Below are 53,239 nucleotides of genomic sequence, written 5' to 3'. Positions count from 1 at the left end.
AATTTCTTGATAGGAATATTTTTCTATAAAGAAAGGAACGGTAGGTGGAAGAAAAAACCGAAACTAGGAACCCCGGTTTGTACTATCGGGCCATACCGGCCGGGATTTCCATGCACGGCACCATCTCCACGGTAAAAATATCCCTGCTGCGGACTTTGATACCGGTGTTTCGGAAGCAGGTGCGGAGAAATCCCAGCTTCCGCCACATGAAAAATTGGGTTACCTGGAAATGCTCAGCCAACTCCCAGCAACTGCGTAGTTTTAGTTTGGATACGGCATACATCAATTCCGCATCCGGAACCAAATAATCGGTAGCCCATCGCATAGCTCCCGTTTCATCCTTGGAAACGGTGATGCGGTCCTGGCCGGGGCTGGTAATCATGAAATTACGCCGGATGCCGCTGAAGTGGTGCCCCAGTTCTTCTGCAAGGACGCACGTGTGCAGGCGTTCGTTATGATGCAGGCTTTCATCAAGGATAATGCATGGCGCCACCGGGTCCCAAACATACAGCCCTAACAATTTGTCACGGGAGCAGTTCCTCAGTTTTTGATACAGTAGCATTATTTTTTCATGGCGAGCAAGTTCCAGCAAATGTTCCAGATTCGTCATCTTATAAGACCCCCTACCCAGCCATATTAATAGTTTCGGCAGGGCAGGAGACATGCTTCATAGGAAAAAGTATGACCACTACCGTTTCGTCAGGTAGTGGTCTTTGTATCGCTACTGTTTTTTTCTCGTTCTTCCTTTTCCTGGGCATCCAATTCCCGCTTCATTCGCCGGGCTTCAAGGATGCTCTTTTTGATCACTTCTTCCAATTCCGGCGTCAACGGTATACTCTCCGCCCCCTCTAGGTGGGCGGCCATTGGGATTTGGCGAATGTCGATGTCCTCTTCGGGTTCCTGGGGCTCCTGTAGCTGTGTAGATACTTGTTCAGACGGTGTATGTTTGTCGTTGTCATGGACAATTGCCACGTTTTTCTTTTGGTTTTTCTTAACCAATATACCCATTAACTCCTCAACTACTTCCAATTGCTCGGGTTGAAGTTGCCGGGCCATATCCAGAGTACGTTGCAATTCAGGAGGAACCATAAGTTTATCCGATGGCGATTCTCCCGGTTCGTCAAGGAGATAGCCAACAGGTACATCAAGCGCACATGCAATTTTCATTAACATGTCCGGATCAGGACGTCGGGTATCTTTCTCATAGCGGCTGACAGCATTATCTTTAAGCCCCAGAGCTTCAGCGAGTTGGTTTTGCGTTAATCCTTTGGCCTTTCTGGCCGCCCTAATGCGGTCACCAAGAGTCATCATATTCACCAGCTTACCAAAATGGTAGTGTAATTATAATATAACCACATTTTGTGGGCAATTAAACCTGACAATATGGTAATCTTGGTATTGACATCTCCCGTTATGGGAGATTATAATTAAATTACTTGAAAGGTGAGAAGCAGAATGTGTCATGTTAACCTTGAAAAAATCCGGGAACTCAGGCGATCCTTAAAGATTTCCCAAAAGACAATGGCCAAAAACCTTGGCTACAAAACCGAAGTGGGTTATCTGTACTTGGAAAAAGGGCGATGCCGTATCAGGGCAGACCAGTTGGTCATAATCGCCGAAACGCTTGGCGTTAAGGTTGCGGAGCTTTTAACCGCAAAGCGAGATGATGCTTATGCAGAAGATCCAAATCTTCGCTGACAACGACCCATGAGGTGTTATGAAATGTCTCACACCGAATTCAGGTGCCCCAAGTGCAGAAAGCTTTTATTAAAATATTCACTCCGCGGCTCTTTGCGGATGATAATAAAATGTCCTCGATGTAAAAATACATGTTCTGTCGAGGTAAAAGGGGTGCTCCCGGATGATGATACAAATAAATCAAGCTGAAATGAAAACTTTTTGTCGCCTTATTGCGCTAGGCATCTATCGAAAGATGCAAAAAACGCGCATGAATAACAAAGAAAACTTACTGTTAGTACCGACATCTCCTTCCCCTAACTATACCAGAAACCGGAAAACATTACCATAATAATTACTGATGTGCTCTTAGAAAGGGGTGGAAAGCCATGATGATATGCCCTGAATGCGGCCACCGCTTTAGTAAAATTAGCGAGCGCCTGGACCGGTTGATTGTAAAGTATCAGCGAATGCTACAGGGTTAAGGAGGCGGGACGGACATGAAGATCGTTTTTCATAGCGATGCTGAACGTCGGGCCTGGGAACTGTTTTTGGAAGCTCACCGAAAATGGTATAAGAATCATGGTGATGAGCTGACGGATATGGTGGACTTTATGGGTGAGGTTGAAGATAAGGCGGTGGTTGATCTGGCGCGCAACATGGTGATTAATCCGGAGAAAATTCAAACCGACAACGGAATCATGCTTGATGAGCTTTTTTCAGATGAAGAGGCAGATGCACTTGTTGGAAAAAAGGTGATGGATGCGGTCAATGATGAGAAAGCAAGTGTTGTTGGTTTCGGCGGTGGTTACATAGAAGTCGAGTACGAAGACGGGTGCTTGGACAGGATCAACAAAAGTGAGTTTCAGGAGGCGTTCATCAATGACCTGCGCTGAATGCCGTTGGCGGCAATACTGCTATTCCGACCCGGTGACGTGGGAAATCGAACCGGGGGAATATGAGAAATTTGAGATCGACAAAGAGTGGTGTACTGCCGAATTGCTGGCCGCGTGCTTGGCGGAATAGGGTGGTCCCCAAAAAGATACGCCTGGGCGGGATAGCCCGCCGGGCAAAATTTATCATTCCTCCTCAACCTTAAGAGGGCCATACTTCTTTTCAAAGCCGGCAATATATTGCTCAAGGACGTACTCAATCTCCATAGCGATAGAGCGCTTGTTCTTCTTTGCAATGAGCTTGATTTTTTCGAAGCACTCGTCTTTCAGACGCAAGGTAAACTGTTTTTTATAAGTAGTCATTGTATGCCTCCAAAATGAAATCATATTGCAATCACATTTATTATAACCTTGCCAAAAAATATTTCTATATTCATATTGACATCAAAGTGAATTCACTATATTATTAAAAGTGGGTGGTGGAATCAAAATGAATTCACCTAAAAAGCGCATAACAACTTATAGGCTTACTTTAGAACTCGATCATATAATCGCGAAAGAAGCGGAGAGGTTGGGTGTATCCAAAAATGCGCTGGTACAAATGACGCTGACAAAGGCACTGCTTCCGGCCAATAACAATAAGCAGGCCGTCCCCGTTGTGGCGATAAGTAAGTGAAGGAAAAGGATTCAAGTTAATCATAATTTTACCCGGAAATAGTAATTTTGTCAGCTAATTCTTGTTCAAAAGGGGTGGATGTCATGAAAATAACCGAGATAATCGCGGATGAATCCATCTACCCCCGTGCTGAAATTGCCCCAGATACCGTGGCCCGCTACCGCGAAGCTTTGGAAGCCGGCGCGAAGCTGCCGCCGCTGGTTGTGATGCCCGATGGCCGCCTACTGGACGGCCGGCATCGGTTGGAAGCGTGCCGGCAACTCGGGGTTGAAACGGTAGAAGTGGTCGTGGAGGACCCTACGGATCCGGATGCCCGGGCGGTGGAACTGAACCTTCGGCATGGCCGGCCGCTTACCCGGCAGGAATTGCGAGAAGCCGCACGGCGGTGGTACGGAAAAAGGCTGGTTGTTGAGATTGCCGGCCTGCTCGGCGTCACCCGGCAGACCGTGCAGAACTGGGTGGCCGACCTGGCGACGGAGCGGGAAGATGCGCGGAGCGAGATCAGGGGAAAAGCCCTGGAAATGCGGGCGGAGGGGATGACACAGGAAGAGGTGGCGGAGAAGTTGGGTGTTCCGCAACAAACAATTTCACGCTGGGAGAATCAGGAATACTCAAGTGTAAAAAATTTGACACTTGGGTATTTGAACCAAGCCAATCCTGATCAGGAGATGGATGCGGAAAAGGATGAGCCCTGCGCGGATGAATGGGATGAAGCTGAACAAGCCCCTGAAGAAGTCGATCAGGAGAAAGAATCTGTGGGGCCGGAAGCGGATCATTCCCCGGTGGAACCACTGGTTCCCACCGAGGAAACACCAGCCCGGGATGAAGATGAAACCCCCGGTACCGACAACAGACCCCTGAAAGATTACGGTGGCCGTGCAGCGGCAGAAGAATTCAGAAAAAAGATCCTTCCTTACTCTGACATGGTAAAAGAATTTTTCAACAGCATAAGAAAAACATACGAACTTGCAAAGCAACTAATTGAGCGAGAGGATGAATTACTTGAATCCGTCGCAAGTATGCAACATGATGGAACAACTATATCACTTCTGGCAAATACGGTGATTCCTGCCTGTGAAACAGTGTATTTCCCTTATATCTCCAATGCTAAAGACATGCTGGCTGAAATAATCAAACCTGGGATTAAGGGTGTAGTAAACAACAAAAAGTTTAAGGCCATCAAGGGGGGCAAAACAAATGGCGGCTAAACAAAGGAAGCGTCGCGGCGGCGTCCTGGCCGACGCCCTGCATAAACTCATCGAAGAGCGCCACCCCAACGGTCTGCCCGTGGGACAGGCGGCCGCCGACCTGTACGGCAGCGATACCAAAAACCACCGGGAGCGGATCTACCGCCTGGCCGCCGCATTACGGAAAAACAATATTTTGGTTTACAGTTTTGGGAGCCGTTACCATTTATGTAATAAAGACGGCTTGCGGTTGACAGAAGTTGCCGTTCAGCGCCATATACTTGCAATTTCTATGTTGCAAAATGCGTTTTTGTTAACAGAAAAGGCATTTGAAATTGGTCCACCAGAACAAAAAAGCAGGCTGGAACAATCCCTTAATGACCTAAAGCAACAAATAAAGAGGATGCTTGGGTAATGGACATCGCGATCTGCAAATAAATGGGTCAGAGGGTTATATGGTAGTGAAAAACACGGTGACGGAAGCTGAATGGGAAGAAATTAAATTAGCACTTGAACAAGCTAAAGGTGATATTGGTCCGTTTAAATGCAAAGAATGTCAGTGTAATATCTGTCGTCGATATGTTGATTTAGAGTCTTGCAATGAATATAGTTTCGACCGAGAACTAGATGGGTGTGAAAAAGGAGGCTGTATAACTTGCAATGGACATATAAGGAATAATTGTGATGATTTTATAATAAACAGTGAAATGTATCACGGTAAAAAGAAAAAGTCAACTGGTCAGTTAGCTTTTTCTCCCTTTCCATAACGGGACCGGGCTTCGGCCCGGTCCATACAAAAAACACTGCGTTGCCGGGGCACCCGGGCGTGGACAACCCGCCCGGCTACGACGGCACGGTATGAAAAAAGAACCTCTTGCCTTGTTTCGTTCGTTTTACGCGGACGGAATAGGGGAGGAGATTCTTCCTGAATTGGAGGTCTTGGCCTCCGCCGTGACGTGTGGCGCGCTCTGAGCGGAAGGCGCATAATCTGCGAAAACGGCTGCACAGGGCCTTAGTCCCCTTGGGGATGACAGGGATATGCAGTACGAGCGTGGTGGATGCGCTGGAAGCGAAGGGCGAGTGCCCGACGGTCCGGCTTTGGGGGTTATATGCCGCGATAATATTCGAACCCCCTTGCAAATCCGGGTGCAACATGACTTCCTGCGCCTTTGGCCGGGAAGCCCGGGCCGGCAGGTTTGGTCAGCTTGCTCAAGCTGGTACGGGGTCGCGCCCGCTACCTTACCCACTACATAACGGGGACAGCAGATACAAGCTAACAAACTTAAAGCGTTTTTGCTTTAAGCAGCGCCTGCAGCGAAATGACGCTCAGCTTGCACCATTCCCTGGCCCTTTTATCCCTGGGGGGAGCGTGGATCAAGTAGGAGGCGGTATCCGGCGCTACCGCGCCCAATGTGGCGCGGGAATCCGGCCCGATGGTCAACGCCTTCCCGTGGCGGGCCGGGGACCCGGTTTTACCCGGGACGAAGATTGACCAAATTCAAAATAAAGGGGGAGCAGTATGCGCGTGCCAAGCAGTCCCGAAACCTGCGAGGAAATTAAGAAGTATGCCCGCCGTGCCGTTCGGCGGTGGGGGAAACGCGCCATAAAAGAATATCCTATTCCTCCGAGGTTCAGTCGTTGGAAAGAATACTGCTTCTTGTCCTTAAGAAAAGAGTTGATGCAGGGGTGAATGCCATCAGCGAATTGGCAAAAAGCTATCGCAAGGCATTTACCCCGTCTGCTCGCTTTACGGTTCTTCGCCGGGCGTGGAGCATGTATGGGCACGAAGGGGTAAAAGCCGTAGCCCTAGCCACAGGATTAAACCCTGAACACGTGCTTCGGTCGTTCCAGGAATGGCTCAAAGCCCGCCGGCGGGCCGAGCGGGGAAAGATGTCCGTGATCGTGATTCCACCACCCGCACCGCTTGACGACATTGGTGAGGTGGCAAAACTGGCTGCCGGCGGCGGCATAGAAACATATTGCGGCGGTAAGCGCACAAATTGGAAAGATGGCTCAGGTCATATAAAAAGTGCCGCCGGCGGGCAGGCATGGGATGCTCTAATGGGTGGATCTAAGTAATCTGGTCGGGCGCCGGGAGGCGCGGCTGAATGGGAGGTTGTTTAAATGGCTAACTGGATTACAGGTAAGGGGTGGGTAGGAAAATACGCAGGCAGGGATGATAAGTGCCTTGGTTGTGGTAGTGAGACAGATTGTGACTGCCGATGGGTAGAGTGCCCTATATGCGGAGAATTATGCTGGGTTGGCAAGGGTAATGAGCTAAATTACGATTATACCTGCTACAGGGGATGCGGCTATTCTGCGCGAGGATATGATAAATTAGACTAAAAATTTCGCAGGGGGGTGGCCTGACGGCGCGCTTTCCATAGTATAAGTGTCCATGGGTCCCACGCCGTTATCAGCTATGAAAAATCCAACTTTCGGGATCTACCAACAGGACGATGAAAAGTCAGATTACGGCAGCGACATTGCGGATCCCCGTATTAATGTGGAGCATCAAGCTCTGGCCAGGGTGAACAATCGAGAAGATAGGTATCCCGTTGCCAGTATAGATTTTGTTTTGAGGATGCTTCCGGACATGACCACCGAGGTTGTGGTGAATGAGGACGGTTGCGTCACAGTTTGGAGAAATCCTCCGGGGCCATGTCTTGACACGAGCAGGTGGCAGATGCTGTGCGACGGCCACGTGCCGAGTTGCGAACCGTATAGAGGCATAACCGCAAATGAGCAAGCTATGGGCTACGCGCCCAGAGGTTGCAAGGAATATTACAAATGCATTCGAAGCTGGAGGAAAAAGGCAATTCGCCGGGCTTAATACGCCCGGTATTATTTTTAGTATCTACAGAAAGGATGATCGTACATGGCAAATTTACGAGAACCGTTTTCCTCCTTACCCGACGAAGTAAGGGACGCACTGATCAATTATTACGGCTCCCCTGAAAAGGTAATGGAGTATTTCTCCGCCCGATTCGGAACATATGCCGCGGAAATCATGGATTCTGTTGGCAAGCGCAACAACAGATTGGGGCCTACCGACCCGATCATCGGGGTGAACATTACCACGGGCAAAATCCATTTTGATCATATCGAAGAATTTTACGCATTTCCCTGGGACGACGGCCACCCGCGGCCCGGGGGACACATGGAGGCACTGAAATCATTAAATGAAGCTGGACCGATAGAATTGGAAAAAGTTGTTTAATCCCGCTTGAAGCGGGATTTTTTTGTATAGCGAAAGAAGTACGCATAAGATAACTTATGCGAACAAAAACCCCCGGAAAGTTCGTATAAGTTAGCAGCAAACCCCTGCTAAGTGTCTAAAAAAAGTTCGCATAAGTAAATTGCAGATCGGGGCGACCATAATGCTGGAGAAATTTCAATCTTACCTGCGGGGAAAAGAAGTTTCTGACCGCACCGTGCGCGACTACCTGGCTGTACTGGGCAGGTTCGCCCGGTGGGTTGAACAGTCATACGGGGAATTTGATCCCGCCGCTGTGACCCCCCTGGACATCGCTGATTACCGGCGGCAGTTCGTAGAAAAAGGGAGGAAGCCCACAACCATTAATCACTACCTGGACATTTTAGGCGTGTTTTTCGAGTGGGCACAATCGGAGGGGTTGATTCAGACCAATCCGGCTACCGGGATCAAAAAGGTGTCCCAGCAAAGACAGGCTCCGCGCTGGCTGGATAGAAGGGAGTTGGGCGCGCTAACCCGCGCAGTGCAAAAATACGGCAGTGCAAGGGATAAGGCCCTCATTGCACTGTTATTGCACACTGGGTTGCGCATATCGGAAGCAGTGGTGCTCCGCCAGGAGGACATTGTTACCCGCGAGCGCTCGGGGATGGTCATAGTCCGCCAGGGGAAAGGCGGCAAATACCGTGAAGTTCCCCTGAATGTTACAGTAAGGCGCACCCTTGAGGAATACCTGGAAAGCGTTAATGGTGAATGGGTATTCCCCAACCGCCGGGGTGGACACATTACCACCCGGGCCGTGGAAAAAATCCTGTCTCGTTTCGGTGTGTTCTCCGGTGTGGAGATAACCCCGCATATGCTCCGGCATACATTTGCCAAGCAGTTGGTTGACCAGGGGGTAAGCCTGGACCAGGTAGCCGTGTTAGCTGGCCACTCGAATCTAAACACAACGGCAAGGTATACAAGGCCGTCGCTGCACGACCTGGAGTTGGCGGTAGATAAGCTGGCCTGGGAATGAGCATTGAAAAACGCCCCAGTTTAGTGTAAACTAAAGCCAGAACCGGCAGAAAGTTGAGATGTGTCGATGGCGCAAGAATTCGATCTGGTTATAAAGGCTCTGGCCGAAAGATACCCGGCCCACTTCGTTCAACTGGTGCGCGGAGTACCCGCCGATAAAGTGGAACGCCTGGAAAAAGAAGCTGTTGCCGTTAAGCGGGAATCGGACATACTTTTTAAAGTTACCGAAGACGGCTACGAATACCTGATGGTCCTTGAGGCCCAGACGCACATTGACCGGGATATGCCCCGGCGGTTGCTGGAGTACACGGCGCTACAGCACCGGAAATTCAGGAAACCGGTTTATCCGGTGGTGCTCAACCTGACCGGCCGGCCGCAAGCGGACACCTACGGTTTTGACTGTTTGGATCTTACCGTGGTGGCGTTCAGCTACCGGTTGATCAATCTGGCGGACCTGCCCGGGGAAGAAATTTTAAAGCACGGTCCGGTGGGTATTATTCCACTGGTTCCGTTGATGCGCAACCGGTTGACGGATGAGGAAGTGCTTGCAGAATGTACCCGACGCATAGAAGAAGCGCCTGTCGAGTGGCAACCGGACTTATACCTTGGCCTGGCAGTATTTTCATCGCTCCGCTTCACCAGGGAGATTATCTTGAAAGTAATCGAGGTGGCTAAGATGGAAACCTCCCCGTTGTTTGATGGTATTCGGGAAAAATGGGTTGATCAAGGCAAAGAGCAAGGAATACAGCAAGGAATACAGCAAGGAATACAGCAAGGAATACAGGATGCTATACTTGACGCGCTGGAAGAAAACCTGGGCAGTTACCCTGAAAAAATAGCTAAAGGTGTACGGGGAATCAAAGACGTAAATGAATTGAAAATTCTTCTTCGGCGGGCTGTGAAAGCCAAAACCATAGACGAGTTTATGACGGCTCTGCATCAAGAGACGGCAAAGCTGAAAAATTGACGATGAGCATAACCGGGGGCAACCCGGTTTTTTTATGAGATTTTCAGATTGGGGTGGTATAATGCTTCCCGGATATGTGAGCCGTCGAATCCTGATGTTGATGGAGCAGTACGGCCCGGAAACAGTGATGAAGGCGGCTGAGATTGCCGCCGGTGAGTGGCGCAAGGAACCAGGTGATCAGCTGACAGCGGCAATAGAGAAGGCTGAATGCGCACTGAAAAAGGTGCGCCTGGCCGGGAAAGACGAGAAGTTACTCATGTCCGCGGTGGATGAGCTGGACCGGGCGGCGTATGCACTCCGCTGTGTAGCCTGTGCAACCAGGCGGAAGGAAGTGGTGTAAATGCTCTGGCGCACGCACTTCCTGGCCGGGGCCGCCGCCGGGCTGCTCCTGGCCGGCCATGCCGACATCAAGACGGCGGCCATGACCGCCGGCGTGGCTGGCCTGGCCGCCCTGCTGCCGGATTTAGACAGCCCGCAGTCAAAGGTTGGCCGCATGGTGCCGGTGATTTCCTGGGCGATCAAGAAAGCGGTAGGACACCGGGGGCCGCTGCACAGCCTGGCGGGGGCGGTTGTCGCGGGCCTGCTGGCCTTTGCCGGCCTGAAAATGTCCGGCCTGCATTACGGCCTGGCCGTTCCCCTGGCGGCCGCCGCCGGGTATGTGTCACACCTGGTGATGGACAGCTTCAACCCGCAGGGCGTACCGTGGTTATGGCCTTTGGAAGCGCACTTCGGTTTGCCGCTGGTCCGCACGGGCGGGCTGCTGGAGCACCTGGCAGTGACGCCAGCCATGCTGGTCTTATGTGGGTGGTTGATCTGGAAAACAACGGTGTAAAAAGAAGGTGATCACACTTTGGACTTGAATGACTGCACTCAGTGCCGCTGGCAGCAGTATTGCTACAATAACCCTGAAACGTGGGACTTAACGCCGGAGGTATACGAAGAATTCATGCGGAAAAAGAACCAGTGCGATGCGGAATTGCTGTCCTCATGTTTCCTGCCGGTGGAAAATGAGCTGGAAGCCAGTGCAAACGAAGAGATAACGGAAATCATCAAAAAATACAGCGGTTAAAAATCTGCTGGCCCGTTCGCGGCTGCAAAGAGACGGCGGGCCAGCTTCTTCGCACCTCCTTCTCTTCCTCCTCCTTCGTAGGCCCGGCGTTATGCCGGGCCTTTTTATGTCGATGAGCGGTTTTACCACTATGAATGGAGGAGGGATATAAATATGACCAACGTCAAAAATGGCCTGAAAAATCAAGAGGGGGTGAATGGATGATGAACAGGTTGCTTATGCGCATAACGCTTTTACTATCTTCGTTTTTAATTGGCATCGCTCCGACATACGCCGCAGATAGTAGCATAGACTTCATGCACGGTGCAAACAACATAATCACTTTGATAAAAATGCTGCTTATCGCGGCGGCTTTCATAGCCTTTATCGTCGAGATATTCCACAAACGGAACCTGTTGTACCTTGTTGCCGTGATACTTCTGGCGGCACTGCTCATGCACGTTGCCGCGCCGGAGAAAATGGATGCCCTGGGCCGCGGTATACTCCAGTTCATCGGAGGCGGGGCGGGCACAACATCGGGTGCCCCTGGCGTAAGTGGCGGCGTGACGGCCAACCCCGGGGGAGGCGCATAAAAGGTGAGAAAAATCTTATCCCTGTTCTTTACAGTCATGCTCCTGTTGCTCTTTGTTCCATTTGAGGCCAGTGCCGATAATACCGATGATTACAGCATGTACTACGGACATGCCCATATGTTCGGTAAGATAATCTCAATCAATACCAGTGAGAACACCGCGATCGTTTATGGAAGTGTTGCGGTACAATTGCCGGATTATTCCTGGAAAACAATCCAGTCCAAAAAGTTTGAGCAGGTGATTCCAGAGAATGACCAGGCTGCCGAAACACTGACGGGCAACGTGGGCAAGGTGGTCGTTCTCAAAGGCCAGCTGGACACCTGGCAGGGGCAGCAGGAAGAATACTTTGCCGCAGACATAGTGGAACCACAAAACTACACAATAAATATGCCTCCCTGGTACGCCTTCGGGAAAGCCATCAGTTCAACAATGATATACAAATTCAACCTGGCCAAAGTAACCGATTTCGTGGATGTTCTGGCGGGATTGGCCAATGCCGAAGGAATAAGCGGTGGTCATCAAAAGCCAGTCATGGCAGCAGTGAGAAATGAATTCGAGAAACACTTTAACCTGAAATGGTGCGTAACTAAAAACCAGGACGCCGCAAACGATATGAACAATGGCGTGGGGGGCTGGCAGGTATATGAAGGTTACCTGGGCGATAACTGCTACATTGCAGGCGCCCCGGTGATCAGGAAAAACATTGACAGGTTCATGGACGCCGTAAAAGAGGGGGGAACAACTCCTGAAAAATCCGGTCCTGCGGTAATGTGCGCTTATGTCAATGTAATCCGTGACCAAAATGGGAAAATCGAGCAGGTAACAGCCTCCGGCGCTCTTTATGATACCGTGCCCAATCTCATTACTGCCTTTAAAAACCCCAAAAACCTTAACCTGGAGACCTGGAAGCTAAACGGCTGGGATGAGCAAACAGCCAATGAGATGGACGGCAAACTGTGCTGGCTGTCGGGCAATCGCGTGCTGGTGTATGACAAAACCGGTCACCTGGTAGATCAGTATTTCGCCCTGCATAACTTCCTTACCCGCGACCAGTTCAACAATACACTGAACCAGAGCCGGGATCTCATTGGAGAAGGGGGCCTGTAATGAACCGGAGACTTTTCTTTCGCTGGCTGGCGGCCAGCCTGCTGTGGCTCCTGATACTTATTGTTGTGGTCATATCCGTCCGGAGCGTGAACATAGTGACCAGGGCCTCACGGGTGGCCGCTGACGCCATGACCGTGACGCATCAGAAAACCCTAAACGGGGTCCGGGATATTGCCCGGGCCTTCGCCGTTGAATGGGCCACCTGGAGCGGCAATCCGGACGATTACAACCGGCGGTTGGGTGTGTTTTTAAAGGACACGACAGCAGTACACCTGCCGGATGCCGTGCAGGAAGTTACGTCGTCCGCAGTATCAACGGCAGATGCGGTAGATAAGACGAAATATCGTGTCAGGGTACTGCTCCATGTGCGGCGTCTGGTTCCGGTATCCTCTGATAGCAACATACCGGCCGCCCTTGTTCCGGTAACCATGGGCGACCTGCAGCGCCTGCACATTAACACCAACGGCACCGGGCAGCAGAAACTTCAGGCATGGCAGGATATGCTGCTGTGCGTGGAAATACCGGTCCAAGTAGTGGACGGTAATCCGGCTGTCATTGGTCTACCGGTGATTGTCGCCCCTGAGGAAACGAAGGGCGATATAACCGGAAACAATTTTAGCCTGTCCGCCCCGCCCGACTTCAAGACTTTCATCGACCAGTTCATGAGCATGTATTACTCCGGCCAGCCCCTGACCAACTTCATCGCACCGGGCGTAAAAGTTAACCCGGTCAGTGGTTGGAAGCTGGTATCGGTGAATGACGTCGTGGTAAACAGCGAGACAAAGCCAACCGCGGCTCGCGTACAGGTAACCGTATCCGCTCCGGGCGCCGGCAACGTATCCCAGACAGTGTACTTGAAAGTGCGGGCGGACCGGGGGAGTTACCTGGTGGAAAGCCTGGGGGCCGGATATTAGCGCCGGTGAAAGGAGGTGAGGCTAAAATGCGGATACCGGAAAAAATAAGGCAGGGAACGGCAAGGGTGCTGCCCGTAACCGTGCTGGCGGCCACCTGGCTGGCTCTGACACCCGGGGTGGCTGCGGCATATGACTTTAAAGCCGGGACACAAAGCATTTTGACGCTGGTTAAAACGGTGATCATTATCGCTGTGCTGGTCGCCGGGGTGATGGAATTTCTCAAACACCAGGTAACCAAAACCATCGCCATCGTCGTTGTCGGGGCCATACTCATTTTTCTGGCCAGCCCGGATGCCATGCAAAGCGTGGGTAACGCCATCATGAGTCTTTTCGGCGGCAGTTCAGGCCCATAACGAACACTTACCCGGACGGTTTTCCGTCCGGGCATTTTTTTTGGGAGGTGATGCCATGGCAGACGAAAGGCATTTTAACAGTTACAGGAGTCTATTTAAAATCCAGTTTAAGATTTATGAAATCGGTGGGAAAACACTACCCCGGCCGATACCCCTGGAAGGGCTAATCATCGGTCTAGTTGTATACTTCCCGTTTTTACCTATCGGTCGTTTAGTGTTCCCGTCACATCCCTGGCTGGCTACACTGGCAATGGCCACCGGTGTCGCCTGGGCCGCCCTGCAGTTGGACCCCCAGGGGAAATTCGCTCCAACGTTCATCAAGGACCTGCTGCTGTACCTGGTCAGGCCGAAAACCACCAACCTGGCCGGCCGGGCAATACAAAACTTTCACCGTTACAGGGTGGACTGGAGCATACCGGAGGTGATCGAAGATTAATTTCCCGCTTGTGGCCTTTAAGAACAACATTGTTTTTAATTACAAAAACGAAGCCTATGCAATTTACCGCCTGCCCGGCAGGCCATATAACCACCTGCCTTTAGCGGAGCGACGGATGGTGATCAGGCAGTTCGAGCAGCTTTTCTGGGGCTTGGAAGGCAAAGGGCAGATACTCTTGTTGTCCGAAGAAATGCGGACATTAGAAGAAGACTATCTTGCCGCCGCCGGTGCGGCACCGTCGGAAGAAGCCTACCGCCACGCCAGTGCCGTCCGCCGGGCACTGGCCGCCGGCGCGAGGAACCGCCGGCGCTACCTGGTCTTGCAACTAAAATTGAAGCCCGAAGATGACTGGGGCGCAATGATGCGTGATTACCTGTACGAAATGCGCGATACAATCATGAATGCCTTTCTTCGCACCGACCGGTGGGTATTGACAAAGCAACGCCTGGAAAACGCAATGGAAGCGGAGGACGAATTATTCAAGCGTATCAGACACGCTGTAGCCGGCCGGGCGGATTTTTCCGACCTGGACTTCATTATCCGGCGCAATACCAGGCGGGTGGGCGTTCTGCCCCCGCCCCTGCCTTCCCGGGACGGGGGTAAATTCACTCCGGCCATCATTGCGGCATTCTCCGACGGCTGTATGATCCATGAGCACCCGTCACACATAACGATTACGGCGGGAACAGACGAAGTACATCACCAGGCGTTCATAACCTTTCCTGATATGCCGAAGGAACTGCCCGAAGTGGGGGCGGAATGGCTGGCCTCATTGGACGCAGGTGAATTTGCCGTGGACGCCGCCGTACACTTTGAAATCATCAGGCCCTACAAAGCACGTAAAAAAGCGGCCGATATGCGCAAATACCTGCGCGGCCAGATCAAGGAGGCGGCAGAAGGCGGAGAAGAAGCCTCCACGGATGAGGAATACGCATATGTGGAGGGCCGGTACCTGGAAGGAAAACTGGCTGCCGGCCAACCGCTGGCCGCCATATCGGCAGTCCTGGCTGTAGGAGCGAAGGAATTGAAGGACGTCCGGGCGGCCTCCAGGCGTCTGGCGGAACGCTATGCTTCTTCCGGGTACAGGGCGGTAAAGCCGATAGGCGATCAACTCAAGTGTCTGTATTCTTTCATCCCCGGTTCCGACCCGGCCGCGGCCATGATCAACTGTGATCCCGGCTTTATCGCCGCGGCCGGGCCGACCATATCCCTGGACATGGGGGACGGCTGCGGGTTTTTCATCGCGTGGTCCGGAGCCGCGCCGGTATTCTGGCAGCCGGGATTTGCCGCCAAGAAACTCAATCGCTCCAACGCCATGTTCATAAGCGGCGCTTTGGGCGGCGGCAAAAGCCTGCTGGTAAAACTTTTACTCTACCTGGCCTATCTGGCCGGTGCGTACCTGTTTATCGTAGATCCCAAGAACGAGTACGATGTTTTAGACCGGCTTTTCCCGGTGAAGAAAATTGACCTCTGCCCTGGCGGCAACGCGCAAATGAACCCGTTTATGCTTTCCAAAGAACCCAGGCGCGCAATCAGTATCGCCCTGGACTATCTTTCTGTGGCACTTAACCTGCGGGATGATAACGACGCCCGCCGGGTGGCCGTAGCCCAGGCCGTGGAAGCAGTCGGCAACATGCCGCCGGAGAAACGAAACATGCAGTCCTGTCTCGATGAACTGCATCGCCTGGCCGCCAGCGGAACACATGAAATAATCAGCCAGGAAGCCAAACAGTGTGCTTTACTCCTGGAAAGTCTGAAAAACAGCGCAATGGGTCACCTGGTCTTCGGCACGGGCAGCGTGGATGACATTGCCCGGGCCACCGTAATAAATGTGCAGGGTCTACCCTTACCGCGGACAGCGGCAAATCTAAACGCCGGGCGTATTACGGAAAGCGAACGCCAGGGCCTGGCGCTGTTGTTCCTGGCGGCCACTATGGCCCGGGAAGTGGCATTTTCACTGCCAAAGGACGTTATCAAAGTAGAGGCGTTTGACGAGTCCTGGATGCTTTTAAACATCTCCGAAGGCCGCCGGGTAATTGACGAATTGATCCGTATGGCCGCCCGTACTTACGGCGCCGCGCCCATCCTGATTACCCAGAACACCACTGACGTGGCGGACCTGCACTCACTGCGGAACAATATCAACTATGTGTTCTGTTTCCGAGCCCAGGACAAAGGAGAAATCGCCGCCAACATTGATCTTCTGGGTGCCGATCCGGAAGAGGACGGTGGCGGGGGCAAGGGCGTGGGCTCGCTGTTTCCGGCATTGACCAGCGGCTGGTGTGTCATGCGAGATGCATATGGCCGCATCGGGCAGGTGTACATTGATCCCCGTCCGGAATACCTGCTTCAGCTATTCGATACATCACCCGGCAAAATGGAGGGGAAAAAGTGAAAAAAACAACTCTTGCATTAATGGTTTTAGTGATAGTTTTAATGTTTTGCCTGGCCGCCTGTGGAAATAGCAAACCTGCTGAACCGGTTCATACCCCTGGCAAGGACTTCGTCGCCTTCTGGAATGCCATGGTAAACAACAATTACTCAGAAGCCGCCCAGTACATTGAGATGTCCCAGCAGGGCCAGATCAAGATGATGTATGGCAGCGTCGCCGGTTATTTAGCTAAACAAAATGCCGGTAGTGTCAACGATAGCAATGAAGACAACCAGATCAGGATACTGTCGGAAGATATTAAGGGGACAAATGCAAATGTTATTTTTGAGATAAAAATAAAAGGTAAGTGGTATAAGGCTTCAATCCCTATGGTTAGGGAAGATGGGATATGGAGAATCACTCTTACTGACAACGGTGATTTACCGATAGAGCCGGCAAAGTGAAAGGGGGCACCTGATTGATTAAAAAAACAATCACGATAATACTCATTTCAGTCATATGTTTTTCTTTTGCCCTGCCCGCCTTTGCCATGATCGGTGGGGCGGACGCCGGAGAGTATAACCTGGCGGGTGATATTGATGCTGAAAAGGCGCAGGAAGGGCTTCTTTTTGAACTGATCAGCATCGGTACCGCCGGATCGGCCGGTCTGGTGGCGGGCGGGCCTTTCGGTGCTCTGGTGGCCTCTACCGGCGCGGCTGGTCTGGCCCAGATATACAAAAACGCCACCTGGGAAAACTGGCCGATGGACCGCTGGACATTTGATCACGCACCAGTTGAAGGCGGTTGGGATTTGTCCAAAATGGCCCAAAACGGGGTTTATCAGGTGGAGGATTTCGTGGCCAACCTGCTATTTAGCGCCACAAAAATGTTGACCAGGGTATCAATTAACATTTGCGTGCTTGCCTTCCATACCGACATTGTGTCCGGCATGGTCGGTTGGGTTTCGGATGGGATTAAGAATATTTTTACCCCCAATGGCGACCTTACCCAATTGTTGATGTCCTGGGGCATAATTTTCTTGCTAGTATACGCCGTTTTCTGGTTTATACGCCGCGAGATCACTTCCATAATCAGCGCTCTTTTAGTAGCTGCAGTTGCCGTTGGCGGCATGTTTTTTTTCGCCACTAACGCCCAGCCGCTCATCAGTAGTTTTGCCCGGGCCACCGACTCGGTTACCGGCGTATTCCTGGGTGCAGTGGGGGGCTATTTGGGTAACAGCATCTCAGGACAAAACGTCAACGCCGACCCTATGGACAAGGGACTAATTGTTGCTGGTCAGGCGGCATGGAACGCTATCGTGGCCGAACCATGGGCGGCGGCCATGTTTGGAACTACCCAGGAGGATAACTTAAAACTGACCGCAGATGAATATAACCTGCTGGCCGGACACAAAGACGAGTTTCCCGACCCGGCCAAGTTACAGAGCATGACCATAGACAATATCTACCTGGCCACCACCGGTCCGGCCAGGAATACCGTGGTTGATGTTCTGTCACGGCCGACACCGCCGCAGAATCACCTGCAAAAAGGTTTAGACTCGCTGACGGGTAATCAGCCCGCGCCGGTAGATCACGGCAATCATCCAGGCACGACGGTAGGCATGGCGGCCGGCTCTACACTAAACCACATCGTAGTAGCTGCTTTAACCTTGATTCCAGCCATTGCCTTCGCTTTTCTCGCCGTTTCCATCGGGTTATCCATACTGGTCTGCCAGATCATGCTGGCGGCCATGCTTCTGGTTCTGCCGGTATTTCTGTTTGCCCTAATATGGCCCGTTCACGGATGGAACCTCACCGCGAGATACTTCAAGCACCTGGCCAGTTTCTTTATGGTCAAGCTGGTTTATGGACTATACCTGTCACTTGTTTTGAGTATTGGTACAGCCTTTACGCTGGCAATCATGAAATGAGGGGATATATTGATTGGACTGGCGCTGATTGTCCTGGCCGCCATATTCGGCGGCGCGGCGCTTTTCAGGAAACATGTACTGGAGATGATAACGAATGCTTTAACCAGCGGTATAACAAAAAACACCAGCTTAAATGGGATTCAGGGAATAATGGACAAGCTGAAGATGGTGCGTAGTATTGGAATAGCGGATACCGTTATGGATTGGATGGATTTACGGCGCAAAGAGCCGCCAATAGACAAAACGCCGCGGCCCATCCGACCTGATGGCGGTGCTCGGGTGGATTCTGAGCGGTTTCCGGAGGTACTGGACCCGGAAGCAGAAGAAGCGTGGGAAGGCCAGCCGCCTAAAAACTGGCCGCACGGGGAGATACCTGGCCGGACGATCTATGATGTGGATGACTATAAAGCAAACGATGTCTGGGAGGGCCAGCCCCCGCAGTCCGGGATACCGCAGGAATTGACGGCAGGTAAAAATACGGGAATAACCCTGAATACCGCCCGGGCAACCCCGCCCGGTGTAACGGGCATGAAAACGGCCGGCACAGCGGCGGGTGCCGGTACAGCAGCGAAAGCCGCCGCAACAACCGGAGCGGGTATCGTGGCCGGCCCGGTTGGCGATGTAGCGGCCGCAGGAGCGGCAGGGGCAAAGAAAGCCGAGGAATTCGCAAAGGGCGAAGCAAAAGCGGTAACCGGATCGCATTCAGAGGATAAAACCGTTAAAAGTCTAATTGCAGGAACAAAGAATGATGCACCGGTTATCCCATCCGAAATGACAAACATGACAGCGAAAACAGCCTCCACGATTGGAAGTGGTGTTGTGTCTGGTTCAGCGGGCGTTGCGGCAAAGGCCGTAACCGGCTCAGCTGATGGTACTAAAGGCCTGGTTAACAGCGATAAGCATATGGATAAAAAAGCAGCGGCAGAAGTAAAAAATGCCATGCAGGCGGCACCACCCGAAGTGGTCGGCGCAAAAAGTATAACCAAAACCGGAGCCAATGCCGTAACCAATCCGTCCGGCGTCGCAACAGCCGGGGAATTTACGGGCGTAAGGAAACTTACGGGTGGTGAAGCCGGAAATCGGCCTGCCGAGAGTACCACGCAGGCGGCCGTAAAAGTTGCCCCACAAAAACCGGAAACCCCGCCAATTAATCATCAACAAGTTAATCAAAGTACCGAGGCTGTAGCAAAGACGAATACCGGGAAAACCAGCCAGCAGGTTATAAGGCAAAAACCGGAAGCAAATGAATCACCTGCGGTAAATACCGGCAAAAATGTTTCCACCCCACAGCCGGAAAAAACACCGGTTGTTCCACCGGTTAAGCCGTCGATTCCAGATCAACAACAACCACTTCCACCAACCCAAAGCAATTAGAGATCCCCGTCCGGGATCTCTTTTGTTGTGAGGTGATCCTTTTGGATATAGCATTAGCTGGTAAGGCGGTTAAACTTCTGGGGGGCGGCAGAAAGAGCATAAATACCGCCCTAATCATATTTATTTTTTTAATTCCCCTCTTTTTTATTTTTATCTTTATCCTGGCAGCAATAATGTTTTCCGGAATGCTTGGCATATCGACCGGATTTAATTCTGGTGCCGCGACCAACATCGCCAAAAACGAGATCCCGGCCAACTTATTGCCGGTATTCGTCAGTGCCCAGCAAAAATACGGGGTGTCCTGGGCCGTGCTGGCGGCCATTGCGAAAGTCGAAACAGACTTCGGACAGAATATGTTCACATCCAGTGCAGGCGCAGTGGGATTTATGCAGATTCTCCCATCCACCTGGGAGTCATATAAACAGGACGGCAACGGTGACGGGATTTATGATCCATACAATCCCTGGGACGCCATATATACCGCAGCCAACTATTTGAAAGCGTGTGGTTTTGAAACCGATCCCTCAAAGGCCATTTGGGATTATAACCATGCCTGGTGGTATGTACGAGAAGTGATGTCCATTGCCACATCTTATTCCTCCGACATGCTGCCCACTGGAAACGGTGTATGGCCTCTGCCGGGGCATACCGCCCTATCCTCCGGTTATGGTTACCGCTACCTGGATGGCAAAGGCGAGTTTCACGCCGGGATAGACATTCCCGCGCCCAAAGGTACTCCGGTGGTATCGGCCATTTCTGGAAAAGTAATCATGGCCCACTATAATGACGGCTTTGGAATCTGCGTGGAAGTGGAAAGTGATTCCTGTATGACTTTATACGGGCACCTTTCCGGTGTCGCGGTGTACGAGGGTGAAACCGTGAGTGCCGGCCAAACCATCGGCTACGTCGGGAGCACCGGTTATTCTACCGGTAACCACCTGCACTTTGGGGTTTACGTCAACGGCCAGCCATGCAATCCTCTGGAGTGGCTCAAAGTGCCGTCAGGAAACTATTAGGTGGGGAAGAAGGTGACAATTTGCTTATAGGCGTAATGGGTGCCGTCTCAGGTGTGGGAACGACCACGGTAGCGGCCAATCTGGCGGTTGTTCTCGCCCACGGAGGCTATAGAGTTCTGGTGGCTGAATTATTCGGCGGCACCGATATATTGTCTGCCCTTGGTCTGGCCGAGAAGGCTAAAGAAGGGGTGTATGCCGACATCAGTGGATGGGAGGGTGAACAACTGCTCTCCACCAGTTACGGGTTAACCGTTTTGCCCGGCTCGGAGCGGGAAAAACAAGTTGATATAGAAAAGGCGGCTTCCTTCATAGGCGGCTTTACGTCCACATTTGAAGTTGTTGTTTTGGATCTGGGCCATCTTCGGAAGCCCGGTATTTCCGGTATAGCAAAAACTATCAGTTTAGAAAAAGTTATCCTGGTAACCGAACCCTCTCAAAGATGCATGATTAAACGTGAATTAATCCCGGATAATTTTATCCTTGTGGTAAATAGGAAGGGTGTTTATCACCCCCGCGATATGGCGCGTTTTTACGGAGTGGACAGTTGGTTTGAAATACCCGACGATCCAAAAGCGGTTAAAAAATCGGTTACTCACCGGGAACCGCTTGTATCGTGTGGGAAGAAGATCGAAGCCGGGATGAAAAAAATAGTCCTGGCTGTTTTGGGCGAAACCGTGCCTCAAGGCAGGGTGGAGCATATCATCAGCCGATTTAAACGGGGCACGCTGGCGTCAACGGAAGAAATGTCGGAAACGGAAAGTGTTTCAGGGGCTGAAACTGAAACTATTAAGACCACCAATGCTGATTTTCCCATTCCCGATGACTTTCCGGTATACGGTCCCGGGGGATGCCGAACCATCGACGAACTGATTGCGGCGAATCCCACCGCCGCCATTGTCCCCGCCGACATCCCGGATTTAACCGGCGCAATAAAAGCCTTGCGCCGGGACTTCCGGCTTGCCGCCGTGCCCATCATCGTTCAGGGGAGGTGCGACACCGGATGCTGCTACCAAGTAGGCGCGGACGAATGCGTGGACGTCCTGGATGCCGCCGCCGTCGAACGCGTCCGCGCCCGGGCGGCAAAGATGCGGGAGATGTGGGACAAAGCGGCCAGGGACAATCTCACCGGGCTTTATAACCGGGAATTTCTGCTGCAATACCTGGCGTTTCAGGAGCGGCGCTACCGGGAAACCGGGGTGCCGTTCTCCTTACTTATGGCCGATTTGGATCACTTCAAGCGGGTGAACGACACCCACGGCCACGACGCCGGGGATGCCGTGTTGAAGCAGTTCGCCGGTTTCCTGGCCGGCGGCGTACGGCAGGTTGACCTGGCCGCCCGGTACGGCGGAGAAGAGTTCATCGTCGTATTTCCCAGTCTGGAGGACGCCCGGGAAATCGCTGAGCGCCTGTGCCGGGGATGGGCCGGACACCGGATAAAGCTGCCGGCAGGGCAGGGGATCAGCTCCACCTTTTCCGGCGGCCTGGCCGTGATGGGCCGGGACGCCGAAAATGCGGGGGAGTTGATCAAGGCGGCGGACCAGGCCATGTACCGGGCCAAAGGGGCCGGCCGGAACCGGGTGGTGGCGGTGGGGGTGGAAGAACCCCCGGTGCAGCAACTACTGAGGCAAGAGCAGCCGGCCGCCAGTAAGCAGAAACCCCAAAATAAGCCTAAAGAGGCACCGCCCCGTTCGATTGAAACCAAGCGGGTACCTAAAGTAGTTACGGTATGGTCCCCTTTACCTACGGGCAAGACTTTCGTGGCCGCCAATTTTGCCGCCGTGTTGACCTGGAAGGGCTATTCCGTCATCCTGGTTACTTCACATAACGAGATCATATGGTACAAAGCAAAGCCAGTGCCTTTAGATCGGGCGCTCAACAATCCTGCCCAGGCATGGAAGCTGGGCGGACAATGTGAGGAAGTCACCGGGGTGATGCTAATATCCGGCAACATCGAATCAACCGAAGACCTGATAAAACTGCCCTGTGATGTAATAATCGTTGACGGTAACCTCAACATGGCTGATCCAGATCTCATGCTGGAGGTGATCAATTCAGGGAGCAAGGGGAATATAAAACCACTGGAGAGAAGGAATGCGATTACCGTGCTCAACCGGACAAATGGGCCGGCTGGGGACGGGGACTTAATAGCCATCCCTGAGCGGCCAGTCGAGGCCGCCCGGGGAATGAAACGGGGCATTCCCCCGGTCATATATTCTAAAGACCTTGCCGAAGTCTTTATAAAGCTCGAAATAGCCGCTGGACTTTAACGAAAGCCGGCGGTTGTTTTTTGTGTGGCATTTTAAGAAAGGAAGGTGAGCAAATATAAAAATCTACGTTTTTGGAAGCCAAAAGCTCCTTAAACAATGCCGTGAGACATTCGGTGGCATTGAGGAACAGGGGACCCCCGCTCCGGCAGATGTGGTAATCACTGATGCCCCTTTGGAAACCGCGCGGGAATACCTGCCCGCCCGCGTTTTTCTGATCGGCGCCCCGTCCCTGGCCCTCTGGCGCGCCGCCACCGGAACCGGCGTAGCGGTGGTCAATAGCCCGGCGGCGGCAGCCGTCAAACTGGGCATCCAGGTAAGGACAAAAGCCACGGTGCCGCAAACGGGCGATGCTGTTCAGTCCGTTTGGACGAAAACAGTCACCGTAGGAAAAGAAACGCCTGAAAGGAAGCAGCAACCGGACACCACCACTTCATCTAAGACCAATAAGACCCAGGGGTACGCGAACAACCTGCCCGCCCCGGCAAAACGGGCGACAATCATCGCCCTGTACAGCCTTAAAGGAGGCGTGGGAAAAACCACTCTATCCATGAACCTGGCGGCCGTCCTGCGGCGTCAGGGTTACGCTGTTTGCCTGGTGGATCTGGATGTAAAAGCGGGATGCACTACAGATTACCTGTTTCCCAACTCGCGTCCGGTGGTGGATATGATTTTGTGGGATGATTTTCCCCGGGGGAAAACTCATGACCGGGTGACGGTGGAAAGTTTCCTGGCTACCGGTCCGGCGGGCATGTTCGTACTGCCTTCCCCGGAGGCCTCCTACCAGGCCGGTGCAATCACGAACCGCCTTACGGAAACAGTGTTGGATGTCCTGTCTTACCATTTTGATTTCATTGTGGTGGACATGGCCGGGGGCGCGCTGGAACACCGTGAAAGGAAAGCTCTATCCATGGCCGACGTGGTATTCCTGCTGGCCACACCTGATGAGATGTCCATATCCGGGGCCGTACGCACCATGGATCAGGTGATCGGCCCGGGCAAACCGGTAGACCCTTTACGGGTTCGGTTCGTCGTCAACCGGGACCGGCCCCGCGCCCCGCGCCGGCCGGAGGAAGTAGCCAAAAAGGTTGGTTTGGAGCTTGGCTTCGTCATCCCGGATGACAGCCCGGCCATCGAAGAAGCCGCCCAAAACCATACCCTGCCCGTGCTCCTTAAAAAAGAATCTCTTTTTAAGGAATCCATCGAAAACATGGCTCTACTTTTAGTGCCCGGGTTCGGTACCGTCATACGCACTAAAGAAGGGTTTTTGTCCCGGCTGCGGGGATTCTTCGCAAAACTGTTCAGGAAAGGGGAGAAGCGCTCTGAAAAAAGTCTTGCTCATGCTGGATAACAGTCCAGCCCAAAACTGGCTCAAGCGGAACCTGAAGGACGCGGAGGTGACCACCGGCAACATCGACCCCGCCAACCCGCCGGATGTAGTGGTCATCAGCCGGGTAACCCCGGCGACGGTAAAAGACGCCCTGGAAGCCACCGGTTGGGCGGCTCCGGTGCTGGTGGTGCTGGGAGAAGAAAACGAAAGCGCCGAAGAGGTGCGCCGTGAACTGGTCGCCCTGGGCCTGCTCGGGGAATGGCTCTTAACCTGCCCGCCCGGGGAAACCATCCGGGCCTCGCGGTTGCTGGAAGCGATCAGGGAGGCAATGGATAGCGAAATGAACCTTGACCCCCCGGTATGGTCGCCGTCCGGTCCGCAGGAAGAATCTAATCAACTACCCGTGTACAGGCCCAAAGCAGGCATGGGTAAAACTACACTTTCAGTTAACCCGGCAGTGAGTGAACAGCCTGAAATTAACGAGACGGTATCGGATATACCGGCACAAACAACATGGGAACCGGGAGAAACTTCACCGGAACCAATACCGCCGTCCGTGATTACTAACTACGGTTTGGAGTCGCATGACTACTCTGGTGGTCGTCTGATTACCGTAACGAGTTGCAAGCGTGGGTGCGGCACAACCACCATCGGCACATCCCTTGCCGCCCACGCGGCGGAAGCAGGCCTGAAAACGGCTTTAGTCGATCTGGGCAGTCCGCCATGCGCCGGCTTTCACCTGGGGGTGCCTGACGCGGCCGGTATGGCTCCTCCCGCAGTGTATGACACCCGCTGGGGGACGCTGGTGGTGCCGGACGGTGAAGAAGCTTTGCCGGAAATTCTGCAAGAATTGTGCGGCCAGCATGATGTGATCATACTAAACGCGCCCAATATCCGCGATCTGTCTTCAGTAAGCAGGTGCGGCGGTAAAATGGCTGTGATCATGGACCGTGATGTGCAGACGGTTGAACTTATCGCAAGATGCATTGACAGCCTGACTGAAGGATATATCCCGGTAGTAAACCGCAGCAACTCCTTCGGCGTCCCGGTAACGGCCATTGGCCGGATACTGGGCAAAGAACCGCTGGTAGTGGAACACGACCTGGAAAGCTGCTGGGCCGCCCTGGCCGTCGGCGAACCGGCCGTAAGCCGCAGCGCCGTTGTAGCCGTGGGAATCGGCAAACTGGCCGCCGCCCTGGGGCTTATGGAAGGTGGTGGCGGCGATGTTTAAAAACTACCGCCTTATGCTCATCTTCGCCCTGGTCTTCGGCGCCCTGGCCGTGGCCGGAAGTATATATACCGTGCAAAACAAAATTGGAGCCGTTCCGGTGGTCGTCGCATACCAGAATCTTGACGATCAAAAAGTGATCACCCCGGGGGATATAAGGGTCGAACCAATACCGAGGGCGGCCCTGTACCCGGATGCTCTCACATCCCCGAACCAGGCCGTGGGTTGGGTGGCCCGGGGTTACATTCCGGCGGGCACCGTATTGCGTGCCAGTATGCTGCTACCGCCTGATAAAGCCGGCTTGAGCGGCAAACTGGTCCGTTACCCCGGCCAGGAAGGCGTAGCGCTTCAGGCAGGACTGGAAACCGATGTCGCCGGGTCCGTCCGCCCGGGCGATATGGTGGAAGTGACTGCCCGGTACAAGGACGGCCAGGCGGAAAGGTTATTCAACGCGGTACCGGTGTTGCAGGCGAGTGACAAGGGCCTTGTGTTGGCTTTGACTTCCGATGAAAACATCCAGTACCAGAAGGCACTCAGCAAGGGGGCGGCAATCGTATGCGCCCTGCTGCCGAAAAAGTGATGGGAGATGGTAACTTTTGAGCGTTACCGTAGTAGGCGATAGGGAATTCGTGGACATCTTTTTATCCGGCTGGCCGCCCGGTGCTCCCCCGGTAGTGCGGGTGGCCGCCGACATAAGCAGCGCCGTGGAAACGCTGGCGGAAGGCGAAGGTGCCGTAGTGGTCGGTTTCCCCGACGCGGCCGGTCTGGAATTTGCCCTGGAGATGGCGGACCTGTACCGTCATCGCCGTTTTTTCCTCGCCGTGGAACCAGAGGCGCTTTCAGACGTCAGCCTGTGGCGGCGGGCTACCGGGAAAGGCATGATGCTGGTTAGCGCAAGCAATGCGGCCGAAGAGGTGGCGGCCGCATTGCCCGGGGCCGGCGCACCCCGGCGGGAACCCGAACCGGCCGAAGTCATTGCCCGGGTGGGAAAAGAAATGGCTTCCTCAGACAACCGGGTGAAAAGAGCAAACAAGTTAAGTATAGCCTGCTGGAGCACCCGGGGCGGGGTGGGCAAAACCGCTTTGGCGGTCAATCTGGCCGTGTCGCTGGCCCTGTGGGGTCAGAATGTAAGCCCCGTATATAAGGTTTGCCTGGTGGACGGTGACGCGGAAGGCGGCAACCTGCGTTTGTGGCTCGGCTGCCCGGAACCGCGGGTCACCCTGCCCGCCTGGCTGGACCTGGATGAAGATGGTAAGGTTGTTTGGAACACGGTGCAGGAATATCTCATGTGTCACAGTGAAAGTGGCTTGTACTACCTGCCCCGTTCCTCCCGGGCGAGCGATGCGGCTTTTGTCACACCCGAATTGATGGAAAAAACGTACCGCGTACTGACCAGGCATTTTGACGCGGTGATCTATGACCTGGACCCTTCCGTCCGGAAAAGCAGTTTGGATATTCTCTCACGGGTTGGGACGATCCTGGTCGTCTCCCGGCCGGACCTGCCTACGGTGGAAAGTATCGGCGATGACATAAGGGACTTGGCTCCGGAACACGGTCTGGACCTGTCGAAGATGCGGCTGGTCATCAACCGCCTATCCAAAACGTCCGAGTTTAAATCCGATAAGGTAGCGCAAAGGGTGCACGTACCCTTAATTGTGCCCCCCTTACCGGAAGATCACCGGGTGGAGCAGGCGGTGAACCACGGCCGCCCGCCGGCTTTGGTTTACCCCGATAGCGATTTTTCCCGGGCGGTCACCGGTATCGCCCGCAACCTTGTCGGGCAGGAAATATGGAGCAAAAACGAGTTGAGAATGGGCTGGTTTAAGCGCCTGGCCTGCCTGTTTAAAGGGAGGGCGGCTATGTGAGCGTGTCACTGAAAAACAAAAGTGACTATCTGGACAGGATTACCATTGAGACGGTCAAACTGAACCTGGTACGCTATACCGCCATCCAGCGCATCAGGAAAGAAAAGCGGGAGGCCCTGCGCAACCCGGCCGGCCAGGAAGAATACCTGCAGCGCGTATTCCGTGAAGAATTGGAAAGAGCCAAACTGAACCTTGGCTTGACCGAGTTGCGCTATTTGGCCCGCAGCCTGGCCTTGGACGTGTTGGGCTTCGGGCCTTTATACGACCCCCTGCGGGAAAAGCGCATCACGGAAATCCAGGTTTACGCGCCGGATGTGGTCAAGGTGGAAATAGACGGAGATTTCCAATTAACCGATTCCATCAGGTTCCGTGACAGTGATCACCTGCTGGACATCCTGCGCGGCCTGGTGGCCGTGGCCAGCGCCCGGCTGGACGAAACCAGCCCCATTGTTGACTGCAAGCTGCCGGACGGCTCCCGGTTGAACGCCAGCATTTCGCCGGTTGAGGTAAACGGCGTTTTCCTGGGCATACGCAAATTCCCGGAATTCATCACCCTGCATGAACTGGTCCGCCGGGGGTGCCTGACTGACGGGGCGGCGGAAATGTTGAAGTTTTTCATCGACATCGGCTTGACCGTGATCATCGTGGGTGACGTGGGGGTGGGCAAAACCACCTTCATGAACGCACTGGCGGATTTGATCGCCCCGGATAAAGGTATCAGCTCGGCCGAAGAAGTAGCGGAACTGCAGTTTCACCGGCGCGACATCCGCCGCCTGGAGGCGAAGCCGCCGAACATCGAGGGCCAGGGGGCAATACCGCTGTCCGAATTGGTGCGTGCACTGGTGCGCCACCAGCACGATTGGGACATCATTGGGGAGTGCCGGGGCGCGGAAGGTTTTTACGTCCTGGTGGCCATGACCGCCGGCCACAGCGTGATGACCACCTTTCACGCCACCTCGCCGCAGGATGCGGTTTCGCTCCGCCTGCCCATGCTGGTCGGGCAGTCGGAGGAAGGCCGGGCATACCGGGATATTATCCCGTCTATGATTGCTTCCAACATCGACGTAGTGGTGCAGTTGGCGAAAATAAACCGGTTGCGCCGGGTGGTCGAGATCGCGGCGGTGGTGTCCGAATCCGGCCGGCCGGTGACACTTCCCTTTTTCCAGTTGAATGAAAACGCGGAATTAGTGCGCGTCGCCGGGGAGGCGATGCATGCCCTGAAAGCCAAGCGCCCTTACCGTTTTTGGAAGAAGGTGGCGTCCTGATGATCATTCCCGCTCTGCTGGCGTTTATATCCGTGTTCTGCCTGGTCGTCGGGATCTGGTCATGGCGGAACAGCAACCCCATTGCCGAACGCATCCAGCGCATGAAAGCGGAAAGTGAAAGTGAAGCGAATCAAAAAGAAAACCGCCCTTCTTTCTGGAGCCAGATCTGGCGGTTGGAAGAATACGGCGGTGACGAAAAAACGGCCCTGGAAGGCGCCGTATTTTTTACCGTCGCCGCCGGCGCCTTAATATTGCTGCTTACCGCCTCCCCCGCCCTATGTCTTGTTGCGGCGGCCGCGGCTTTCTTCTTTTCCCCCCGTCTTTACGGGGTGTATATGCAAAAACGCCGTCAGTCCGCTTTCGCCGAAGAACTCGGCCCCGGCGTGGTGGCCGTGGTCAGGGGCCTGCGCGGCGGCGCTTCCCTGACCGGCTCCTTCGGCTATGCGGCCGCCCAGGCCGGCGAACCGGTGGCGGAAGAATTCGGCCGGGTGGTTGATGAAGCTAAAGGCGGCAGCATTGAAAAGGCCGTGGAGAACATGGCCCGGCGGATAAACATTCCCGAGGCGTGGATGCTTGCCGACGCCGTGCGCCAACTTTCCCGCACCGGCGGGGCGCAGGGCAGCATTGACCTCTTGGAAGCCTGCGAGGAAGAAATCCGGCGCCGGCGCAGCAAAATGAACCGCATGCGGGCCAAAACAACCGGCATCAGGGTAGAGGGAGCCGTGGCCAGCATGGTGCCGGTGGCCATGTTCGCCTGGTTCACCTTCGGCGGCGGGGACCGTGTGATGCTGGAAACGTCCCGGGGCCACAGGATGCTGGCGTTGGCTGTAGCCATTCAGATTGCGTGCTGGATAGCGATTTACGTCATTTTACGAAAGGTGGGGAACGAAGATTGAGCCGCTGGACATTTTCGACCGCACGTACCGGGCCGCATCCGCGACCATGGATCGCCTGCCGGCAATCATCACCGGAGCACTGGCCGCGCTTGCCGTGCTGTCGCTGACCAAGGCAGTGCTTTCAGCCTTGTTAATCAGTATACTGGGCAGGCAAGTCGGCAAAGCGCTTGCCCTGGCCATTGAAATGGCCGCCGGCATGGCCCTGGCCGTTAAATTCCGCTCCGACCCGGGGTTCGTGATGATCTGCCTGGGGTGGAGCGCGGCGGTGGCCCAGCATTTGTTATCCCTCACATTTCGGTATTAGGTGGTGGTGTGCATGATATTTGCCCTGCTGGCCGGCGCGGCGGTATTTTGCCTGATTGTTGGACTTTGGGCCTGGCGGAACAGCAACCCTATTGACGAGCGCATCCGGCGGATGAAGGGCGAAAAAACCACGCTACGGGAACGGGTAGCTGCCAGTTTACGTGACTTGGGAGAAATGGCGCAAAAACGTGCTCCCCGGGCGCTTTTGGACCTGGTGGGCGGCGGACGCCTGGCCGTTATGCTACGCCTGGCTGGATCGCCGTTCGGGATGACCGCCGAAGAGTACCAGGGCCTTCGTCTGGTCGCCGCCGTGATGGGCATACTGGCGGCAGTCTTATGCACGGTTTCGGGCGTGGGACCGCTTCCGGCATTAGTGTTTTTGGCCGCCGGCGTGGCCCTGCCCGGGCTGTGGCTGGAAAGAACAGCAGATAAAACGCGCCGCCAGGCGCGCCGGAAATTCGGCTATTTTATCCGTCAGCTTGCTGTAGGCGCGGCCGGCAAAGTAGCCCTTCTGGACATCTTTGACGACCTGGCCGGCACTGCCGACCGGGACCCTCTGGCCAGGGAGGCGCAGATCATCGTGGAGGACGTCAGGCGGGGCGGCAAATCTCTTTCCGAAGCCGTGCAGGACATGGCCCGCGAACTTGATTTGCCGGAAGCAAACGAGCTTGCCGCCGAATTGGCCGGCGCGGAACGCTTCGGCGGGGGCAACCTGGCTCAGGACCTGCGCCGGCTGGCGCATACCCTGGATGACCGCAAGGAGTCGGAAGACATGGCGGCCATCCAGAAAGCGGAAGTGTTGATTACCGCTATTATTGCCGTAACCGTGATGGTTTCCGGTAGTATTTTCATGGTCGGCGGTATGTTGATTAATTTCACCAATGTATGGCACTGAAAGGGGGTGAGAAGCGGATGTTGCGGACTTTGTGGAACTTCATCAAGGACGAACGCGGCGGCGTGATCGAGTGGGTTTTCATCGCGGCCACCATGGTCGGACTGGGCTACTGGGGCTACCAGCGCTATGTCAAGGCTCCGGCCTATAACACCTTTTCCAACACTGGAAGTTACATGGGTAGTGGGTACGGCGGCAACTAATCGCAGGGCGGGGGCAATCCCCGCCTTTTGCTTTTATATGGGGGTGATGTTTATTTTCACGGTAAAACTTTTGCTTTTGGCGGCGCTCTGCGGTTATACGTCCTATTGGGATATCAAGGAAAAGAAGGTGCCCAACATTGCAACGGTGACCGTCATGGCGGCCGGCATACTTATAGCTGGCGTGCAGTGGCGTCTGGCCCTCATGGACGCCGGGCTGGGTATGCTGCTCTTTCTGCCGCTGATCCTGGTCGGGTTGGCCCGCATGGGCGATGCCAAGCTCTGCGCCGCCGCGGCCGCGCTGGTGGGATTTACGTCGGCGGGCCTGGGGGCCTGGCTGGGCACGGTGATATGCGCTTTATGGCTCACCTTTACGGAGGCCCGCAGGCGTCGTCTTGGAGCCTGGCTGGCCGGGCACGTGGCCGCCCTGGGCCAACTGCGGGCGGGATGTAAACCGGTGGGTAGATATATACCCTTCGCCCCGTTCTTTGCCGCCGGTATGGTCCTGGCACTGGTTTGGAGGTGGTGGGCGTGATCAGGGATGAACGGGGATACGTGCTGGAATTCGTCCTTTTCATGAGCCTGTTGTTCTTCTTTATCTTCGGCATCCTGGTCTACGGTATGGTCGCGAACGCCAAAGGCGACTGCTTTTCCGCCGCCCGGGACGCAGCCCGCACCCTGGCCGTAACGCACGACCAGTCTCAGGCTCTTGCCAGGGCGGAGGATGTAATCCAAACCACCCTCTATACAGGTGCCAGGATCGGGGGAGGTAACCCGGGTGACCCGCATACGGCGTTTGATCCCACCAACCCGAACCCCGTACATCCGGACGTGGTGCTCCAGGACGACAGCACATACAGCCGGGTGTGGGTATATTACCACCTGCCCAACGCCATTCCCGGGTTGCCGAAACTTTTAAACCCAAAAGCGCCGGTCCTGGCCAAGTACATCACGGTGAGCGGTTATGCCGAGTTTAAAGACGAACCAAATTAATGTGAGCCTGGTCATCCCGGCCTACAACGAGGCGGCCAGACTCCCGGGAACACTGCACCGGGTGCTCGGATACCTTAAACGTCAGCCTTACCGGTGGGAATTGATCGTGGTGGACGACGGGTCTACCGACGACACGGCGGGCATATGTGAAACCCATGAACCGGTAAGGCTGATCAGGAACAAGGTAAACATGGGCAAGGGGTACAGTGTAGCCCGGGGCATGTTGGCCGCCCGTGGGGAGCGGGTGATTTTCACCGACGCCGACCTGGCCGCGCCGGTGGAGGAAATAAAGAAGATCCTGGTTGCCCTGGATTGCGCCGATGTGGCCATCGGGCGAAGGCAGACCAGGGTTGATCAGGGGATAACCAGGGAAACACTGGGGAAACTGTTCGCCTACCTGACCCGCATGATCACCGGCCTGCCCTTCACCGACACACAGTGCGGCCTTAAAGGGTTTACCCTGGATGCCGCCCGGGCGGTGTTTCCCCGGCTGACCTGCCGCCGCTTCGCCTTCGATGTGGAGGCCTTGATGCTGGCGCAAAAACTTGGCCTTAAAGTGGCGGAGATACCGGTGGCCTGGCGCCACGTTCCGGGATCTAAGGTTTCCCCGGTTAATGACGGGTGGCAGATGCTCAAGGATACCTGGAGGATAAGGAGGGAGCTGGGTGAGTTACGTGCTGGCGATGCTGTCCGCCCTGCTGGGATCGGCGGGGCAGTTATGCATGAAGTTGGGGGTGACCGGCTTTAGGGCAGGGCAGTTGGTGCCCGGCGGCGTACAGGTGGTGGCTGGGGTGATCCTTTACGGGGTGGCGGCCGCGGTCTGGCTTTTGGTGCTGGCGCGGCTGCCCCTTTCCGCCGCCTATCCGGTGCTGGCCTTGAACTTCGTGCTGATCCAGGTATTCGGGACACTATTCCTGGGAGAGTCGTTTTCGGCAACGAAAGGGGCGGGATTGTTTGTGATAGCGGCCGGAATTTTGATGACGATAGGAAATGGGCTTTGAAATTTTTACTAGTCGCTAAAAAGGAAATACTTTTGTTTTTTGTCTTGCTTTTCTTTGATGAGGTGTTCAACTATCAATAATTTAATTTTCAGATTTCGTTTTCTATATGCTTTTCTCGTGCTAAGAAAAAGTAAGACGGAAAAGGCTGCATAGAACCCAATGGGATATAAAAAGAGAATCTTGTTGTTTTTGCTTGACAGCTTCAGTATGAATGCCAGCAAGGCAAGATAAAACGGCACAGCTATACTTAATGATTGATCGTCTTCAGAATCATACTCTCCTGATATTTTAATTAGTTCTTTTTGTAGGGTAACGCAATCAAGGCTTTCATATAGATTGTAATAATAATCAAAAACTTTGTTTGTTCGGTAGGGTGGTTTATATTTTAACAGGAGGTTTTTAAGACTAATGCATAACTCAATAATTTTCTTGGCTTTTATGTATTTATGTGCTTTATTCATGGCTTTTCCTATCTATGTTAATGAGGTTTTAGAATTGATACCGGAAAAATGGTATTATAGGATGATTGGTATAGTGTTTATACCGTTGGCTCCAATAATCCTACTACTCCAAGGTGTTTTTATTGGCATTCCTATGTTTATTTATGAAATGCTTTTCGACAAAAAGAAATGAAATTCCTTCTCTTTTCATGGAGGTGGTTTACATGAGGCTTAAATTCCCGGCCGCCCTGGCCGGCGCATGGTCCTTGCTGGTGCTGGCCGCAATCGGCCGCCAGCAGGTAGAGGGAGATACCCTCTGGCACATTAAAACGGGGGAATACATCATGACCCACGGCATACCCCGGGCCGATCCTTTCTCCTGGAGTATGCCCGGCCATTATTGGGTAGCCCACGAATGGGGCTGGGAGCTACTGGCCTGCTGGGCGTATCGTGCCGGGGGCAAATGGGGGGTATGGCTTCTTACCGCCGCAGCCGGCGCCGTATTCCTGTGGTGCCTGTGGCGGCTAATATCCCGGCGCTTATCCGGCCCGGCGGCTGTACTTGTTTTCATCGTGGCATCCTCCGGCGCGGCCGTGTTTTGGGACTCGCGGCCGCATGTGATGGCCCAGGCTTTTTTCGCCCTGTGGATGTACATTCTGTTATCGTACCGTGAAAGACCGGGGTTAATTTGGTTTCTGCCGGTCATCGCATTGGCGTGGGCCAACGAACATGCTTCCGTTCCCCTGGGGCCGGCCTTGCTGGTACTGGAGTGGGTATACGGGCATTTCGCCCTTGACCTGGGGGCCGTGATAAACAAATCGGTTTCCCGTGAGCTGAATCGTAAGATGGGCCTGGCACTCATAGTAAGCGTTCTGGCCACCTTCATCAACCCGCAGGGACCGGCCCTTTGGTCGTACACTGTTATGGCTTCGTCCACTCCTCAGATCATCAATAACATCAGCGAATGGGCGTCGCCCAACTTCCACCTGGGTATGTTCATGATCTTTCCCGGGTTTTTAATTTTATCGGGTCTTTTTGCAGTAGCCACCACAAGAAGGATCACATTAAGGGAGCTAATCCTGTTCTTACTCTTTACGGCCCTGTCGTTGCGCTCGGTGCGACATACCCCGTACCTGGCGTTTGTTTGGGCGGTAGTCGTCAGCGGGATTCTTTCCGGGTGGAACATCGGATGTGAAAAAGAAGCCGGACGGTGGGAGCGTTTCATTTCACCCCTGGTCATATTTTTATCTCTCGCCATGGTTTGCTTTATCCTGCCGCCGAAGTGGACGGAGCAGCCGCATGAAAATTTAAGATTTCCGGTAGCGGCCGTGGATTATCTGCAAAAACATGGGCTAACCGACCGGGTGGCTAACTACTATTCCTGGGGCGGCTATCTGATCTGGCGTGACATTAAACCGTTCATTGACGGCCGGGCCGACATGTACGTTACCGGGGCGGTGTGGAAGGATTATATCGCCCTATCCAGATCGCCACTGCCCGGAGTACCGCAGGACACACCGGAATCGGTACTGGCGTGCTGGCACGTCAAAACCGTGCTCATGCCTACGGGCGGATTTACAGACCTTTACCTCAAACATTGCAAGGGCTGGAAGGAGGTGTACCATGACGACATTGCGGTGGTTTACGAAAATTGTGAAGGCACTAAAGAATGAGGACGGCTTTTTACCCCTGTTTTTCGCCCTGATGCTGCCGTTTATCTTCTTTGCCTGGGGCCTGGCCATTGACTTCGGCCGGGCGCACATCGCCAAGGAAGAATTACAGACGGCGGCAGACGCCGGTTCTCTCGCCGCGGCCGCTACCGCCACCACGGTTCCGGCCAGTATTGAATATCAACCCATTACGGATTCAGACGGAAACGTCACTGGAGTGCAGGAGAATGTGACCAAGTGGAAAGCCGAGATCCAGGATGAGGCGGCGGCGCAAAGCGCGGCGCAGCACTTGTTCCAGGCCAATGCCGGTAATCTAAGCCCGGGGGCCGGGGTGGATTTCAATATGAGCGGTGATTGGAACGGAGCAAAGGTGGGCGACAGTTCCTATGACATTAAGGCGGGCGTAAGGGTCAAGGCTCCTTGGGCCGGTGCGGCGGCCGCGTTGCTCTGGGGTAGCAAGTCATATTACAAGATACCGGTGAGCACGATGGGAACCGGGCAAGCGTTTGTCAACAATAACTAAAATTGGAGGTTAGGTTATGCGAAAAGGGACTCTCGCTTTAGTTGTGGTGTTATCCTTGTTGGCCGGTGCCGCCTTGGGCGCCGGCGGGCACTGGTACTTTGCGGACCACCTGCCCAAGGTTCGCATGATGGCCATGGCCAAAGAGCAGCAGGAGCAGCTGAACAAGATGGTGCGTTCCGGCGATGTGGTTTCGGTCAAGCCGGACGAAATCACCATAAAGGTAACGCATTCCGGGGACCCGCAGTTCAACGGCAAGACCATCACGGTCAAGACGGACCAGTACACCAGCGTACAGGCGGGGATGGATTTTATCAGCAAGCCGGGCCAGGCTACGGATTTGACCAAATACCTGAAACCCGGAATACATGTTGATTTGTTGGTCAACGGGAACAAGGCCGTGGCTGTTCACTGGAACCCGCCGGGGCAGGGGCAGCCGGGGCAAAAGTAGCAGATCAGGGGGCCGGGGAAACCCGGCCTTAATGCTTTCTAATTGATAGGCGATACCAGGTATGGAAATGCGGTTTATTCCACCCTCTGCCCAAAGCAAAGCGAGCGCAAGATGTCACCCACATAACAATTCCTGCTAAACTTATTGAAAAGATGCTTGGTTTTGTTTCCTGATACTCAGGTTTTATTGAAAAATATTTGAGATGAAGTGGGGAAAAAAGATGTGTTTGAACTATGATCGTGCCCCTGTCAGGTATTTTGTTAATTGCAGCATATAGGGCAATCGACATATCCCGGTAAAGTATCCGCAATGACATATGTGGTGAGTTTGATGAAAGCAGGAACAAAGAAGGAATTATATTTTTTTGGAGGTGCCATTCGTGTTTTGTCTTCCTGGTCAACCTAAAGAAGGTACTGACACTCGGCGAAATTCGCTCATACATAACATGAAAAATAATAACTACTCCGAGCATAGCAATAAAGAAAGGTATACTCAACGATCGTGTCATTATCAACCATGCCATGGAAACCGCAAAAGTAAAGATCATACCCGTGCGCTCAAGCAAATTACGATACCCCCTTTGTCTGAGAGTATAATCTTTTGGTTGGTAATCCATTGGTTGATCGGAATGGCATTAGTATCCGTTGGTTATTGGGTTCACTCAATGTATTTTGGCGAAAATATACGACACTTCTTTTACTTTCTTTGGAACCCAAACCAGTTAGTAAATATTCCTCATCGCCCTTTAGATATCCTGCTTTCCACCTTCCCTCCGTGGCAAGGGATTTCCGAAATCTGTTTAAGGGTGGTATGGATACCGTTGCCACAAAAAATTAAACAATCTGTGTTGGCGTTTGTGCTTTTATTTGCAATTTTACTTCTTCCGTTAATCCTGCTTTGGGGTGTATGGCAGTTCGATCTAATATCCAAAATTGGTTGGTCTTTTATTTACGCTTGGCCGTTAGGGATGCAGATATACGTGCTTCAAGATGACATATAATAATTCTTATTTCTGGCAAAAGTAGCAGATCAGGGGGGGGGGCGAGGAAACCCGGCCCTATATTGTAAATTATTTCTTGCAAAGAATCTTATTGTATGCTATACTATTAATAGCAATCCATGCAAAGGAGTTGTTGTTAATGCATATGGCTAACGTCACGGAGGTTCGTCAGAACGCCAGCAAGATAATCGCCCAGGTACTGGAGTCCGGTGAACCGGCGGTGGTCTTGCAGAGGTCAAAACCCGTCGTCTACATCGTGGAGGCTTCCGCTTACGAGGAAATGCTGAAAAAACTTGAGGCGGCGGAAACCCTGTTCCGGGCCGAGGAAGCAAAGAGCGCCCTGCAGGAGATCGCCCGGTTAAGGGGGAAAATGGCCCAAAGGGGAAAACAGCAGGATTCCGTGCCCCTGATCCGGGAACTGCGGGAAGGAGAGGGGCGATGAGTTTCGTCTGTTTGGACATCAGCATACTGGTGAAGCTGCTCACATGGGAAGACGGAAGCGAAGCGGCGGCCGACTTGATGGAGCGTATCGTTGAATCCGGTCAGAATGTGGTTTTACCGGCTTTTGCCTGGGCCGAAGTGGGCAGCGTGTTGCGTAAAAAGACCCGGAAAAAAGAAATAACCCCCGAGGAAGCGGGGGAGGCTTGGCGCATGTTCCGCCGGTTGAGGATTATATCTTACCTGGACAACGAAAAAGTATCCGGTACAGCCTGGGAGATTGCCGCGACAGAAAACCTTCCCACCCTTTATGATGCCGCCTACCTGGCGGTGGCGGAAGTGGTGGCGAAGGATTCCGGGGCTTGTGATTTCTGGACTGCCGATGAAAGGTTGGTGAACTCCCTGGGCGACAGGAAAAAATATGTGCGGCTGTTGGAAGGGGATGGTTAAAGCGTTTCGGTTTTGCCTGTTCGTCGTTTTCCTGGCGCTGCTGGTGATTCTAGTGCCGGGCCTGCGGCCGGTGTAAAAAAACCGCAATATCACCGTTATAGCGATATAATATCACTGTCAACGTGATATTATATGGGACCGGTGTAAATCATACCTTACGGTTCTTTGATGGTATAATTTCCAACCTAAGATCAAGTGCGTCAAGGGTTTTTAAAACGGTAACGAAATTTCCAATACGCGCCCTTTCCAGTCTGGATACCTGAGCTTGTGTTAAATGAGCCTTACGAGCAAGCGTCCCCTGGCTCCATCCACGCCGGGTCCGTTCGCCGATAATGGCCCTGGCAATTTGGTAACGTGGTTCATCTACAAGCATTTCTTCAATGATTTGAGGTTTGCTTTCAAGTTGCTTGGTGATTTCGTCCATAGTAACGAATTTAGTCATTTGTTTTCCCCTCCTATCGTTTGCAAAAACTCGTGGAAAATGTTTTCGGCCTTTCGGATTTCCGATTGCGGCACTTTGCTTGAAAACTTACGAAAGCAGTTTGTCAGCAAAAACCTATCTCCTAAAACGGAAAAGAACAAGGTTCTTTCATCATAACGGGCAAATTTCGTTCGCAATTCCCATAGCTTTTCATTGCTGCCCCATATGCGATGAATGTATCTGTCCGGCAATTTAAGGCCAAATTCGTTCAGTAACATGATGTCGTGGAGGATTTTTGCCGATACTTTTGGCAGGGGGTGATTTAAAATATATTGCGCAACTTCTTCAGTCATAACAATTCTGGTGCATTGGGATAGCATTTCCAGCAATTCTTTTTTGGTGATTCGGCCCATTCTTTCCACCCCAAGTCATATTATATCAAAATTGATATAGCGCGTCAATGAAAAACCGGCCCGCCGGAGCCGTCAACCCGGCAAAAATTTTAAAGGGAGCGTGATAACATGCGTAAACTAACCATTCTACTGACCGGCATTTTCTTGATTGCGCTGGCGGCCTTCACTCTGCCAGCCCTGGCCGGCCCAACGCACAAGGCCGCCTTCGTCATCGGACAGACCCGGTACGCCGTGGACGGCCAGGCTAAGGCTATGGACGTGGCTCCGTTCACCGAGAACGGACGGACCTACGTGCCGCTGCGGTTCGTGGGCAACGCCGTGGGCGTGACTGATGACAATATCGGTTGGGATAACGCCAGCCAGACCGCCACGCTAAGCATGGGGGGCACCACGGTGAAGTTTACCGTGGGCAGCACCGGCTATACGGTTAACGGCCAGGCCAAGGCTATGGACGTGGCCCCGCTGGTCCGGCAGAACCGGACGTTCCTGCCAGCCCGGTATGTCGCTGAGGCGTTCGGGTATGCGGTTGGTTGGGATGCCGCCAGCCAGACCGTGACGGTTTACCCGCCGGGGCAGGACCCGCCGCCGGTGACTTCCGGCGTACAGGCCGGGCCGTTCCAGCCGGCCATCAAGAGCCTGGAGATGCATGTGGGTAGCAAGGTGGCCACGGCAACTAAGTTTGACGGGAGCACGTATACGGTGACGCTGCCGGTCGCGCCGGTGTTGGTGGGAAGCAAGGATGGCCTTGATTGGGAAATTTCTCATTACCCTGATGTCTATAAGCCAGGGACCTGTGAGGTTGATCCAAATGTCAGCGGTGCCATCTACGTCCCCTTCACCGCCGTGGCCGAGGCGTTCGGCGTGCCGGCGGGGAACATCAAGTGGGACGGAAGCAAGTTGACGGTGTACGGGTGGTTCCACAATCCGGCCAACTACCGCATCTACACCGTGGGGACCACGCAGGGGCAAGACATGGTGGACGGCAAGCCGGGCACCGGGCATCTTTGCTTCCCGCTGAGGACTGAAAACGGTGTGGCCATGATGGGCGTTTCGAGCCAGGATGACATAAATTATGAACTTTTTGAGGGCATTAACGGAATTCCGGAACTTATTAATGGCCTGAGTAGTGACGGTGGGGCAGACTTTACCAATGGCGTTATAAAAGAAGGAGTATATCCTCCCCAGTGAACCATTGTTTCTTGTCCCGCTATGGTGTAAAATGGGGGTGATAAAGGCAGGTGATGGCCATGCCCGATGATGCACTTAAAGAAATTGCGGCTGCTAGTGAACAGCCGCCAGATGATACTCCGCCGAGACATCTGGTGTCACAAGAATTCCTTGTCCTGTTTCAGCAGATTAACCACTTGGACGATAAGATAACTCAACGAATAGGCCAGGTGGAAGGCCGGATTAACCAGGTGGAGAACCGGATCAGCCAGGTGGAAGAAAAATTAACCAACCGGATAAACCAGGTGGAAGAAAAATTAACCAACCAAATTAACCGGGTTGATGAGAAATTAACTAACCGGATTGACCAAGTGGAAGATAAGCTTGGTGTACGCATGGACAAAATGGATGATAAGCTAAACAACATCAGATTGTGGGCAATTGGCACAGTAGTAGCGATTTTGGTTGGATTCGCTGGCGTAATTGCCACCCTACTTAACCACTAATCGAGCGCAAAACCAAATACTTCTGAAAAGTACCGGAAACGTCCGGTGCTTTTCTTTTTGAACAAAAATTCCAAAGGAGGCGGATAGTGTTGTTTAACCGATTAAAATTCCTCATTGCGGCGGTGATCTTTGGGATATTGACAATTCCCATTGCGGCATTGCCAGCAAACGCAAATAACATAAACTGGCAGAACCCTGCTAATTGGTCTCCGCCACCATTGTACGCCGCTGCGGGCAAGAACCTGTACACCCGCGAGCACTGGACCATGTTCTACGTGAACGAATACGGCAACACAAACAATTTCCTATCAGACCCGAACGCCCAGTACAAAGGAGCCATGTACTGCGCGGTGTTCGACAACCAATCGGACCTGAACGCCAACAACCTGAGCGGCGGCTACACCGCCTTGACGCCCCCGGATGTTGGCGCTAACGCCGGCTTGGCGGTGGACGGCCACACGGTGACCACCCTCGAAGGGCTATTGCAGGCCCTGGGTGTTCCCCAGGACACCGACGGCAGCTACATTATCAGTCCGTCTTACTGGAAAACGCACGTCCCGCCGGACGGCACGACATTCTTCACCGGCACCGGCGAGTGCGAACCAATCCAGCGCGGCGGGCCGAGCGGCACGGTGTACGACGGAACGCAACCGCCGCTAAACCCATCGTGGAATACGCTTACTAACCCGCTATGCATCACCAACGGCGACCAGACCCACGACACCTTCATCGCCGGCGCAGTGGTCAACGGCCAGCCGAAATATTGGTGGGCTACGGACAGCTACCAGGGCACCGACGTAAACCTGACGCAGCAATGCGCCACGGCCATGTACAACTCGTCGCCCACAGTGGCCGACATCTGCCTGGCCTACGACTACGGCCTGGCCGTGCTGAACGTCCAGCCCACCGTAGGCCAGAGCCAGGCCGGCGCGCCGGAGACGTGGACGGCCAACGTGATGAACAGCACGCCGTTCATCGCCAAAAACGTCATGCTTCGCGCCTACCTGATTGAGCAGAATAGTATCCAGCTCATCGGCAGCGTGACCACCGACATCGGGCCGACCATGCTGCCAGGGGCAATCATGTCCCAGAAGATCAACTACGGCCAGGGCGTCACCCCGGGCAGCGGCCTCCAGCAGAACACCGTGTCGTGGAGCTTCACCTGGAACAAGCCCAACGTGCCCTACCGCTACCTGGTGACGGCCAACCTGGATTTAAGCAACGTCTCCGTGACAACCGGCAACAACCTGTCCAGCATAACGGCCTACGGCACGCCGCAACCGGAAAACCTGATCACGGCATATGCTTACGGCAACAGTCCACTTGCCGGGGGAATGGTCCACGGAAACACCGGCGAGCAGGAAACCGTGGAAAGCATTTCCGGCCGGCAAAACATCTTCAGCGGATTGCCCGCGGCCTACCAGGACAACTACGCCCTGGGTGCGGCCGCATCGCCGGGCACGGCGCCGCCCTCCGGCGGCGGGGGTAGTAATAACCCGCCACCGCCGCCCACGCCGCAGCCGAGCAACATATCCGTACAGCTCACGGACACCGGCGCGAAAGCAGCAGGAAACATACAGGCCGGAACACAACTAAACGCCACGGCCACGATAACCAACGGCTTCTCCGTAAGCGGCCCGGTACGGGTGGACTGGTACACCAGCCCGGACGGCCAGAACTGGACGGGGATAGGGAACACGCAGACCATAACCCTGCCGGCCAACGGTACGCAGACAGTGACGCAGCAGTGGACGATAACGCAGAATATGATCTCCGGCAACGGTTCGGTAAACGGCTACATTATGGTGACGGTAGACGACCCGCTGACCGGGAGTACCATCAATACGGCCCAGAACATGGCCTACCAGGCCACGGGACAGATGGAGACTACGTACAGCGATAACTATGCCACGGGCAACGTACAAACATCAGGGCAAAACACAAGTACATCCAGTGGAGGCACCAAAACACCAGGCTGGGTAACCTGGTACGAACAAAAGCCGGTTACGACCTACAAGACGATCCAGGTTCCGGTAGTGCATAACGCCTGGAAACGGGTGCCGCTTTATCTTCCAACGCCGCCAAAGATCCATGTGCGTCTGGTGCCCAACCCTGGAGAACCCGGCGGACCGACGGGGCAATAATCGAAAAGCGTCCGGCCATCCATGCCGGGCGCTTTTTAAACGAGATTTTGAAGGGAGATGATCTTCATTGCTTAAAAGGGCAATCCAAACTTTCCTGGCCGCCTTGCTGGTGTTCCTGGTGTTCGGCGCAGTTACCGCCTACGCCGACACATGCTCCTGGCAGAACGTAAACGGCCAGCAGGTATATGGGTACTATACCACCGCCACGGACGGCACAAACTTATTTGTGGAGTGTGATCCATTCACCAATAAGCCGGACGGTTACGCCTGGGTAAACTACCAGTACACCGATTATATCACCCAGCAGATCCCGGTCACCACCTATCAAACCATACAGCACACCACCGAGGTATATCCGGTCCAGGTCATAGTTATGGAAAATCCGTACACCGGCAACGTATCCACTCCTGAGTATTCCGGCCAGCAGATCGACACCAACCCGGGCAACTGGCCGCAATGGAACATCAATAATACCGCCTGGTCAACCCAGGGTGGCTACCTGACGGTGGCGGAAGTCCAAAACCCCAATCCATTTCCAATTCAGGCCAGTGTCGGCCTGGGGAGTGCATTGGGCTCATACGCTGAAACCGTAACCATTCCGGCAAACGGTATCAAATACGCCGACGCTTTGGTGCCGTCCGGGGCACCGCCAGGCGCTTCATACCAACTACAGCTCATAGCCACTATCTGGACAACGGGTGCGGACCCCACCAATTCCGGGAGCTTCATTGATTTGGGCAGCGGGGATAACTCAAAAGCGTATTATTGGGACCCGGTTACACCTGTGGTTCAAAATTGTATAAGCGGATCTTCTACGGATTACTCGCATCAGTATTTGAATGGAACATACATGATCCTGGCCCAACCCGGCTTTATACCCAAGTATTCTCTAACACCCGACCCGGGTGACACCCATATCGGGAAAATAGATACTCAACAGGTGGTGGGCACAAATTCTCAGCTTATCCCGGTGAACATGCCGCACGTGTCATTCAGCTGCACATCATCAAACCTGCAAATAATCGGTTATAGCGGCAGAGCCGGTAACCCGGTTTATGGGGTTACCCCGGAGATAATAGCCACATTGTATAACGGGTTGCCGTATGACGTGATATTAAACCAGAATATTCCTTTTACAGCAGATCTTTTTTACACTTTAAATGGATATAGTGGTCTTTGGTTTACGGGTTCAGGTACAATCCCGGCCGGCACCCGGATACCGGCCAATAGCAGCACGGTGGTTGTTATCCCGCAGCCAGTCACCGCCCTGCCTTCCGGTTATCCAGCACCACAGAACCAAACTAATACCGCGAGTTGCTACGGTCTTTACGGAACTCCCAAAGATATACAAGCTGGAACTTATACATTTGGGATAACGGCTAATGGGGTAACCAAAACTTTTTCTTATACCTTTAGTGGTTCAGGTATTGTGCAAATATCTTCAGGAGACGTAAACAACGTGTGCAACATGCTTGCTAATTCGGGAATTCCTAATTTTAACTTACAACTTCAGTATGGAACAACGGGGCCGCTGATTGGAACTGATTGGTTGTCAAGCAGTACGCCGTTTAGTATATTTGATATATCCGGAACATTAATGAGTACCCTTGGGGCAACAACCCCCACTCAACAATACGTACCTTTTCCTTACGGTCCCGGATATGTAGTATACCCGGCATATTACATTGACAATGTTTTTTCTGTTTCTTTACCTTCAGGCATACAGGCAGGATTCGCCGCCGGCTTACAGTCAATATCCGGCGGGACACAATTCGGTGTTGGCTGGGGCGGCCGCCAATATATAAATTATGGCAACCCTATAAACAACGTTTCCGGGTATGTGACGGCACCGTTGGTTACCGGTGCACCATGGAGTTAAAAGGGCCTCGCGCCCTTATTTTTTTGTTCACATATCCGAAATAAAATATAAAAGCCCAAAGGGGGAATGTTTCTTGCTCAAGAAACTCGTCGCTACAGCCCTAACCGGCCTGCTGCTTTCAGCCGCGCCATTACCGGCGCTGGCCGGGCAGCAGTGGACCCAACTTAACCCGCCGATACCCATTTCCATCGGCACTGTGCCGCCGCCGACGTATGTTGCTCTGTCACCCGGTTTTCAGCAGGACAAGACGGTGTATATGGCTACAGGCGGGGCGCTTTACGAAAGCAAAGACGGCGGCAACTCCTGGACGGAGCCTTCCGCGGCATCCGGCGCGGTATCGGTACAGCAAAACTATAGTTTGGTGTACGGTTCCGGTTCGACCATTAAACAGCCTACAGCCAGAATGTTCGTTTCACCGCTTGTTCCGGATCTGGCGGCAATATCCACCACAGCGGGATTGTATGCGACAAACATATCTTCCAATCCGCTGCAATTCACCAATATAACGCCGCAGGTTCAATCATCCCTGCCGGGTACGCCGAAGTACCCGCCCGGGTTTGCCTTCGGACCTGACGGCACCATGTACGCCGCCGCCGGGCCGGAGATATTCTACGGCAACCCGAGCATAACGGATTACGATCCAACCGCGTGGAAGGAGCTTTACTATGCCGGCAGCTATGTCTATAACATCAAGCTGTCGCCCAACTTTGCCACGGACAAAACCATGCTCATCCAAACCCAGGACGGTGTGTACATCAGCGCAAACGGAGGAAGCAGCTTCACCAAAGCAGATCTGCCCCTGGCGGATGGCTATTATGACATCGCGTTCTCGTCCCAGGACGGCACCATAGCCGTAGTGGTACCCTCGAAAGGTGTTTACCTGTCCGCAGATAAGGGCAAGACGTGGAAAAATATATATGCCCACCGGGGAGCGACCAGCGTTGCCATAGGTAATACCGGTATGTATGTGGGCACCGATTATTCATCCGGTTCCCAAAAAGGTATTTACGCTTCGTGGGATAAGGGAAACGCATGGCAAAATATCGGTTTGGAGAACAATAAAATCGCAGGATTATACTTATATCAGGGAAGTCCTGATGAACTCTATGCGGTAACCGACAGCGGCCTGGAATGGACATCGGTAAACGCGCCCCAGCCGGCCGGTCAGCAAGTTGCCGCCGGCCAGGGCAATATGCAAGGCAGCCAGCAGAATAATCAAAGTGTGAGCAATACGGATCAGGGGAACCAGCCGCCCGCACCGGCCGCATCGTCGCAGGACATTAAATTCGTCATCGGGCAAAAAAGCTATACCGTAAACGGTCAGGTGTACAGCATGGACGCCGCGCCTTTCACCGACCAGGGCAGGACATACGTCCCGGTGCGTTACCTGGCTGAATCCCTGGGCGTGCCGGATAACGCCATTACATGGGACAGCGACACCAACACGGCCACGCTGACCATGAACGGTGTGACTGTGAAGCTTGTCATCGGCAGCACTACTTATTACGTCAACGGCCAGGCTAACACCATGGACGTGGCACCGGTGGAAAAGGACGGCCGCATTTGCCTGCCGGCCCGGTATGTGGCCGAAGCGTTCGGGTATCATGTGGGATGGGATGCCGGTATCCAAACGGTGAGCGTGACGAAGTGAACGATAGGGTGGGCGCTGCCTTCGGGCGGCGCTTTTTCGCAAAACTGGGCATAATAACACAGCAAAATCTTCGCGGATTCTCTATACCCCCGCCGGCCGGCGGGGCTTCTTTTTCAGGGATATTTTCCTGGAAAGGAAGGTGATTCGATTGCGCAAAATTGCCCTGTTTGTCGTCATTGCCCTAACTCTTGCACTGCCCGCACCGGCCCTGGCTAACCCGTACACACTTTGGGACGGCGGAAACTGCTGCTGGTACGCCTGGGAAATGGCGAAGCAGCATTGGGGCGTTGATTTACCATGGGCTGGAGACGCCCGATGCTGGAGGACCCTTGACGGCGCGGCAGCCTACACGGTAACGGGCCAGGTTTACCACGTCCGCGCCGTGAACAAACCGGTGGCCGGCAGCATTATGGTTTTCCAACCGATAGCCCTGGACGCGCTCAATGGGGGCAAATCGTTCACCAATGATCATTACGGCCATGTAGCCTGGGTGTACGCGGTGGACAACATCCAACCCAAAGGCTGGCAGGTGATATGCGTCCGTGAAAGCGGTATATGGCCGCCCAAAGGATGGGATGTGTGGCACGGATGCGAATACCGAGACAATTACTACTACTGGCCGCCGGGAGGGATGAAGGGTGTGGGATTTTTGACGCTGGGGAGATGATAGTTACCTTGCTCGCGTCCTCGGCCAAAGCCTTCTGCGTCGTCCCGGTAAGGCCGCTGTTTTCGCAGATCCCGTGTGCCATGCAAGTGGCGTACCAGCGGCCTACGGTGGACATGGCGGTGGGGTTTTGGGTTATGACGGAGATTGCGGTGGACTGGGTGGCAGAGATGTTCGGCAGGTGGAGGGATAAAGGTATAGGAAAATCGCAGGCCGTCCGGTGGTGGGCGGCCTGCTTCAATGGAGTTGCGGCATATGCCGTCTGCGGCGCTCCCCATCAACGGCTTACGGTAGACATCGCTCCGATTCAACTATTATCTGAGCGGAAAGAAAAAATAAAAAAGAAATTAGCATAATTCGACATTCTTTTTGGGGTAACCCTAGTATAATAAAATTAACGAAAATAACGAGTGAGTAACAAAACTGGGGAGGTGTTCTATGTTAATTATAGACCGCTTTGAGGGAAGTTGGGCAGTTGTTGAATTTAATCAGGAGACATTTAACATTCCAAAACCTCTTATTCCAAATGATGCACGGGAAGGTGATGTAATTAAAATAAATATTACTGTTGACAAAAAAGCTACTGCTGATAGGGCAGAAGCGATTAAAAGGCAGGCAGACGACCTTTTTGAGGATTAATCTTAATAAGGGGGAAATATGAGAAAACCAATATCATTACTGATATCGCTTATACTGCTACTTTTTCTAAATGCAACTCCTTCATCTGCCACACCAAAAGTATTCGTTAATGGTCAAGGCGTGAGATTCGATGTCCTGCCAATAGTTAAAAATGATGTCACGCTGGTTCCTCTCAGGGCAATATTTCAGGCGCTCGGGGCACAAGTAAACTGGGATGGAACAACGCAAACTATTTTTGCCATAAAAAATGGTATATCTGTAAAGCTTTCCATTGGAGAAAAAATAGCATACAAAGATGGGAAACCCGTTACTCTGCAAGAACCGGCACGAGTAATTGGCGGAAGCACATTGGTTCCGCTACGATTTGTTAGTGAAGCGATAGGTGCCGGGGTTGCCTGGGACGGAACCAATCAGGTTGTTACCATTACTTCTGGCGATTCTGGTAGCCAAAGCAATACACCAGTTGGGACAATTAAAGTTCACTTTCTTGACGTTGGCCAAGCCGACTCCATTTTGGTCCAGTTCCCAAATGGACAGAATATGCTGGTGGACGCCGGAAACAACGATGACGGTCCGGCAGTGGTATCCTACCTGAAACAACAGGGAATAAAGAAAATTGACTTCTTGATAGGCACCCACCCTCATGAAGATCATATTGGTGGCATGGATAACGTGATCCAGTCATTTGAAAGCGGCCAGGTCTTTATGCCTCGGGTTACAACTACCACCAAAACATTCGAGGATGTTCTGACAGCGCTAAAAGCAAAAGGTTTAAAAATTATCACCGCTAAAGCCGGCGTAACGGTGTTCGACCAGGGAAACTTGAAAGTCAACTTTGTTGCTCCCGTGGGTTCCAGTTATGATGACCTGAACAACTGGTCCGCCGTGACTCGGATTCAGTACGGTAATATCCCCTTCCTTTTGACCGGAGACGCCGAAGCTCAGTCGGAAGGTGAAATGCTAAATTCCGGGGCAAACCTGAAGGCGGACGTGCTCAAAGTGGGGCACCACGGCAGCAGTAGTTCCACAAGTCCAGCTTTTCTTAAAGCGGTAGCTCCGAAATATGCGGTCATTTCTGTTGGTGCGGGTAACGACTACGGTCATCCTGATAAAGGGACGCTCGCTAAACTAGCGAATGCCGGGGTTCAGGTCTACCGGACCGACCAGGACGGAACGATGGTGTTTACGTCCAACGGGAATAACATTACCGTGGAAAAGCTGAGGAGCACGGTTAAACCAAGGGCACCTGATACCAATACAGTGATTACTCCTACGGCCCCAATAATCCCGGTAGCAGGCGGATACATTGGAAATAAAAATACAAAAAAGTTTCATTTACCGTCTTGTTCTTCGTTACCGTCGGAGGGTAACAGGGTTTATTTTAAAACGCGGGATGATGCTATTAAAGCGGGATATGTTCCATGTAAAATATGTAATCCATGATTTATTCCATGCATTCCATTTTAGCGAGTTTACTGGGGGAGGTAAACGATGGTATTCACTGAAGGTAGGTTTGTGAAGTATTGGTTAGGTAACGGCGAGTTGCGGGCGCATGTTGATGCGGTGCACGCTACTTCTCCGAAAGCCGATCTTTATACGGCTGAAATTGTTGCAGGAGTTGCACGTCTCACCGGGTGTGCGTGCATAATAGCGACGGTTTCCAGAACCGAAGCGGACTTAAACCGTCCTCCAAGCTCTTCCAACCGGGAAGCTATAGAAGAGTATCGCCAAGTGATAAGAGAAATATTAAGCCACTGCCGTATTTTGAATGAGAGAACAGGACTGATCACCGCCCCGTATCTGCATTTGGCAATTCACGGAATGGTGGATAATAATCATGGTCGGCATGCTATCGAAATAGGCACCTGCCAGGGAAATTCGTGTTCGGAAGACGTTAGGGAATGGCTCTATGGTTCAGCGACAGCCCTCGCCAAAGAAATTCTGCCTGCGGAAACCAGCGTTATTATGGACCGATACTTTGTTGGAAATGAATCTAAGGCATTCCACCGCCTGGGTGACGGGAAACGATATGAAGGTTATGGTTCAAATTTCAACACTGCGCAAGTGGAAGTTTCGCTGACCCTACGCAAAGAGTATGGTGAATCCATAATACATCTGCTCAGCCAATTAGTGGAAGAATTTAATCATGCTTTTTAAGGCATAGCTACCTTTTTGCTATTGAAACGATGATTTTTGCCCGGATCTTCCGGGCTATTTTTATGCCTATTTTTACTACGGAGGTGTCATTTTTGAAAAACTTGATGCTATACAGACCCCACGCCCCCCAATGGCTCAACGAAATGCTCAAGTACCAGGGGCAAAACCAATTGGCTGTACAAATGCTGGCCTGGCATGAAACGCTGTACCACCACGCCATCGCCACTGCGGGTTACGCCGAAGCCGTTGGCCGGGAACTGGGCTTTACCGGGGAAGAATTGGATCTTCTCACACAGGGGGCCTTTTTCCACGACTGTGGGAAAAGCCACTGGCCGAAAATTTTAGTGGACAAAGCTGGCCTGGACGACAATGACCGAAAGCTGGTCCAGGCGCATCCTGTTGCCGGAGAGTATTACCTGCGAGAGCACTGGCCGGATGCGCCGGAGTTGGTGTGCCGCATAGTGAAGGAACACCATGAGCGGGCCGACGGGTCCGGGTATCCGTGCGGGCTGAAAGGTGGTGAAATTCACCCGCTGTCGCTGATCGTTGGTGCGGTGGAGGTTTTCACGGCGCTGTTGGAGCACCGGCCATACCGGGACAAGAGCTTCACCCGGGCCGAGGCTCTTATGGAACTGGAGCGGCAGGGGTTTTCGGGGGACGTAGTGGCGGCGTTGGCGGGGATGAAAATTATGGCGGTGGGGAGGGTCGTCGGTGGATAAGGCGGAGGCGGGGTTTGCTGTGTTGATTGAAGTCAGAAGAATGTATCGACTCCGGCCGTTCTGCCGGGACCTTGATTTTTTTCTTGGGAAGTCTTCGTGAAAGAAGGAGGAACGTATTTTGAAAACATTGGCGCGGATAGCGATGGTTGCACCGATCATACTCGGATGGCTGTTTTTGGTGTTCATGGGGCCAACATTATTTTTCCCAAGCTACCCAAGTATTGTCTTTATGTGGGGACTTATTGTTTGTGTCGCAACTGCGCTTGTTCCGATAATAATCACGTTCATTGTTGGTTTGATCTAAAATTGCTTCACAAGCAGTATTCCCATGCTAGTAATATTCCCTCCATTGACGCTACTAACCTGACTATCCATATTGAAACGTATATATATTCCATAGGAATTCCTGAAAGCTCTGTCAAGATTTGCTTTTAACCAATCCATACTACGCCGAGTGCCCGGATTATTCTGGGTAACTTCTATGGGCACCCACTGTCCGTCTTTTAGTTTTATTTCGGGCCAGGCGTGCCCTGTGCTAATTTCCTGATAACTATTTGTCAATTCAGAGATTCTTATCCCATAATCATATCTACATGGGAGTCCGACGGCTTGTGCCATCACTGTAAACAATCCCGCGTACTCTTCGCAGACTCCTTTGCCTGTTGAATAAGCGGATGCGGCTCCGGCGTGAGCATATCTGTAGTCGTAGGTATAAGTCATATAATCAATCACATACTTAAATATTGTTTCTGCTTTGTCATACGGAGTGGTGTTGTTCACAGTGATCGCCTTTGCGGTGCTGTCAATATTTCTATTGGAGTCTGTGACTGTCGGATCAAATGATTGAATGGTGGGAGCGCTTGCATCAACCGCAATATTGCCCCTTGTAATTTCAATCCTGTTTCCTAATTGAAATATATACTTTACAACGAAACGTCTCCTAGAGTGGCTTGGTACTAGGATTTTAAAGTAATTCTTTGATTTATCATACTTATAAGGGTCCAAAGAATAGGCAACATTTAGTTTATATTTGTAATTCATGATCTCTGGGAATGTATTTGACATAGATACTACAGCCGATTCACTCTTATTACCCGCATTCTCCAATATTATTTGCTTAACGATTTCTATCCTCTTATTGCTGAAATTAGGAACGATAAACCAATTTGTATAGAAGGGGTTGAATAGATATAATATTGGCATAAGTGCCAGCAAGGCCGCAAAAACGAAAGCAAAGAAGAGACCTACAACGTTACAATATATTCTTACAATAGAATTATCGCTAAATTGCTTGACAATGATGGAAATCCTGGTATCTAACTTGGAAAGGCGGTTCAAAACACCGATCATCCTCACACCCTTTTTTATAATTATCTCAAGTTTCGCTACAGGAAATTTGTCCTAAAGCCTTGATATTCCTGGTTTTTTCGGTAATAACATAACAAAAACATCCCTTTCTATGGTAAAATAGAATCATCGCCAAACAATTCTATAAATAGAAAGGGATGCTTTATGAGTTCTATTCTACCAGAAAAGTATGGAGTTGAAAACCAGGTTGATAATTTTTTAAAATGCCATAAAATTGGCAGGTTACTTCGTCAGGCTAACTTTAACAAGGAAAAAGGCTTTTCCTGCTTGTTTTTGTTCAGGTTTATTTTTTCACTGGTTTTTACTGGCAAAAACCTGTACCAGACATTGCAAACGGAACGCATGGAGGAACACCCGGCCAAGGATGCAATTTACCGGTTTTTAAATTCCTCCCGGTATAACTGGCGGAAATTCCTGGCGATTTTGAGTTCTACACTGATCAACAACTCCATTTCCGATTTGACTTCTGCGGATAGGGTGAAAGTGCTCATTATCGATGATTCCCTTTACAGCCGTAACAGGAGCAAAACCGTAGAATTGCTGGCGAAAGTATTTGACCACGTAGAAAATAAGTTTGTACATGGCTTCCGGATGCTTACTCTAGGCTGGTCCGACGGAAACACGTTTTTGCCGCTGGCCTTTTCCCTGCTCAGTTCAGAGAAGGAGAAAAATCGTCTTTGCGGTATGAAGCCAGTTGATAAGCGCACCAATGGCTATAAAAGAAGGGCTGAGAGTACCAGGAAAGCCACCGAAATTATTTTTGAATTGCTAAGGCAGATCCGTCCTTACCACCTGACTGCCCAGTACCTTCTTTTTGACAGTCGGTTTGCCTACCCTTCGGTGATCATAAAAGTTCTTGAACACAACCTGCAGACCATCTGCATGCTCAAGGCAATGCCGAAAGTGTTCTACGGGTATTTGGGCGAACAGATGAATCTCAAAAAACTCTACAACTATATCTACAAGAAGCCCGGCCGGGCCAAGATCCTGGCCTCGGTGGTTGTTGAACTGGGCCGGGACAAAGGAGGGCGTCCGGTTAAAGCAAAGATCGTTTTTGTCAGGGATCGCAACCGGTCGAAAAAATGGCTGGCTCTCCTTTCTACAGATATTTCCTTGAGCGAACAAGAGATCATCCGCATTTACGGTAAACGCTGGGATATTGAGGTTTTCTTCAAGATGTCCAAATCGTTTTTGAAACCAGGCAAAGAATTTCAGGGACGTTCCTATGATGCCATGGTGGCACATACGACCATCGTGTTCTGCCGGTACATCATGCTGGCTATAGAGAAAAGGAACAATGAGGATCCCCGGACACTGGGCAACCTTTTCTACCATTATTGCGATGAACTTCAGGATATCAAGTTTTCTGAAGCATTGTTCTTGCTCCTTGATATTCTGAAAGAAAGCTTGGAAGAGCTCCTTTTTCTTCCAGATAGAAAGATCCGGGAGTTTATAGACCATTTTGTTTCCCGTTTACCAGTGTTTTTCAAGGAACGGCTTCAGCTTTCGATCTGCGAAAGTTGAGGTGTGCCGTG

The 53,239-nt window shown here is 52.8% G+C and carries 65 protein-coding genes; 55 read left to right on the top strand and 10 right to left on the bottom strand.

The window, feature by feature from the left end; genetic code table 11:
• Positions 1–82: 82 nt before the first annotated feature.
• Positions 83–610 (bottom strand): ImmA/IrrE family metallo-endopeptidase, encoded by a 528-nt coding sequence (locus A6M21_RS07135; protein ID WP_066667418.1) that lies wholly within the window; start codon positions 608–610, stop codon positions 83–85.
• 89 nt (positions 611–699) lie between these two features.
• Entirely contained in the window at positions 700–1,308 is a 609-nt protein-coding gene (locus tag A6M21_RS07130) for a helix-turn-helix domain-containing protein (protein WP_066667417.1), read from the bottom strand.
• A gap of 147 nt (positions 1,309–1,455) precedes the next feature.
• Between A6M21_RS07130 and A6M21_RS07125 the strand changes: the two genes are divergently transcribed.
• The 3 genes from A6M21_RS07125 (at position 1,456) to A6M21_RS18705 (ending at position 2,703) form a co-directional block, all read left to right on the top strand.
• Positions 1,456–1,698: a helix-turn-helix domain-containing protein gene (locus A6M21_RS07125; RefSeq protein WP_066667416.1), complete on the top strand. Its 243-nt coding sequence runs from the start codon at positions 1,456–1,458 to the stop codon at positions 1,696–1,698.
• 479 nt (positions 1,699–2,177) lie between these two features.
• Positions 2,178–2,573 carry a hypothetical protein gene (locus A6M21_RS07120; RefSeq protein WP_066667414.1) on the top strand — a complete coding sequence of 132 codons (396 nt, stop codon included), beginning with the start codon at positions 2,178–2,180 and terminating at the stop codon, positions 2,571–2,573.
• Positions 2,560–2,703, top strand: coding sequence for a hypothetical protein (locus A6M21_RS18705; RefSeq protein ID WP_161486025.1), 144 nt, complete (start codon positions 2,560–2,562; stop codon positions 2,701–2,703). The genes A6M21_RS07120 and A6M21_RS18705 overlap by 14 nt, the downstream gene beginning before the upstream one ends.
• Before the next feature lie 53 nt (positions 2,704–2,756).
• Here A6M21_RS18705 and A6M21_RS18340 read toward each other — a convergent pair whose 3' ends face one another.
• Positions 2,757–2,933: an Arc family DNA-binding protein gene (locus A6M21_RS18340; protein WP_151191837.1), complete on the bottom strand. Its 177-nt coding sequence runs from the start codon at positions 2,931–2,933 to the stop codon at positions 2,757–2,759.
• Positions 2,934–3,329: 396 nt separating this feature from the next.
• Here A6M21_RS18340 and A6M21_RS07110 point away from each other — a divergent pair, with 396 nt between their 5' ends.
• Genes A6M21_RS07110 through A6M21_RS18335 form a run of 3 tightly spaced genes read left to right on the top strand, consistent with a single transcriptional unit; the run spans position 3,330 to position 5,200 of the window.
• Positions 3,330–4,454, top strand: a complete 1,125-nt coding sequence (locus A6M21_RS07110; RefSeq protein ID WP_066667410.1) for a helix-turn-helix domain-containing protein — start codon at positions 3,330–3,332, stop codon at positions 4,452–4,454.
• Entirely contained in the window at positions 4,444–4,848 is a 405-nt protein-coding gene (locus A6M21_RS07105) for a hypothetical protein (protein WP_066667408.1), read from the top strand. Before A6M21_RS07110 ends, A6M21_RS07105 begins: the two co-directional genes overlap by 11 nt.
• Before the next feature lie 46 nt (positions 4,849–4,894).
• A complete protein-coding gene (locus A6M21_RS18335) occupies positions 4,895–5,200 on the top strand; it encodes a hypothetical protein (RefSeq protein ID WP_151191836.1) in 306 nt (101 codons plus the stop codon).
• 515 nt (positions 5,201–5,715) lie between these two features.
• Here A6M21_RS18335 and A6M21_RS18700 read toward each other — a convergent pair.
• Positions 5,716–5,874, bottom strand: a complete 159-nt coding sequence (locus A6M21_RS18700; RefSeq protein ID WP_161486024.1) for a hypothetical protein — start codon at positions 5,872–5,874, stop codon at positions 5,716–5,718.
• Positions 5,875–6,071: 197 nt separating this feature from the next.
• Here A6M21_RS18700 and A6M21_RS07100 point away from each other — a divergent pair, with 197 nt between their 5' ends.
• From A6M21_RS07100 to A6M21_RS06945, 31 genes are all read left to right on the top strand, one after another.
• Positions 6,072–6,512 (top strand): hypothetical protein, encoded by a 441-nt coding sequence (locus A6M21_RS07100; RefSeq protein ID WP_066667406.1) that lies wholly within the window; start codon positions 6,072–6,074, stop codon positions 6,510–6,512.
• A gap of 799 nt (positions 6,513–7,311) precedes the next feature.
• Positions 7,312–7,653 carry a hypothetical protein gene (locus A6M21_RS07090; RefSeq protein ID WP_066667404.1) on the top strand — a complete coding sequence of 114 codons (342 nt, stop codon included), beginning with the start codon at positions 7,312–7,314 and terminating at the stop codon, positions 7,651–7,653.
• Between the two features lie 160 nt (positions 7,654–7,813).
• Entirely contained in the window at positions 7,814–8,662 is an 849-nt protein-coding gene (locus tag A6M21_RS07085) for a tyrosine-type recombinase/integrase (protein WP_066667402.1), read from the top strand.
• A 66-nt stretch (positions 8,663–8,728) separates the two neighbouring features.
• Positions 8,729–9,628, top strand: a complete 900-nt coding sequence (locus A6M21_RS07080) for an RpnC/YadD family protein (protein WP_066667400.1) — start codon at positions 8,729–8,731, stop codon at positions 9,626–9,628.
• Positions 9,629–9,689: 61 nt separating this feature from the next.
• Positions 9,690–9,968 carry a hypothetical protein gene (locus A6M21_RS07075; RefSeq protein ID WP_151191835.1) on the top strand — a complete coding sequence of 93 codons (279 nt, stop codon included), beginning with the start codon at positions 9,690–9,692 and terminating at the stop codon, positions 9,966–9,968.
• The gene (locus A6M21_RS07070) at positions 9,969–10,460 is read left to right on the top strand and encodes a metal-dependent hydrolase (protein WP_066667396.1); all 492 of its coding nucleotides are present in this window, start codon (positions 9,969–9,971) and stop codon (positions 10,458–10,460) included.
• Positions 10,461–10,478: 18 nt separating this feature from the next.
• On the top strand, positions 10,479–10,697 hold the full coding sequence (locus A6M21_RS07065) for a hypothetical protein (RefSeq protein WP_066667394.1): 219 nt from the start codon (positions 10,479–10,481) through the stop codon (positions 10,695–10,697).
• A gap of 200 nt (positions 10,698–10,897) precedes the next feature.
• Positions 10,898–11,269 carry a hypothetical protein gene (locus tag A6M21_RS07060; RefSeq protein WP_066667392.1) on the top strand — a complete coding sequence of 124 codons (372 nt, stop codon included), beginning with the start codon at positions 10,898–10,900 and terminating at the stop codon, positions 11,267–11,269.
• A 3-nt stretch (positions 11,270–11,272) separates the two neighbouring features.
• Positions 11,273–12,376 (top strand): hypothetical protein, encoded by a 1,104-nt coding sequence (locus tag A6M21_RS07055; RefSeq protein ID WP_066667391.1) that lies wholly within the window; start codon positions 11,273–11,275, stop codon positions 12,374–12,376.
• Entirely contained in the window at positions 12,376–13,290 is a 915-nt protein-coding gene (locus A6M21_RS07050) for a conjugal transfer protein (protein WP_066667389.1), read from the top strand. Before A6M21_RS07055 ends, A6M21_RS07050 begins: the two co-directional genes overlap by 1 nt.
• 26 nt (positions 13,291–13,316) lie before the next feature.
• Positions 13,317–13,643 (top strand): TcpD family membrane protein, encoded by a 327-nt coding sequence (locus A6M21_RS07045; protein WP_066667387.1) that lies wholly within the window; start codon positions 13,317–13,319, stop codon positions 13,641–13,643.
• Between the two features lie 55 nt (positions 13,644–13,698).
• Positions 13,699–14,079 carry a conjugal transfer protein gene (locus tag A6M21_RS07040; protein WP_066667385.1) on the top strand — a complete coding sequence of 127 codons (381 nt, stop codon included), beginning with the start codon at positions 13,699–13,701 and terminating at the stop codon, positions 14,077–14,079.
• A 115-nt stretch (positions 14,080–14,194) separates the two neighbouring features.
• Entirely contained in the window at positions 14,195–16,474 is a 2,280-nt protein-coding gene (locus A6M21_RS07035; RefSeq protein WP_242868792.1) for an ATP-binding protein, read from the top strand.
• Entirely contained in the window at positions 16,471–16,914 is a 444-nt protein-coding gene (locus A6M21_RS07030; RefSeq protein ID WP_066667381.1) for an outer membrane protein assembly factor BamD, read from the top strand. The genes A6M21_RS07035 and A6M21_RS07030 overlap by 4 nt, the downstream gene beginning before the upstream one ends.
• Before the next feature lie 14 nt (positions 16,915–16,928).
• On the top strand, positions 16,929–18,380 hold the full coding sequence (locus tag A6M21_RS07025; protein WP_066667379.1) for a type IV secretion system protein: 1,452 nt from the start codon (positions 16,929–16,931) through the stop codon (positions 18,378–18,380).
• A 9-nt stretch (positions 18,381–18,389) separates the two neighbouring features.
• Positions 18,390–19,754, top strand: a complete 1,365-nt coding sequence (locus A6M21_RS07020; protein WP_066667377.1) for a hypothetical protein — start codon at positions 18,390–18,392, stop codon at positions 19,752–19,754.
• Between the two features lie 185 nt (positions 19,755–19,939).
• Entirely contained in the window at positions 19,940–20,770 is an 831-nt protein-coding gene (locus A6M21_RS07015) for a peptidoglycan DD-metalloendopeptidase family protein (protein WP_242868791.1), read from the top strand.
• A 20-nt stretch (positions 20,771–20,790) separates the two neighbouring features.
• Complete coding sequence (locus A6M21_RS07010) at positions 20,791–23,037, top strand: diguanylate cyclase (RefSeq protein WP_161486023.1); 2,247 nt, start codon at positions 20,791–20,793, stop codon at positions 23,035–23,037.
• A 151-nt stretch (positions 23,038–23,188) separates the two neighbouring features.
• Complete coding sequence (locus A6M21_RS07005) at positions 23,189–24,385, top strand: CpaE/TadZ family protein (RefSeq protein WP_066667371.1); 1,197 nt, start codon at positions 23,189–23,191, stop codon at positions 24,383–24,385.
• Positions 24,375–25,595: a CpaE/TadZ family protein gene (locus A6M21_RS07000; protein ID WP_066667368.1), complete on the top strand. Its 1,221-nt coding sequence runs from the start codon at positions 24,375–24,377 to the stop codon at positions 25,593–25,595. The genes A6M21_RS07005 and A6M21_RS07000 overlap by 11 nt, the downstream gene beginning before the upstream one ends.
• On the top strand, positions 25,588–26,172 hold the full coding sequence (locus A6M21_RS06995) for an SAF domain-containing protein (protein ID WP_066667362.1): 585 nt from the start codon (positions 25,588–25,590) through the stop codon (positions 26,170–26,172). Before A6M21_RS07000 ends, A6M21_RS06995 begins: the two co-directional genes overlap by 8 nt.
• Before the next feature lie 16 nt (positions 26,173–26,188).
• A complete protein-coding gene (locus tag A6M21_RS06990; protein ID WP_151191834.1) occupies positions 26,189–27,457 on the top strand; it encodes a CpaE/TadZ family protein in 1,269 nt (422 codons plus the stop codon).
• Positions 27,454–28,722, top strand: coding sequence for a TadA family conjugal transfer-associated ATPase (locus A6M21_RS06985; protein ID WP_066667357.1), 1,269 nt, complete (start codon positions 27,454–27,456; stop codon positions 28,720–28,722). The genes A6M21_RS06990 and A6M21_RS06985 overlap by 4 nt, the downstream gene beginning before the upstream one ends.
• Entirely contained in the window at positions 28,722–29,618 is an 897-nt protein-coding gene (locus A6M21_RS06980; RefSeq protein ID WP_066667351.1) for a type II secretion system F family protein, read from the top strand. Before A6M21_RS06985 ends, A6M21_RS06980 begins: the two co-directional genes overlap by 1 nt.
• A 46-nt stretch (positions 29,619–29,664) precedes the next feature.
• Positions 29,665–29,922, top strand: a complete 258-nt coding sequence (locus tag A6M21_RS06975; protein ID WP_066667350.1) for a hypothetical protein — start codon at positions 29,665–29,667, stop codon at positions 29,920–29,922.
• Positions 29,923–29,934: 12 nt separating this feature from the next.
• Complete coding sequence (locus A6M21_RS06970; RefSeq protein WP_066667348.1) at positions 29,935–30,816, top strand: type II secretion system F family protein; 882 nt, start codon at positions 29,935–29,937, stop codon at positions 30,814–30,816.
• A 17-nt stretch (positions 30,817–30,833) separates the two neighbouring features.
• Positions 30,834–31,016, top strand: coding sequence for a hypothetical protein (locus tag A6M21_RS18330; protein WP_066667345.1), 183 nt, complete (start codon positions 30,834–30,836; stop codon positions 31,014–31,016).
• Positions 31,017–31,062: 46 nt separating this feature from the next.
• Positions 31,063–31,548, top strand: a complete 486-nt coding sequence (locus A6M21_RS06960) for a prepilin peptidase (protein WP_161486022.1) — start codon at positions 31,063–31,065, stop codon at positions 31,546–31,548.
• Positions 31,545–32,006, top strand: a complete 462-nt coding sequence (locus tag A6M21_RS06955) for a TadE/TadG family type IV pilus assembly protein (RefSeq protein WP_066667341.1) — start codon at positions 31,545–31,547, stop codon at positions 32,004–32,006. Before A6M21_RS06960 ends, A6M21_RS06955 begins: the two co-directional genes overlap by 4 nt.
• Positions 31,978–32,754 (top strand): dolichyl-phosphate beta-glucosyltransferase, encoded by a 777-nt coding sequence (locus tag A6M21_RS06950; RefSeq protein ID WP_078060460.1) that lies wholly within the window; start codon positions 31,978–31,980, stop codon positions 32,752–32,754. The genes A6M21_RS06955 and A6M21_RS06950 overlap by 29 nt, the downstream gene beginning before the upstream one ends.
• Positions 32,755–32,767: 13 nt before the next feature.
• Positions 32,768–33,007: a DMT family transporter gene (locus A6M21_RS06945; protein ID WP_242868790.1), complete on the top strand. Its 240-nt coding sequence runs from the start codon at positions 32,768–32,770 to the stop codon at positions 33,005–33,007.
• Positions 33,008–33,015: 8 nt separating this feature from the next.
• Here the strand turns inward: A6M21_RS06945 and A6M21_RS06940 are convergent, their stop codons facing one another.
• Entirely contained in the window at positions 33,016–33,468 is a 453-nt protein-coding gene (locus tag A6M21_RS06940) for a hypothetical protein (RefSeq protein ID WP_066667333.1), read from the bottom strand.
• A gap of 203 nt (positions 33,469–33,671) precedes the next feature.
• Between A6M21_RS06940 and A6M21_RS06935 the strand changes: the two genes are divergently transcribed.
• From A6M21_RS06935 to A6M21_RS06925, 3 genes are read left to right on the top strand one after another with little or no spacing between them, the layout of a single operon-like run.
• Positions 33,672–35,120, top strand: coding sequence for a hypothetical protein (locus A6M21_RS06935; RefSeq protein ID WP_066667332.1), 1,449 nt, complete (start codon positions 33,672–33,674; stop codon positions 35,118–35,120).
• Positions 35,071–35,640 (top strand): TadE/TadG family type IV pilus assembly protein, encoded by a 570-nt coding sequence (locus A6M21_RS06930; protein WP_078060459.1) that lies wholly within the window; start codon positions 35,071–35,073, stop codon positions 35,638–35,640. Before A6M21_RS06935 ends, A6M21_RS06930 begins: the two co-directional genes overlap by 50 nt.
• A 16-nt stretch (positions 35,641–35,656) precedes the next feature.
• Positions 35,657–36,088, top strand: coding sequence for a hypothetical protein (locus tag A6M21_RS06925; protein WP_151191832.1), 432 nt, complete (start codon positions 35,657–35,659; stop codon positions 36,086–36,088).
• A gap of 28 nt (positions 36,089–36,116) precedes the next feature.
• On the opposite strand, the gene A6M21_RS18325 is transcribed toward A6M21_RS06925, so the two are convergent.
• Complete coding sequence (locus A6M21_RS18325) at positions 36,117–36,653, bottom strand: hypothetical protein (protein ID WP_151191831.1); 537 nt, start codon at positions 36,651–36,653, stop codon at positions 36,117–36,119.
• 574 nt (positions 36,654–37,227) lie between these two features.
• Here A6M21_RS18325 and A6M21_RS06920 point away from each other — a divergent pair.
• Positions 37,228–37,530 (top strand): type II toxin-antitoxin system Phd/YefM family antitoxin, encoded by a 303-nt coding sequence (locus A6M21_RS06920; protein WP_066667325.1) that lies wholly within the window; start codon positions 37,228–37,230, stop codon positions 37,528–37,530.
• Positions 37,527–37,976 carry a type II toxin-antitoxin system VapC family toxin gene (locus A6M21_RS06915; protein ID WP_066667320.1) on the top strand — a complete coding sequence of 150 codons (450 nt, stop codon included), beginning with the start codon at positions 37,527–37,529 and terminating at the stop codon, positions 37,974–37,976. Before A6M21_RS06920 ends, A6M21_RS06915 begins: the two co-directional genes overlap by 4 nt.
• A 148-nt stretch (positions 37,977–38,124) precedes the next feature.
• Here A6M21_RS06915 and A6M21_RS06910 read toward each other — a convergent pair whose 3' ends face one another.
• Positions 38,125–38,418 (bottom strand): XRE family transcriptional regulator, encoded by a 294-nt coding sequence (locus tag A6M21_RS06910; RefSeq protein ID WP_078060458.1) that lies wholly within the window; start codon positions 38,416–38,418, stop codon positions 38,125–38,127.
• Positions 38,415–38,810 (bottom strand): type II toxin-antitoxin system RelE/ParE family toxin, encoded by a 396-nt coding sequence (locus tag A6M21_RS06905; RefSeq protein ID WP_066667319.1) that lies wholly within the window; start codon positions 38,808–38,810, stop codon positions 38,415–38,417. The genes A6M21_RS06910 and A6M21_RS06905 overlap by 4 nt, the downstream gene beginning before the upstream one ends.
• Positions 38,811–38,918: 108 nt before the next feature.
• Between A6M21_RS06905 and A6M21_RS06900 the strand changes: the two genes are divergently transcribed.
• Entirely contained in the window at positions 38,919–39,998 is a 1,080-nt protein-coding gene (locus tag A6M21_RS06900; protein ID WP_066667318.1) for a copper amine oxidase N-terminal domain-containing protein, read from the top strand.
• A 59-nt stretch (positions 39,999–40,057) separates the two neighbouring features.
• The gene (locus tag A6M21_RS06895) at positions 40,058–40,483 is read left to right on the top strand and encodes a hypothetical protein (RefSeq protein ID WP_066667317.1); all 426 of its coding nucleotides are present in this window, start codon (positions 40,058–40,060) and stop codon (positions 40,481–40,483) included.
• Here the strand turns inward: A6M21_RS06895 and A6M21_RS18695 are convergent.
• Positions 40,473–40,721, bottom strand: coding sequence for a hypothetical protein (locus A6M21_RS18695; RefSeq protein ID WP_161486021.1), 249 nt, complete (start codon positions 40,719–40,721; stop codon positions 40,473–40,475). The two genes, A6M21_RS06895 and A6M21_RS18695, sit on opposite strands and share 11 nt — an antisense overlap.
• Positions 40,722–40,749: 28 nt before the next feature.
• Between A6M21_RS18695 and A6M21_RS06890 the strand changes: the two genes are divergently transcribed.
• The 10 genes from A6M21_RS06890 (at position 40,750) to A6M21_RS06845 (ending at position 50,640) form a co-directional block, all read left to right on the top strand.
• Positions 40,750–42,627 (top strand): hypothetical protein, encoded by a 1,878-nt coding sequence (locus tag A6M21_RS06890; protein WP_066667316.1) that lies wholly within the window; start codon positions 40,750–40,752, stop codon positions 42,625–42,627.
• A gap of 67 nt (positions 42,628–42,694) precedes the next feature.
• Positions 42,695–44,506, top strand: coding sequence for a hypothetical protein (locus tag A6M21_RS06885; protein WP_066667315.1), 1,812 nt, complete (start codon positions 42,695–42,697; stop codon positions 44,504–44,506).
• A 73-nt stretch (positions 44,507–44,579) separates the two neighbouring features.
• On the top strand, positions 44,580–46,157 hold the full coding sequence (locus A6M21_RS06880; protein ID WP_066667314.1) for a copper amine oxidase N-terminal domain-containing protein: 1,578 nt from the start codon (positions 44,580–44,582) through the stop codon (positions 46,155–46,157).
• A gap of 148 nt (positions 46,158–46,305) precedes the next feature.
• Positions 46,306–46,824 carry a CHAP domain-containing protein gene (locus A6M21_RS06875; RefSeq protein ID WP_066667313.1) on the top strand — a complete coding sequence of 173 codons (519 nt, stop codon included), beginning with the start codon at positions 46,306–46,308 and terminating at the stop codon, positions 46,822–46,824.
• Between the two features lie 134 nt (positions 46,825–46,958).
• Entirely contained in the window at positions 46,959–47,177 is a 219-nt protein-coding gene (locus A6M21_RS18320; RefSeq protein WP_151191829.1) for a hypothetical protein, read from the top strand.
• Positions 47,178–47,259: 82 nt separating this feature from the next.
• The gene (locus A6M21_RS06865; RefSeq protein ID WP_066667311.1) at positions 47,260–47,460 is read left to right on the top strand and encodes a DUF3006 domain-containing protein; all 201 of its coding nucleotides are present in this window, start codon (positions 47,260–47,262) and stop codon (positions 47,458–47,460) included.
• 18 nt (positions 47,461–47,478) lie between these two features.
• Positions 47,479–48,903 (top strand): stalk domain-containing protein, encoded by a 1,425-nt coding sequence (locus tag A6M21_RS06860; RefSeq protein WP_078060457.1) that lies wholly within the window; start codon positions 47,479–47,481, stop codon positions 48,901–48,903.
• A 48-nt stretch (positions 48,904–48,951) separates the two neighbouring features.
• Positions 48,952–49,617 (top strand): N-formylglutamate amidohydrolase, encoded by a 666-nt coding sequence (locus A6M21_RS06855; protein WP_066667309.1) that lies wholly within the window; start codon positions 48,952–48,954, stop codon positions 49,615–49,617.
• A 92-nt stretch (positions 49,618–49,709) separates the two neighbouring features.
• Positions 49,710–50,336 (top strand): HD-GYP domain-containing protein, encoded by a 627-nt coding sequence (locus tag A6M21_RS06850; RefSeq protein WP_078060465.1) that lies wholly within the window; start codon positions 49,710–49,712, stop codon positions 50,334–50,336.
• Between the two features lie 118 nt (positions 50,337–50,454).
• On the top strand, positions 50,455–50,640 hold the full coding sequence (locus tag A6M21_RS06845; RefSeq protein ID WP_066667305.1) for a hypothetical protein: 186 nt from the start codon (positions 50,455–50,457) through the stop codon (positions 50,638–50,640).
• Here A6M21_RS06845 and A6M21_RS06840 read toward each other — a convergent pair.
• Complete coding sequence (locus tag A6M21_RS06840; RefSeq protein ID WP_066667303.1) at positions 50,637–51,686, bottom strand: transglutaminase-like domain-containing protein; 1,050 nt, start codon at positions 51,684–51,686, stop codon at positions 50,637–50,639. The two genes, A6M21_RS06845 and A6M21_RS06840, sit on opposite strands and share 4 nt — an antisense overlap.
• 162 nt (positions 51,687–51,848) lie before the next feature.
• Between A6M21_RS06840 and A6M21_RS06835 the strand changes: the two genes are divergently transcribed.
• The gene (locus A6M21_RS06835; protein ID WP_066667301.1) at positions 51,849–53,228 is read left to right on the top strand and encodes an IS4 family transposase; all 1,380 of its coding nucleotides are present in this window, start codon (positions 51,849–51,851) and stop codon (positions 53,226–53,228) included.
• Positions 53,229–53,239: the final 11 nt, after the last annotated feature.

The organism is Desulfotomaculum copahuensis (genome assembly GCF_001655685.1).
Classification (GTDB): Bacteria; Bacillota; Desulfotomaculia; order Desulfotomaculales; family Desulfovirgulaceae; genus Desulfotomaculum_G; species Desulfotomaculum_G copahuensis.
Note: the sequence above shows the minus strand (reverse complement) of the source record. Positions and strands in the feature narration are given on the sequence as shown.

Excerpts from the sequence above, each read along its gene's own strand:
- A6M21_RS07135 (WP_066667418.1), bottom strand. The coding sequence starts at position 610 with ATGACGAATCTGGAACATTTGCTGGAACTTGCTCGCCATGAAAAAATA.
- A6M21_RS07130 (WP_066667417.1), bottom strand. The coding sequence starts at position 1,308 with ATGACTCTTGGTGACCGCATTAGGGCGGCCAGAAAGGCCAAAGGATTA.
- A6M21_RS07125 (WP_066667416.1), top strand. The coding sequence starts at position 1,456 with ATGTGTCATGTTAACCTTGAAAAAATCCGGGAACTCAGGCGATCCTTA.
- A6M21_RS07120 (WP_066667414.1), top strand. The coding sequence starts at position 2,178 with ATGAAGATCGTTTTTCATAGCGATGCTGAACGTCGGGCCTGGGAACTG.
- A6M21_RS18705 (WP_161486025.1), top strand. The coding sequence starts at position 2,560 with ATGACCTGCGCTGAATGCCGTTGGCGGCAATACTGCTATTCCGACCCG.
- A6M21_RS18340 (WP_151191837.1), bottom strand. The coding sequence starts at position 2,933 with ATGACTACTTATAAAAAACAGTTTACCTTGCGTCTGAAAGACGAGTGC.
- A6M21_RS07110 (WP_066667410.1), top strand. The coding sequence starts at position 3,330 with ATGAAAATAACCGAGATAATCGCGGATGAATCCATCTACCCCCGTGCT.
- A6M21_RS07105 (WP_066667408.1), top strand. The coding sequence starts at position 4,444 with ATGGCGGCTAAACAAAGGAAGCGTCGCGGCGGCGTCCTGGCCGACGCC.
- A6M21_RS07090 (WP_066667404.1), top strand. The coding sequence starts at position 7,312 with ATGGCAAATTTACGAGAACCGTTTTCCTCCTTACCCGACGAAGTAAGG.
- A6M21_RS07085 (WP_066667402.1), top strand. The coding sequence starts at position 7,814 with ATGCTGGAGAAATTTCAATCTTACCTGCGGGGAAAAGAAGTTTCTGAC.
- A6M21_RS07080 (WP_066667400.1), top strand. The coding sequence starts at position 8,729 with ATGGCGCAAGAATTCGATCTGGTTATAAAGGCTCTGGCCGAAAGATAC.
- A6M21_RS07075 (WP_151191835.1), top strand. The coding sequence starts at position 9,690 with ATGCTTCCCGGATATGTGAGCCGTCGAATCCTGATGTTGATGGAGCAG.
- A6M21_RS07070 (WP_066667396.1), top strand. The coding sequence starts at position 9,969 with ATGCTCTGGCGCACGCACTTCCTGGCCGGGGCCGCCGCCGGGCTGCTC.
- A6M21_RS07060 (WP_066667392.1), top strand. The coding sequence starts at position 10,898 with ATGATGAACAGGTTGCTTATGCGCATAACGCTTTTACTATCTTCGTTT.
- A6M21_RS07050 (WP_066667389.1), top strand. The coding sequence starts at position 12,376 with ATGAACCGGAGACTTTTCTTTCGCTGGCTGGCGGCCAGCCTGCTGTGG.
- A6M21_RS07045 (WP_066667387.1), top strand. The coding sequence starts at position 13,317 with ATGCGGATACCGGAAAAAATAAGGCAGGGAACGGCAAGGGTGCTGCCC.
- A6M21_RS07040 (WP_066667385.1), top strand. The coding sequence starts at position 13,699 with ATGGCAGACGAAAGGCATTTTAACAGTTACAGGAGTCTATTTAAAATC.
- A6M21_RS07035 (WP_242868792.1), top strand. The coding sequence starts at position 14,195 with ATGGTGATCAGGCAGTTCGAGCAGCTTTTCTGGGGCTTGGAAGGCAAA.
- A6M21_RS07015 (WP_242868791.1), top strand. The coding sequence starts at position 19,940 with ATGCTTGGCATATCGACCGGATTTAATTCTGGTGCCGCGACCAACATC.
- A6M21_RS07000 (WP_066667368.1), top strand. The coding sequence starts at position 24,375 with ATGCTGGATAACAGTCCAGCCCAAAACTGGCTCAAGCGGAACCTGAAG.
- A6M21_RS06995 (WP_066667362.1), top strand. The coding sequence starts at position 25,588 with ATGTTTAAAAACTACCGCCTTATGCTCATCTTCGCCCTGGTCTTCGGC.
- A6M21_RS06980 (WP_066667351.1), top strand. The coding sequence starts at position 28,722 with ATGATCATTCCCGCTCTGCTGGCGTTTATATCCGTGTTCTGCCTGGTC.
- A6M21_RS06975 (WP_066667350.1), top strand. The coding sequence starts at position 29,665 with ATGGATCGCCTGCCGGCAATCATCACCGGAGCACTGGCCGCGCTTGCC.
- A6M21_RS06970 (WP_066667348.1), top strand. The coding sequence starts at position 29,935 with ATGATATTTGCCCTGCTGGCCGGCGCGGCGGTATTTTGCCTGATTGTT.
- A6M21_RS18330 (WP_066667345.1), top strand. The coding sequence starts at position 30,834 with ATGTTGCGGACTTTGTGGAACTTCATCAAGGACGAACGCGGCGGCGTG.
- A6M21_RS06960 (WP_161486022.1), top strand. The coding sequence starts at position 31,063 with ATGTTTATTTTCACGGTAAAACTTTTGCTTTTGGCGGCGCTCTGCGGT.
- A6M21_RS06950 (WP_078060460.1), top strand. The coding sequence starts at position 31,978 with ATGCCGAGTTTAAAGACGAACCAAATTAATGTGAGCCTGGTCATCCCG.
- A6M21_RS06940 (WP_066667333.1), bottom strand. The coding sequence starts at position 33,468 with ATGAATAAAGCACATAAATACATAAAAGCCAAGAAAATTATTGAGTTA.
- A6M21_RS06935 (WP_066667332.1), top strand. The coding sequence starts at position 33,672 with ATGAGGCTTAAATTCCCGGCCGCCCTGGCCGGCGCATGGTCCTTGCTG.
- A6M21_RS06930 (WP_078060459.1), top strand. The coding sequence starts at position 35,071 with ATGACGACATTGCGGTGGTTTACGAAAATTGTGAAGGCACTAAAGAAT.
- A6M21_RS06925 (WP_151191832.1), top strand. The coding sequence starts at position 35,657 with ATGCGAAAAGGGACTCTCGCTTTAGTTGTGGTGTTATCCTTGTTGGCC.
- A6M21_RS06920 (WP_066667325.1), top strand. The coding sequence starts at position 37,228 with ATGCATATGGCTAACGTCACGGAGGTTCGTCAGAACGCCAGCAAGATA.
- A6M21_RS06915 (WP_066667320.1), top strand. The coding sequence starts at position 37,527 with ATGAGTTTCGTCTGTTTGGACATCAGCATACTGGTGAAGCTGCTCACA.
- A6M21_RS06910 (WP_078060458.1), bottom strand. The coding sequence starts at position 38,418 with ATGACTAAATTCGTTACTATGGACGAAATCACCAAGCAACTTGAAAGC.
- A6M21_RS06905 (WP_066667319.1), bottom strand. The coding sequence starts at position 38,810 with ATGGGCCGAATCACCAAAAAAGAATTGCTGGAAATGCTATCCCAATGC.
- A6M21_RS06900 (WP_066667318.1), top strand. The coding sequence starts at position 38,919 with ATGCGTAAACTAACCATTCTACTGACCGGCATTTTCTTGATTGCGCTG.
- A6M21_RS06895 (WP_066667317.1), top strand. The coding sequence starts at position 40,058 with ATGCCCGATGATGCACTTAAAGAAATTGCGGCTGCTAGTGAACAGCCG.
- A6M21_RS06890 (WP_066667316.1), top strand. The coding sequence starts at position 40,750 with ATGTTCTACGTGAACGAATACGGCAACACAAACAATTTCCTATCAGAC.
- A6M21_RS18320 (WP_151191829.1), top strand. The coding sequence starts at position 46,959 with ATGACGGAGATTGCGGTGGACTGGGTGGCAGAGATGTTCGGCAGGTGG.
- A6M21_RS06865 (WP_066667311.1), top strand. The coding sequence starts at position 47,260 with ATGTTAATTATAGACCGCTTTGAGGGAAGTTGGGCAGTTGTTGAATTT.
- A6M21_RS06860 (WP_078060457.1), top strand. The coding sequence starts at position 47,479 with ATGAGAAAACCAATATCATTACTGATATCGCTTATACTGCTACTTTTT.
- A6M21_RS06855 (WP_066667309.1), top strand. The coding sequence starts at position 48,952 with ATGGTATTCACTGAAGGTAGGTTTGTGAAGTATTGGTTAGGTAACGGC.
- A6M21_RS06840 (WP_066667303.1), bottom strand. The coding sequence starts at position 51,686 with ATGATCGGTGTTTTGAACCGCCTTTCCAAGTTAGATACCAGGATTTCC.
- A6M21_RS06835 (WP_066667301.1), top strand. The coding sequence starts at position 51,849 with ATGAGTTCTATTCTACCAGAAAAGTATGGAGTTGAAAACCAGGTTGAT.